General features: G+C 36.9%; 60 protein-coding genes, 2 tRNA genes and 1 pseudogene (2 of these 63 running past the window's edge). 27 read left to right on the forward strand and 36 right to left on the reverse strand.

Annotated features, from left to right (window positions below; all coding sequences use genetic code 11):
* Positions 1–247 carry the 5' portion of a thioesterase family protein gene (locus AC2A07_RS01250; protein ID WP_314493371.1) on the reverse strand. Its footprint begins 248 nt before the window's first position, so the window shows 247 of its 495 coding nt (coding positions 1–247); it begins with the start codon at positions 245–247; the stop codon falls past the left edge of the window.
* A gap of 291 nt (positions 248–538) precedes the next feature.
* Between AC2A07_RS01250 and AC2A07_RS01255 the strand changes: the two genes are divergently transcribed.
* From AC2A07_RS01255 to AC2A07_RS01265, 3 genes are all read left to right on the forward strand, one after another.
* Positions 539–1744 carry a BaiN/RdsA family NAD(P)/FAD-dependent oxidoreductase gene (locus AC2A07_RS01255; protein ID WP_484048854.1) on the forward strand — a complete coding sequence of 402 codons (1206 nt, stop codon included), beginning with the start codon at positions 539–541 and terminating at the stop codon, positions 1742–1744.
* Between the two features lie 105 nt (positions 1745–1849).
* A complete protein-coding gene (locus AC2A07_RS01260; protein WP_484048855.1) occupies positions 1850–2488 on the forward strand; it encodes a DUF2306 domain-containing protein in 639 nt (212 codons plus the stop codon).
* A gap of 6 nt (positions 2489–2494) precedes the next feature.
* Positions 2495–3415 (forward strand): YARHG domain-containing protein, encoded by a 921-nt coding sequence (locus tag AC2A07_RS01265; protein ID WP_484048856.1) that lies wholly within the window; start codon positions 2495–2497, stop codon positions 3413–3415.
* A 5-nt stretch (positions 3416–3420) separates the two neighbouring features.
* Here AC2A07_RS01265 and AC2A07_RS01270 read toward each other — a convergent pair whose 3' ends face one another.
* Complete coding sequence (locus tag AC2A07_RS01270; protein ID WP_484048857.1) at positions 3421–3831, reverse strand: ribosomal maturation YjgA family protein; 411 nt, start codon at positions 3829–3831, stop codon at positions 3421–3423.
* Between the two features lie 35 nt (positions 3832–3866).
* On the opposite strand from AC2A07_RS01270, the gene AC2A07_RS01275 reads away from it, so the two are divergent.
* Positions 3867–4079, forward strand: a complete 213-nt coding sequence (locus tag AC2A07_RS01275) for a hypothetical protein (RefSeq protein ID WP_484048858.1) — start codon at positions 3867–3869, stop codon at positions 4077–4079.
* A gap of 409 nt (positions 4080–4488) precedes the next feature.
* Entirely contained in the window at positions 4489–4941 is a 453-nt protein-coding gene (locus tag AC2A07_RS01280) for an energy transducer TonB (RefSeq protein ID WP_484048859.1), read from the forward strand.
* A 17-nt stretch (positions 4942–4958) separates the two neighbouring features.
* Here the strand turns inward: AC2A07_RS01280 and mutS are convergent, their stop codons facing one another.
* On the reverse strand, positions 4959–7547 hold the full coding sequence (gene mutS / locus AC2A07_RS01285; protein ID WP_484048860.1) for a DNA mismatch repair protein MutS: 2589 nt from the start codon (positions 7545–7547) through the stop codon (positions 4959–4961).
* A 382-nt stretch (positions 7548–7929) separates the two neighbouring features.
* Here mutS and AC2A07_RS01290 point away from each other — a divergent pair, with 382 nt between their 5' ends.
* The 9 genes from AC2A07_RS01290 (at position 7930) to AC2A07_RS01330 (ending at position 16442) form a co-directional block, all read left to right on the forward strand.
* Positions 7930–8811: a bestrophin family protein gene (locus AC2A07_RS01290; RefSeq protein WP_484048861.1), complete on the forward strand. Its 882-nt coding sequence runs from the start codon at positions 7930–7932 to the stop codon at positions 8809–8811.
* 73 nt (positions 8812–8884) lie between these two features.
* Positions 8885–9421: an RNA methyltransferase gene (locus tag AC2A07_RS01295; protein WP_484048862.1), complete on the forward strand. Its 537-nt coding sequence runs from the start codon at positions 8885–8887 to the stop codon at positions 9419–9421.
* A 380-nt stretch (positions 9422–9801) separates the two neighbouring features.
* Positions 9802–10452 carry a CBS domain-containing protein gene (locus AC2A07_RS01300; RefSeq protein WP_484048863.1) on the forward strand — a complete coding sequence of 217 codons (651 nt, stop codon included), beginning with the start codon at positions 9802–9804 and terminating at the stop codon, positions 10450–10452.
* A gap of 1 nt (position 10453) precedes the next feature.
* A complete protein-coding gene (locus tag AC2A07_RS01305) occupies positions 10454–11320 on the forward strand; it encodes an NAD kinase (RefSeq protein WP_314493390.1) in 867 nt (288 codons plus the stop codon).
* A gap of 70 nt (positions 11321–11390) precedes the next feature.
* Positions 11391–12461 carry a class II fructose-bisphosphate aldolase gene (gene fbaA / locus AC2A07_RS01310; protein ID WP_484048864.1) on the forward strand — a complete coding sequence of 357 codons (1071 nt, stop codon included), beginning with the start codon at positions 11391–11393 and terminating at the stop codon, positions 12459–12461.
* An 88-nt stretch (positions 12462–12549) separates the two neighbouring features.
* Positions 12550–13404 (forward strand): acetyl-CoA carboxylase, carboxyltransferase subunit beta, encoded by an 855-nt coding sequence (gene accD, locus AC2A07_RS01315; RefSeq protein WP_484048865.1) that lies wholly within the window; start codon positions 12550–12552, stop codon positions 13402–13404.
* Between the two features lie 121 nt (positions 13405–13525).
* On the forward strand, positions 13526–14038 hold the full coding sequence (locus AC2A07_RS01320) for a DUF6973 domain-containing protein (protein WP_484048866.1): 513 nt from the start codon (positions 13526–13528) through the stop codon (positions 14036–14038).
* Positions 14039–14250: 212 nt separating this feature from the next.
* Positions 14251–15654, forward strand: a complete 1404-nt coding sequence (locus AC2A07_RS01325) for a nucleoside recognition domain-containing protein (RefSeq protein WP_484048867.1) — start codon at positions 14251–14253, stop codon at positions 15652–15654.
* 401 nt (positions 15655–16055) lie between these two features.
* Positions 16056–16442 carry a hypothetical protein gene (locus AC2A07_RS01330; RefSeq protein WP_484048868.1) on the forward strand — a complete coding sequence of 129 codons (387 nt, stop codon included), beginning with the start codon at positions 16056–16058 and terminating at the stop codon, positions 16440–16442.
* A 79-nt stretch (positions 16443–16521) separates the two neighbouring features.
* On the opposite strand, the gene AC2A07_RS01335 is transcribed toward AC2A07_RS01330, so the two are convergent.
* The 4 genes from AC2A07_RS01335 to AC2A07_RS01350 all read right to left on the reverse strand — a co-directional run bounded on the left by AC2A07_RS01335 (position 16522) and on the right by AC2A07_RS01350 (position 19321).
* Complete coding sequence (locus tag AC2A07_RS01335; protein ID WP_484048869.1) at positions 16522–17403, reverse strand: ferric siderophore ABC transporter substrate-binding protein; 882 nt, start codon at positions 17401–17403, stop codon at positions 16522–16524.
* Between the two features lie 174 nt (positions 17404–17577).
* Entirely contained in the window at positions 17578–17973 is a 396-nt protein-coding gene (locus tag AC2A07_RS01340) for an ExbD/TolR family protein (RefSeq protein ID WP_129535430.1), read from the reverse strand.
* A gap of 10 nt (positions 17974–17983) precedes the next feature.
* Entirely contained in the window at positions 17984–18688 is a 705-nt protein-coding gene (locus AC2A07_RS01345; protein ID WP_314493406.1) for a MotA/TolQ/ExbB proton channel family protein, read from the reverse strand.
* A gap of 171 nt (positions 18689–18859) precedes the next feature.
* On the reverse strand, positions 18860–19321 hold the full coding sequence (locus tag AC2A07_RS01350) for a hypothetical protein (RefSeq protein ID WP_314493408.1): 462 nt from the start codon (positions 19319–19321) through the stop codon (positions 18860–18862).
* Between the two features lie 165 nt (positions 19322–19486).
* On the opposite strand from AC2A07_RS01350, the gene AC2A07_RS01355 reads away from it, so the two are divergent.
* Together AC2A07_RS01355 and AC2A07_RS01360 are read left to right on the forward strand one after the other, a co-directional pair.
* A complete protein-coding gene (locus tag AC2A07_RS01355) occupies positions 19487–21283 on the forward strand; it encodes a DUF885 domain-containing protein (protein WP_484048870.1) in 1797 nt (598 codons plus the stop codon).
* Positions 21284–21370: 87 nt separating this feature from the next.
* Positions 21371–21820 carry a DinB family protein gene (locus AC2A07_RS01360; protein WP_484048871.1) on the forward strand — a complete coding sequence of 150 codons (450 nt, stop codon included), beginning with the start codon at positions 21371–21373 and terminating at the stop codon, positions 21818–21820.
* Positions 21821–21894: 74 nt separating this feature from the next.
* Here AC2A07_RS01360 and AC2A07_RS01365 read toward each other — a convergent pair whose 3' ends face one another.
* Positions 21895–22515: an endonuclease III gene (locus tag AC2A07_RS01365; protein ID WP_314499206.1), complete on the reverse strand. Its 621-nt coding sequence runs from the start codon at positions 22513–22515 to the stop codon at positions 21895–21897.
* A gap of 33 nt (positions 22516–22548) precedes the next feature.
* Here AC2A07_RS01365 and bcp point away from each other — a divergent pair, with 33 nt between their 5' ends.
* Positions 22549–22998: a thioredoxin-dependent thiol peroxidase gene (gene bcp / locus AC2A07_RS01370; protein WP_484048872.1), complete on the forward strand. Its 450-nt coding sequence runs from the start codon at positions 22549–22551 to the stop codon at positions 22996–22998.
* A gap of 85 nt (positions 22999–23083) precedes the next feature.
* On the opposite strand, the gene AC2A07_RS01375 is transcribed toward bcp, so the two are convergent.
* The 7 genes and pseudogenes from AC2A07_RS01375 to AC2A07_RS01405 all read right to left on the reverse strand — a co-directional run bounded on the left by AC2A07_RS01375 (position 23084) and on the right by AC2A07_RS01405 (position 28311).
* Entirely contained in the window at positions 23084–23626 is a 543-nt protein-coding gene (locus AC2A07_RS01375) for a GNAT family N-acetyltransferase (protein WP_484048873.1), read from the reverse strand.
* Positions 23589–24260: a hypothetical protein gene (locus tag AC2A07_RS01380; protein WP_484048874.1), complete on the reverse strand. Its 672-nt coding sequence runs from the start codon at positions 24258–24260 to the stop codon at positions 23589–23591. Before AC2A07_RS01380 ends, AC2A07_RS01375 begins: the two co-directional genes overlap by 38 nt.
* Before the next feature lie 10 nt (positions 24261–24270).
* Positions 24271–25350: a mannose-1-phosphate guanylyltransferase gene (locus tag AC2A07_RS01385; RefSeq protein ID WP_484048875.1), complete on the reverse strand. Its 1080-nt coding sequence runs from the start codon at positions 25348–25350 to the stop codon at positions 24271–24273.
* A 6-nt stretch (positions 25351–25356) separates the two neighbouring features.
* Entirely contained in the window at positions 25357–25944 is a 588-nt protein-coding gene (locus AC2A07_RS01390; RefSeq protein ID WP_484048876.1) for a SprT-like domain-containing protein, read from the reverse strand.
* Position 25945: 1 nt separating this feature from the next.
* On the reverse strand, positions 25946–27286 hold the full coding sequence (locus AC2A07_RS01395; protein ID WP_314499236.1) for a TolC family protein: 1341 nt from the start codon (positions 27284–27286) through the stop codon (positions 25946–25948).
* Positions 27287–27537: 251 nt separating this feature from the next.
* Positions 27538–27933 (reverse strand): annotated as a pseudogene (locus tag AC2A07_RS01400) (ABC transporter transmembrane domain-containing protein); the annotation flags it as partial.
* Positions 27934–28146: 213 nt separating this feature from the next.
* Complete coding sequence (locus AC2A07_RS01405) at positions 28147–28311, reverse strand: hypothetical protein (RefSeq protein WP_484048877.1); 165 nt, start codon at positions 28309–28311, stop codon at positions 28147–28149.
* Between the two features lie 284 nt (positions 28312–28595).
* Between AC2A07_RS01405 and AC2A07_RS01410 the strand changes: the two genes are divergently transcribed.
* The 4 genes from AC2A07_RS01410 to AC2A07_RS01425 all read left to right on the forward strand — a co-directional run bounded on the left by AC2A07_RS01410 (position 28596) and on the right by AC2A07_RS01425 (position 30400).
* Positions 28596–28937 carry a helix-turn-helix transcriptional regulator gene (locus tag AC2A07_RS01410; RefSeq protein WP_314499189.1) on the forward strand — a complete coding sequence of 114 codons (342 nt, stop codon included), beginning with the start codon at positions 28596–28598 and terminating at the stop codon, positions 28935–28937.
* Positions 28934–30178, forward strand: coding sequence for a bifunctional folylpolyglutamate synthase/dihydrofolate synthase (locus tag AC2A07_RS01415; protein WP_484048878.1), 1245 nt, complete (start codon positions 28934–28936; stop codon positions 30176–30178). The genes AC2A07_RS01410 and AC2A07_RS01415 overlap by 4 nt, the downstream gene beginning before the upstream one ends.
* Before the next feature lie 39 nt (positions 30179–30217).
* Positions 30218–30292 (forward strand) — tRNA-Val (locus tag AC2A07_RS01420).
* 33 nt (positions 30293–30325) lie between these two features.
* Positions 30326–30400 (forward strand) — tRNA-Val (locus AC2A07_RS01425).
* Between the two features lie 220 nt (positions 30401–30620).
* Here AC2A07_RS01425 and AC2A07_RS01430 read toward each other — a convergent pair.
* The 5 genes from AC2A07_RS01430 to AC2A07_RS01450 form a co-directional block, all read right to left on the reverse strand.
* On the reverse strand, positions 30621–31505 hold the full coding sequence (locus AC2A07_RS01430; RefSeq protein ID WP_484048879.1) for a glycosyltransferase family 2 protein: 885 nt from the start codon (positions 31503–31505) through the stop codon (positions 30621–30623).
* A 5-nt stretch (positions 31506–31510) separates the two neighbouring features.
* Positions 31511–32473, reverse strand: coding sequence for a glycosyltransferase family 9 protein (locus AC2A07_RS01435; protein WP_484048925.1), 963 nt, complete (start codon positions 32471–32473; stop codon positions 31511–31513).
* Positions 32474–32478: 5 nt separating this feature from the next.
* Positions 32479–32898: a SufE family protein gene (locus AC2A07_RS01440; RefSeq protein WP_314499180.1), complete on the reverse strand. Its 420-nt coding sequence runs from the start codon at positions 32896–32898 to the stop codon at positions 32479–32481.
* 174 nt (positions 32899–33072) lie between these two features.
* A complete protein-coding gene (locus AC2A07_RS01445; protein ID WP_484048880.1) occupies positions 33073–34182 on the reverse strand; it encodes a glycosyltransferase family 4 protein in 1110 nt (369 codons plus the stop codon).
* Positions 34182–34406, reverse strand: coding sequence for a uroporphyrinogen decarboxylase (locus AC2A07_RS01450; protein WP_484048881.1), 225 nt, complete (start codon positions 34404–34406; stop codon positions 34182–34184). The genes AC2A07_RS01445 and AC2A07_RS01450 overlap by 1 nt, the downstream gene beginning before the upstream one ends.
* Before the next feature lie 157 nt (positions 34407–34563).
* Between AC2A07_RS01450 and AC2A07_RS01455 the strand changes: the two genes are divergently transcribed.
* A complete protein-coding gene (locus AC2A07_RS01455; RefSeq protein ID WP_314499173.1) occupies positions 34564–37092 on the forward strand; it encodes an ATP-dependent Clp protease ATP-binding subunit in 2529 nt (842 codons plus the stop codon).
* 150 nt (positions 37093–37242) lie between these two features.
* On the opposite strand, the gene AC2A07_RS01460 is transcribed toward AC2A07_RS01455, so the two are convergent.
* Entirely contained in the window at positions 37243–37770 is a 528-nt protein-coding gene (locus AC2A07_RS01460; protein WP_484048882.1) for a hypothetical protein, read from the reverse strand.
* Positions 37771–37921: 151 nt separating this feature from the next.
* On the opposite strand from AC2A07_RS01460, the gene mnmA reads away from it, so the two are divergent.
* Positions 37922–39109, forward strand: a complete 1188-nt coding sequence (gene mnmA, locus AC2A07_RS01465; protein WP_484048883.1) for a tRNA 2-thiouridine(34) synthase MnmA — start codon at positions 37922–37924, stop codon at positions 39107–39109.
* A gap of 83 nt (positions 39110–39192) precedes the next feature.
* Here the strand turns inward: mnmA and AC2A07_RS01470 are convergent, their stop codons facing one another.
* Entirely contained in the window at positions 39193–39588 is a 396-nt protein-coding gene (locus AC2A07_RS01470) for a winged helix-turn-helix transcriptional regulator (protein WP_484048884.1), read from the reverse strand.
* Between the two features lie 114 nt (positions 39589–39702).
* Between AC2A07_RS01470 and AC2A07_RS01475 the strand changes: the two genes are divergently transcribed.
* The gene (locus AC2A07_RS01475; RefSeq protein WP_484048885.1) at positions 39703–40458 is read left to right on the forward strand and encodes an SDR family NAD(P)-dependent oxidoreductase; all 756 of its coding nucleotides are present in this window, start codon (positions 39703–39705) and stop codon (positions 40456–40458) included.
* Positions 40459–40942: 484 nt separating this feature from the next.
* On the opposite strand, the gene AC2A07_RS01480 is transcribed toward AC2A07_RS01475, so the two are convergent.
* The 9 genes from AC2A07_RS01480 to AC2A07_RS01520 all read right to left on the reverse strand — a co-directional run bounded on the left by AC2A07_RS01480 (position 40943) and on the right by AC2A07_RS01520 (position 48976).
* Positions 40943–41686 (reverse strand): LytR/AlgR family response regulator transcription factor, encoded by a 744-nt coding sequence (locus AC2A07_RS01480; protein ID WP_484048886.1) that lies wholly within the window; start codon positions 41684–41686, stop codon positions 40943–40945.
* Between the two features lie 161 nt (positions 41687–41847).
* Positions 41848–42108, reverse strand: coding sequence for a 2TM domain-containing protein (locus tag AC2A07_RS01485; RefSeq protein WP_484048887.1), 261 nt, complete (start codon positions 42106–42108; stop codon positions 41848–41850).
* 25 nt (positions 42109–42133) lie between these two features.
* On the reverse strand, positions 42134–42430 hold the full coding sequence (locus tag AC2A07_RS01490) for a 2TM domain-containing protein (protein WP_484048888.1): 297 nt from the start codon (positions 42428–42430) through the stop codon (positions 42134–42136).
* Positions 42431–42594: 164 nt separating this feature from the next.
* A complete protein-coding gene (locus tag AC2A07_RS01495) occupies positions 42595–43161 on the reverse strand; it encodes a methyltransferase family protein (RefSeq protein ID WP_484048889.1) in 567 nt (188 codons plus the stop codon).
* 1 nt (position 43162) lies between these two features.
* Positions 43163–43462, reverse strand: a complete 300-nt coding sequence (locus tag AC2A07_RS01500; RefSeq protein WP_484048890.1) for a 2TM domain-containing protein — start codon at positions 43460–43462, stop codon at positions 43163–43165.
* The gene (locus AC2A07_RS01505; protein WP_484048891.1) at positions 43446–44774 is read right to left on the reverse strand and encodes a 2TM domain-containing protein; all 1329 of its coding nucleotides are present in this window, start codon (positions 44772–44774) and stop codon (positions 43446–43448) included. Before AC2A07_RS01505 ends, AC2A07_RS01500 begins: the two co-directional genes overlap by 17 nt.
* Positions 44775–44912: 138 nt before the next feature.
* Positions 44913–45566: a hypothetical protein gene (locus tag AC2A07_RS01510; protein ID WP_484048892.1), complete on the reverse strand. Its 654-nt coding sequence runs from the start codon at positions 45564–45566 to the stop codon at positions 44913–44915.
* A gap of 34 nt (positions 45567–45600) precedes the next feature.
* Positions 45601–47823: a TonB-dependent receptor gene (locus AC2A07_RS01515; protein ID WP_484048893.1), complete on the reverse strand. Its 2223-nt coding sequence runs from the start codon at positions 47821–47823 to the stop codon at positions 45601–45603.
* A gap of 250 nt (positions 47824–48073) precedes the next feature.
* Positions 48074–48976, reverse strand: coding sequence for an AraC family transcriptional regulator (locus AC2A07_RS01520; RefSeq protein ID WP_484048894.1), 903 nt, complete (start codon positions 48974–48976; stop codon positions 48074–48076).
* Between the two features lie 133 nt (positions 48977–49109).
* Here AC2A07_RS01520 and AC2A07_RS01525 point away from each other — a divergent pair, with 133 nt between their 5' ends.
* Positions 49110–49613, forward strand: a complete 504-nt coding sequence (locus AC2A07_RS01525; RefSeq protein ID WP_484048895.1) for a superoxide dismutase family protein — start codon at positions 49110–49112, stop codon at positions 49611–49613.
* Positions 49614–49685: 72 nt separating this feature from the next.
* Here the strand turns inward: AC2A07_RS01525 and AC2A07_RS01530 are convergent, their stop codons facing one another.
* Positions 49686–51815: a carboxy terminal-processing peptidase gene (locus AC2A07_RS01530; protein WP_484048896.1), complete on the reverse strand. Its 2130-nt coding sequence runs from the start codon at positions 51813–51815 to the stop codon at positions 49686–49688.
* Positions 51816–51959: 144 nt separating this feature from the next.
* On the opposite strand from AC2A07_RS01530, the gene surE reads away from it, so the two are divergent.
* Positions 51960–52730, forward strand: a complete 771-nt coding sequence (gene surE / locus AC2A07_RS01535) for a 5'/3'-nucleotidase SurE (RefSeq protein ID WP_484048897.1) — start codon at positions 51960–51962, stop codon at positions 52728–52730.
* A 166-nt stretch (positions 52731–52896) separates the two neighbouring features.
* Here the strand turns inward: surE and AC2A07_RS01540 are convergent, their stop codons facing one another.
* Genes AC2A07_RS01540 through AC2A07_RS01550 form a run of 3 tightly spaced genes read right to left on the reverse strand, consistent with a single transcriptional unit; the run spans position 52897 to position 55305 of the window.
* Complete coding sequence (locus AC2A07_RS01540; protein ID WP_484048898.1) at positions 52897–54300, reverse strand: radical SAM protein; 1404 nt, start codon at positions 54298–54300, stop codon at positions 52897–52899.
* A 14-nt stretch (positions 54301–54314) separates the two neighbouring features.
* The gene (locus AC2A07_RS01545) at positions 54315–54542 is read right to left on the reverse strand and encodes a hypothetical protein (RefSeq protein WP_484048899.1); all 228 of its coding nucleotides are present in this window, start codon (positions 54540–54542) and stop codon (positions 54315–54317) included.
* Complete coding sequence (locus AC2A07_RS01550; RefSeq protein ID WP_484048900.1) at positions 54526–55305, reverse strand: prolipoprotein diacylglyceryl transferase; 780 nt, start codon at positions 55303–55305, stop codon at positions 54526–54528. Before AC2A07_RS01550 ends, AC2A07_RS01545 begins: the two co-directional genes overlap by 17 nt.
* A 69-nt stretch (positions 55306–55374) precedes the next feature.
* Here AC2A07_RS01550 and AC2A07_RS01555 point away from each other — a divergent pair, with 69 nt between their 5' ends.
* Positions 55375–56415 carry a GMP reductase gene (locus tag AC2A07_RS01555; protein ID WP_484048901.1) on the forward strand — a complete coding sequence of 347 codons (1041 nt, stop codon included), beginning with the start codon at positions 55375–55377 and terminating at the stop codon, positions 56413–56415.
* Between the two features lie 65 nt (positions 56416–56480).
* On the opposite strand, the gene fabG is transcribed toward AC2A07_RS01555, so the two are convergent.
* A protein-coding gene (fabG, locus tag AC2A07_RS01560) for a 3-oxoacyl-[acyl-carrier-protein] reductase (RefSeq protein ID WP_484048902.1) crosses the window boundary here: on the reverse strand, positions 56481–56895 show its 3' portion. The gene runs 329 nt beyond the window's last position; the window shows 415 of its 744 coding nt (coding positions 330–744); the start codon falls outside the window, past its right edge; the stop codon is at positions 56481–56483.

Consider the following 56895-nt stretch of genomic DNA (forward strand, 5'->3'; position numbering starts at 1 on the left):
CACATCCGTCAATCTCAAGACTTACAATCACCGTCTGATCCGCAAATATTTCTTTGAAGAAAGAAAATCTTTCATGCATGATTACCGGTCCGATTCCCCAACGGCTCATCTGGGTTACCCCCATTTTTTCTTTTTTCATAAAAGCCATCCTTGTCTGTGCACAGTATTGTACATAAGACGAATTGGCAAGATGTTTATTGGCATCCAGATCACTCCAGCGTACTTCAAATTTATGGTAGAATATCATTTTTATAAATCGTTTTAAAATTGCACTGCAAAAGCCATTAATAATTACAAGCCCATCAGACGTCCGAATAAATTTCAGATGTAAAAAAATAAGTCTGCATCAGAGAAAATATCCGTTTTTGCAGATGTATTATTTAAAATCACATATCGAGGGGTTCATAATTTTTCAGGTTCAGCAGTTATAATCTTCAGGTTAAAATTCAAAAATTACAATCCTCAAAATTACTCAAATAAGATGGTTTATAAAAATTGTACTTTTGGAAAAATAATCTTCAGCATAAGATTAACAGTTATGAAGCAAATTATCATTATCGGAGGTGGCGCAGCAGGATTTTTCTGTGCAGCAAATCTGGACGAAAAAAAATACAGGATTACTATTCTGGAGCAGAATTCTGATGTTCTTCAGAAAGTAAAAGTTTCAGGTGGCGGAAGATGTAATGTCACCCATGGATGTTTCGATCCTAAAGAATTAGTGCAGTTTTATCCCCGTGGAAACAAGGAATTACTCAGTGTTTTTACTAAATTCCAATCAGGCGACACCATGGACTGGTTCGAAAAACGAAACATTTCGTTAAAGATTGAAAATGATAACAGGGTTTTTCCGGAAAGCAATTCTTCACAGACAATTATTCAGGCTTTCCTGAATGAAATTCAGCAAAAGAACGTTGAAATAAAAACCAAATGCTCCGTAAAAGAAATCATTAAGAACGGTGATCAATATTTAGTTTCAACAAGTACAGGAGATTTTCCGGCAGATTATGTGGTCTACACGACCGGAAGTTCACCAAAATCTTTAAAGATGATTGAAAATTTAGGACATAAAATTATTGAATTGGTTCCTTCTCTTTTCACTTTTAATATTAAAGATGATTTGCTGAAAGATCTGGCCGGAACCAGTTTTGAAATGGCTGAAAGTTCTATTCCTACATTGAAAACCGAAGAAAACGGCCCCCTGCTCATTACACATTGGGGACTGTCGGGACCTGCAATTTTGAAAATTTCAGCCTGGGAAGCAATTAATCTGGCTAAAGTAAAATACAATTTCGAGGTTCAGGTCAATTTTATATCGAAAGATATTGACGATGCAGAGGAATTATTTCAGAATTTCAAAATATCCAATCCTAAAAAAACGGTGGGGCAGTCGAAAATATTTGATGTGACGAATCGTTTCTGGCAAAGAATTCTGGAAGTTTCAAAGGTAGATCTGAATAAACAGATCGCGAACATTTCAGGAAAGGAAATAAAGCTGATTACAGAAAACTTATGTCAAAAGAAATTTCAGGTCACTGGAAAATCAACTTTTAAAGATGAATTTGTCACAGCAGGAGGTGTTGACCTGAAGGAAATCAATTTTAAAAACATGTCTTCAAAGATTTTACCTAATTTTTATGTTGCCGGGGAAGTTTTAAACATTGATGCCGTGACGGGTGGATTTAACTTTCAGGCTTGCTGGAGTGAAGCCTGGCTGATTGCGCAGGATTTGAACAGCTTAAACTAAAGATTCGTTTTCAAAAATTAAATGGAACCCCGCAGAAATCAATGGCAAACCAGTCAAATATAGATTCAGATTACCCATATTGATGAATTAAATATTATTAATAAAATGCTTTCGGCAAAAAAAAATATTCCGACTCTGCTCAAAATCCTTTTAATCATCGGGTTCGGCTATTTTTTTTGGCTGATGCTGAAAATCACATTGGAATATATCCCTTTTGATACCAATGCCAGCTTTCTGATGATAAAACAGACGGAAGTTACAGACAGACCAGAATACCTCTGGTTTTTCTACACCCACGTCTACACCAGCATTTTTGTTTTATTAACAGGATTTTCAGCCCTGTTGAGAAAAGATTTCGGACTGAAAAATTTTCATAAAAACATAGGGAAAATTTATATTTTCCTTATCCTTTTTCTCGCAGCGCCTTCTGGAATTTACATGGGTGTTTTTGCAAACGGAAGTATCCTTTCTAAAATTTCGTTTGTGATTTTGGGCTGTTTGTGGTGGTTTTCAACTTTTAAGGCATATCAGTCAGCACGACAAAAGAAATTCAAAGAGCATCAACAGTGGATGTGGCGAAGTTTTGCCCTTACAATTTCTGCCATCACTTTGAGAATGTGGAAAGTAATTATCGTATATTTATTCCACCCAAACCCAATGGATGTTTATCAGATCATCGCATGGATGGGTTGGATTCCGAATATCATTTTAATCGAATATCTAATCACAAAAAAACACCTTTAATAACCTATGAAAATTTTAAATTTTACTTTTGCATCCCTCATAGCTGTTTCTTTTGTAAGCTGTAAAAAAGACGGAACGGTTACCGAAAAATCAAAGGATTCACTGATCACCAAAAAGGATTCTGTGGCTGTTCCTGAGATTTATAAAGAATATTACGGAATTTATACGGGAGAATTTTCCGGAAAAGGTGAAGTTTACGATAATGAAACGGGAGAATATTATGACGGAACCGACTATAAAAGACTGTCTCTTAAAATAAATAAGATAACAAAAGACAGTGTTTACGGACAAAGTATTGTTAACGGAACTCAAAGACCTTTCAGAGGTATTTTTAATGAAAGCTCTCAATCGTTCATTCTGGATGAGCCCGGAAATGACAGTACTGACGGAAGATTTGAAGTCAGATTAAAAAGCGACAGCATTACCGGAAAATGGACTGCCTTCAAAAAGTCAGCAGTTAAAATTTCTTCTAAAAATCTGAAACTGATCAAAAAAGAATTCGTTTACAATCCTAATTTTATGCTCGATGAAAATTCTGACCTGATTGACTGGGAAAACCCACGGAATTTTAAAGAAAAATATACTGACGAAGAAACAGGTAAAACAGAAACGTTTACTGCTTCAAAAAACAGGATAGCTTCCGATGCAGTCTTTAAAATTAATGCTTCAAAACAGAAACTGACAGAGAAAGAATTAAAAAACCTGAGGAAACTGGATATGGAGATCATCAAAAATTCTGTTTTTGCAAGACACGGATATGCCTTCAAAAAACAGACCTACAGGAACTTCTTTGAACAGACAGACTGGTATATCCCTGTCTCCGGTAATGTAGACAGCGAACTTTCACCGATAGAGAAAGAAAACGTGGCTTTGCTGAACCGTTTTATCAAATATGCTGAAGATAAATATGACTCTTTTGGAAGGTAGTTTTGTTAAAGATTAGTTGATTTCGCAGATTCTTTTTGATGAGCATTGATCTGAACAAAAAGATATAAAAGCAAACATCCTGCTCCGTAACATACAATATCAATCCACGAGAAAGAATTTCCGACTATGATATACATCAGGCTTCCTTCAGGAAATCCTAATTTATCTGCAATTTTAAAAAATTGGGCAAACTCAATCAGACAGGAAAATATAAAAATTCCGGAAATCAGTTTTGTGTTGTTGATGATGAAAAAAAAGCTCTTAACCAATGTATATAGAAGCATAACCACGATTACGTCTCCCAGATAAGCCCTGATAAAGAACTGGTCTTTCAAAACCGTGGCAATTAAAACCTCAACCAGAAAAATCAGCAGGGTTAAAAAAAGATATTTCAGGCTAAACTTAAATTTTATCATCTTGTATTTTACCTTTTTCAATTAAACTAATTATTATGCTGATTATTCTTCTTCCTGCTGTATTGGCATTTATGTATTATGTCGGTTTTATCACCATGACAAAATTAAAAATAAATCAGGCTGACGGCGAACTGAAAACCCATTTTTTACGAATACTTTTCGGATTTTTGGCAATTTCTGTTTTGACGCTGTTTCTCCTTTCAGCTAAATGGCTTCTGCTACCCGATCCACCGCAAGGCTTTAAATAAAAACCAGAATTTGTAGAGGTAATGATTATTGTTAACTAACCTGAGCTCGGGATAAACAATCTTTAATAATTGATTTTCAAAACAATGCTATTTTATCGCAAAGAAAAACAAAGAAATTCTACTTTTTAAAACGCTTTTAAGTTAAACAATGCCACTTCGTTTATCAAAGCAATACAAGAATTTTGTATTACTTTGATAAGTTTCACGCCTTTGTCTATCCTAAATCTTAAAAAATCACCTAATTACTATTTTTGTTTAGCTTTGCGTTTTATAGAGCCTTATCCCGAACTGAAGTTAATTAATTTAGCAATACGCTCACCAGTTGAATTGGTATCATGTTTGTTGGACTTTACAGTTAATTTTTTTTAATAATATTTGTAACAATCTGAATGATCTAAATTTAAATCTAATGAGAACAGCTGTTTTTTTAATCGGATTATTTTTTTCCACGTCCCTTTCTGCACAGGAAGCACCCAATAAAAATACTATCGAAAACAATATCTCTGAAATTCCCAATTACAGCGAATTGGTCAAGAAAAAAATTAATTTAAAAGATGTTGTTACTACAGCAGATACTGCTCCGGAATTTCCCGGCGGATTCAGTGTTTTCAAACAGAAGTATTTTGAAGGGATGCCTACGGTCAATCTGAAACAGAACCAGAAGCTTGATACCCGCATTTATTTTGTTGTTGAAAGAGACGGCTATGTACGGAATGTTGCCGCAATAGGAAGCGATAAGAAACATGTAGAAGCTGCGGAACTGGGGATTAAAAGGATTTATACCCGCTGGAAGCCTGCAATGAAGGATGGTAAGCCTGTGCGTTATCTGTATACATTTCCTTTAGCTGCAAGGAAGTATTAAGTAAAAACGCTTAAATTTTATTTTCCAATCATCTTCTTAATCGAATTCAGCTTCATCAGAGCCTCAATCGGTGTCAATGTATTGATATCGATTTTCGTCAGTTCTTCTCTGATATTTTCTAAAACAGGATCGTCCAGCTGAAAGAAAGAGAGCTGCATATTTTCTTCCGTAACCCTTTTGATGCTTTCGGAAGAATCGCCCTGAGAGCGGCTGGCTTCAAGCGTTTTTAAGATCTCATTGGCTCTGTTGACAACTTTTGAAGGCATTCCTGCCAATTTTGCAACATGAATACCAAAACTGTGTTCACTTCCTCCCGGAATCAATTTCCGCAGGAAAATGATATTGCCTTTATTCTCCTGGATAGAAACATGGAAGTTTTTCACCCTGTCAAAATTTACGGTCATTTCATTGAGCTCATGATAATGTGTTGCAAATAAAGTTTTTGCCTGTGTCGGATGCTGATGAAGATATTCAGCAATAGCCCAAGCTATGGAAACACCATCGTAAGTGGAAGTCCCACGGCCGATTTCATCCAACAGAATCAGACTCCGGTCTGAAATGTTATTTAAAATATAGGCAGCCTCGTTCATCTCTACCATAAAAGTAGATTCTCCGGCAGAAATATTATCGGAAGCTCCGACTCTTGTGAAAATCTTATCTAAAACTCCGATTTCAGCATACTTTGCAGGAACAAAACTGCCGATCTGCGCCATCAGGCAGACAATAGCTGTCTGACGCAGAATGGCTGATTTACCTGCCATGTTGGGGCCGGTAACCATAATGATCTGTTGAGAATCTTTATCTAAAAAGATATCATTCGGAATGTATTTTTCTCCTAACGGAAGTGCATTTTCAATAATCGGATGCCGGGCCTCTTTTAAGTCAATTAAAAAACCTTCATTCAGAACAGGCTTTGTGTAACTTTCAGATACAGCCAGTTCAGACAGGCCAACCGCAACATCAAGCTGTGCAATGATATTGGAATTTTCCTGAATCCTGTCCATATAGATCATCGTATCGGAACAGACTTTACGGTACAGCTGATTTTCAAGGACACTGATTTTTTCTTCAGCACCCAGGATCTGACTTTCATATTCTTTCAGTTCTTCGGTGATATACCTTTCCGCATTCACGAGTGTCTGCTTCCTGATCCAATCAGCCGGAACTTTATCTTTATGAGTATTTCTTACTTCTATAAAGTATCCGAAGACATTATTAAAATCAATTTTAAGACTGGTAATCCCTGTCCGCTCTACTTCACGCTGGCACATCTCATCAAGAAATCCTCTTCCTTTATTTTGCAACCCTCTCAAATGATCAAGCTCTTCAGATATATTCTGCCTGATCACATTTCCTTTGGCAAGATTTACCGGAAGTTCTTCATTTAAATGATCTTCCAGAAGTTTGATCAGTTCCTCCAAAGAATTCAAGGGTTCCAGCCATGCCAGGACATCTGCAAAGGGATGCAGCAATTCTTTAATTTTATGAATGTTAATCAGACTCTGACGAAGATACCCCAGTTCTTTTGGTGAAATTTTTTCTGCTGCCAGCTTTCCCATTAACCTGTCAAGATCTGAAATCGCTCTCAGCAGCTGGGAAATTTCATATTTCAGCTGATCATTTTCGTTAAGAAAATCAATTAACGAAAGCCTTCTTCCGATTTCTTCAACAGATTTTAAAGGAAGGATAATTCTTCTCCTTAACAATCTTCCTCCCATAGGAGTAGAGGTCTTATCAATAATGTCCAGCAGTGATTTCCCTTTCGGATTGCTTGGATAAACGATTTCAAGATTTCTGAGTGTGAAGTGATCCATCATCAGATAATCTTCCTGCGGAATGATCTGAATTTTGGTGATGTGCGCCAATAGTTTGTGATGGGTATCTTCAACCAGGTACGCAAATATTGCTCCTGCAGCAGTGATAGCCATTGGCAGGCCTTCAACTCCAAAACCTTTTAATGAATTGGTCTTAAACTGACCGGTCAGCTTTTCGTAAGCAAAATTGTACTGGTATGCCCAGTCTTCCAGTTTAAATACATTTCTGTTTTTCAGCTGATCCGGAATCTGCACGCTTCTCTGGTAAATGATTTCACTCGGGTCAAAGGTATTGATTATGTGCAGGATTTTATCTAAATTCCCTTCACTTACCAGAAATTCTCCTGTGGAAACATCAACCAGGGCAATTCCGTATTTTTCTTTTTCTTTGTGAAGCGAAAGCAGGAAGTTATTCTTTTTTGAAGTTAAAACCTGGTCATTGAAAGTAACTCCCGGTGTGATCAATTCTGTCACTCCCCGTTTTACGATTCCTTTTACCGTTTTCGGGTCTTCAAGCTGGTCGCAGATGGCAACGCGAATTCCGGCCCGCACCAATTTTGGCATATAAGAATCTACCGAATGATGAGGAAATCCCGCCAATTCGATATGTCCCTCTCCGTTAGCCCTTTTGGTCAGGACGATTCCTAAAATCTGGGAAGTCCTTACAGCATCCTGTCCAAAAGTTTCGTAGAAATCGCCCACCCTGAAGAGCAAAAGTGCATCAGGATACTTTGCCTTGATGGTATTGTACTGCGTCATTAACGGGGTCTCTTTCTTCGTCGCCTTTGCCATTAAAATCTTTCTTAAAATTGGAATGTAAAAGTAAGAAATAAAACAGAAGGATTAAAATTCATGTTACAGTTCCGTAGATTTAGCAGATGAACACAGATCGTTAAAACATTAAATTTTACTGTACAATTTTATGTTTTCTTAATCTTAATGAAATACAAAGTCTTTTTACCGTCAATTCTAATTTGAATACAGGGGATATTTCGTTTAACCAGAAATACCATCACAGTCATCCATCTTGTCTACGCTACTTATAAGTTAACAATAAGCATTTAACAAAAACCCATTCTTCATCTGCGGGACGCACAGTCAGATTACACATTTTAAAAATTTCTGCGAAAAAGAATAAACCGAATATTTTATCTTTGCATGACAGACAAAAACCATGAGAGTTTACAACACCAAAAATTTCCTGAAAATATTGGTCAGCCTACACAAAAGTGATACGTTGAAAATACTTTTCCCAACAATGCTCCTGGTAGCAGTCTATTCTTACGGAATCCAATATCTTGAAATTGAATATCTGCATCTGACAACAAAATCCAAGGTCAGCAATGTCGGGATGATTCATTCGCTACTCGGTTTTGTTTTATCACTTTTACTGGTATTCAGGACCAATACTGCTTATGACAGATGGTGGGAAGGCAGAAAACTCTGGGGAAAGCTGGTAAATGACACAAGAAACTTCGCTGTAAAAATCAATATAATTCTTGCAGACGACAGAAAATCAGCTGATCAGATTGCAAGATACCTTAAATATTTCCCTCACTTTTTAGCCAAACATCTGTCAAAGGAATCTACCAGACTCGCTTTGGATGAAGATTATTCTGAAATTGAAAAATCACTTAAACACCACGGTCCGACTGATCTGATCAATCTTCTGACCCACAAACTGTATCAGTTAAAAAAAGAAGGGAAGATTTCTGATGTGGAAATTCTGTATCTGGACACCCAGATCACAGGCTTCCTTGACGTTTGCGGCGGCTGTGAAAGAATTAAGAACACACCGATTCCTTATTCGTATTCGTCATTTATAAAAAAATTCATCATTTTATATGTTCTGGCCCTGCCTATTGCTTATGTTATCAATCTCGGACTTTTTATGATTCCGCTGACTGTTTTTGTATTTTACGTCCTGATGAGTCTTGAATTGATTGCAGAAGAAATAGAAGATCCTTTTAATAATGATGAAAATGATATTCCGATGGAAACAATCGCCCAGAATATTGAAAAAAACGTTCATCAGATCATGAGCCTTAAAAAGTAGAAATTAACGGCCGTTTTTAAATCCGCCCGTCATGAAGAAATCGTAAATTATAATAAGAAGTAAACAAATTATTTTGGTAAATAAATTAAAACTGGAAGAGCTTAACAGAATCGATGTGGAGACTTTTAAAAAAGTGGAAAAAATCCCGTTGGTCGTTGTTTTGGATAATATAAGAAGCATGCATAATGTCGGAGCTACTTTCAGAACGGCAGATGCCTTTTTGATTCAGAAAATTATTTTATGCGGTATTACACCACAGCCTCCGCACCGCGAAATTCATAAAGCAGCATTGGGAGCAACGGAAAGTGTAGACTGGAATTATGAACAGAACATCAGCGATGCTGTAAAGGAATTGAAAGATGCAGGTTTTGAAGTTGTAGGAATCGAACAGACGACCAACAGTACAATGATTACAAATTTCAGCATTGACAAAACAAAGAAATACGCAGTGATTTTAGGGAACGAAGTGGAAGGAATCAGTGACGAAGTTTTACAGGACATCAATTCTTTTATTGAAATTCCACAGTTGGGAACCAAACATTCTTTAAATGTCAGTGTCTGCGGAGGAATTGTCATGTGGGAGTTTGCAAAAGCTTTAGGATTAAAATAAACCGTTATTTTTAATTTATTTTTCTGAGATCATTTTAAGTGGAGTGCTTTTATCTCAGGTTTTAATTTGATTATGATGGATTCAATAAATTTTTAATCTGTAAAATTAAAAGCAGTAAACTTTTCGGGCGCTCAAAGAAATTAAAGAATTCTAAGCAGAGAATATCGTTAAAAAAGGCCGTAAAGGTCTATAAAACAAAAAACTGCGTCTGTCTGAGACAGTGCAGTTTGAAATAAATCTAATAAAAAGTAAAAATGAAAGGCGACAAAGATACTTCAAATTTGTTTACGAACAAATTTTTGAATCCGTTTTTTTATTTTTATAAAAAATAACTTCTATTTTAGAGGAAGGTTTCATTTAAAATTTTATAAATTAGCACAATGTTTATCAAGGACTATATCTCAAAAGATTTTCCGTGTTTTCATCTGACTGACTCTATCGAATCAGCTAGAGAAACCTTAGAAGCATTTGGATATACCCATATTTTCATCAAAAAATCACATCACTTTTACGGAGCTATCGCCAAAGATTTTCTTTACGAAGAGGAAGGAACGCTGAAAAATCTTGAACATCAGATCGAGCGGTTTGCAATATTGGAAGATCATAATATTATGGACAGCATCAGACTGTTCTATACCTTCAATGCCAACGTAATTCCCGTGATCAATAAAAATGAAAAATACCTGGGATACATCTGTTGTGATGATGTCTTTCAGACCTTTTCAAAATATCCTCTGTTTTCTGAAACCGGTGCTATTCTCACTGTAGAAACTCCGGCAAGAAAATATTCCATGACAGAAATTGCCAACATCGTTGAAAGCAACAATTCCAAATTCTACGGTGGATTTATCAGTTTCATGTCCGATGAGGTAATCCACATTACCCTTAAAGTCAGCAACGAAAATTTAGCTTCAATCGATGCTACATTTGACCGTTATGACTACAGGATTGTAGAAAAGTATTATTCTGATGACAAAACAGATCTTTTCAAAGACCGTTTAGGTTTTTTACAAAAATTTATCGAAATATAACATGAAGGCAGCCATATATTCTCAGAAAAAAGATCTTGATACTTTTTTATATTTAAGCAAATTTATTTCAGAACTGGAAAGCAGAGGGGTAAAATCTGTTTTATTTGATGAAATGGCTGAAGGACTGCAGTTTTCCAAAATTTTTGAAACGTTCGGCACCAAACAGGATCTGATTGATAAGGAAGTTGACCTGTTCTTCACTTTTGGTGGTGACGGCACGATCGTCAACTCATTAACTTTCATAGAAGATCTTGAAATTCCGGTTGTAGGAGTAAATACAGGAAGACTCGGCTTTTTGGCGAGTTTTACCAAAGAAGAAGCTTTCAAAGCACTGGATTCTATTTTAAAAGGTGATGTAAAAACCAGCCGTCGGTCTGTGATCGAAGTGGTTTCTCCAAAATCTGATGAATTTTTCCCGTATGCTTTAAATGATGTGACGATTTCCAGAAAGGAAACAACCTCAATGGTGACGGTAGATTCTTACATCAATAATGAATTTCTGAATGTTTTCTGGGGAGACGGCGTAATTGTCTCCACACCGACCGGATCTACGGCTTACTCTCTGAGTTGTGGCGGTCCCATCATCTCTCCGAATAATGAGAACTTCGTAATTACCCCCATTGCACCGCACAACCTTAATGTGAGACCACTGGTGGTCAACGACAAAGTGGAAATAAAGTTTAAAGTAGAAAGCAGGGTTCCCCAATATTCCCTTTCTTTAGATTCAAGACTGATCCATATTGAAACCGATAAGGAAATCGTAATTAAAAAAGCAGCTTTCCAACTGTTACTGGTACAGCCCAATAATTTAAGTTTCTATGAAACCATCCGTCAAAAGCTACTTTGGGGGAGAGATAAAAGAAATTAGTAATTTCTCAAAATTGATTACCTTTACAAGAATTTTCAAAAATACCTTAATATTTTATAAAAAGTAAAACATGAGCAGAATTTTCCCGGCAGGAGTTGCCACAGGTCAGTTAGTTACAGATATTTTTCAACATGCAAAAGAAAACAAATTTGCATTGCCTGCAGTGAACGTTATCGGTTCTAGTAACGTCAACGCAGTAATGGAAACTGCAGCAAAATTAAACTCGCCTGTAATTATTCAGTTTTCTAATGGCGGAGCATCTTTCAACGCTGGAAAAGGACTCAGCAATGACGCTCAGAAATCAGCTATTTTAGGTGGTATTGCCGGAGCGAGACATATCCACACCCTTGCTGAAGCTTACGGAGCTACGGTAATTTTACATACAGATCATGCCGCAAAAAAATTATTGCCATGGATCGACGGTTTAATGGAGGCTAATGAAGAATTCTTCAGACAGACAGGAAAATCTCTTTATTCTTCTCACATGCTTGACCTTTCTGAAGAATCACTGGAAGAAAACCTTGAGATCTCTGCTGAATATTTCGAAAGAATGGCAAAAATGCAGATGACTTTAGAAGTTGAGATCGGTGTAACAGGAGGAGAGGAAGACGGTGTTGATAATTCTGATATTGACAATTCTAAATTATATACTCAACCTGAAGATGTAGCCTACACCTACGAAAAGCTGAAGGCAATCTCTGACAATTTCACTATTGCAGCCGCTTTCGGAAACGTACATGGAGTGTACAAATCAGGAAATGTAGTTCTTACTCCAAAAATCTTAGATAATTCACAGAAATTTGTTCAGGAGAAATTCGGAACAGCTGACAAGCCTATCAATTTTGTATTCCACGGTGGTTCAGGTTCTACTTTAGAAGAAATCAGAGAAGCAATTGATTACGGAGTGATTAAGATGAACATTGATACAGATCTTCAGTTCGCTTACACAGAAGGTATCAGAGATTATATGGTAGATCATGTAGAATATCTGAGAACCCAGATCGGAAATCCGGACGGAGAGGAAAAACCGAACAAAAAATTCTATGACCCAAGAGTATGGGTAAGAAAAGGTGAGGAAACTTTCTCTAAAAGATTGGTGAGAGCATTTGAAGATTTAAACAACGTAAATACGCTTAAATAAATTATAACTGATAAAAGATGAATGATAAGTAATATTACAAACCGCTTTCTTCATCTTTTATCATTTATCATATATCAATTATATAAATATGGCATTCGACTGGTTTAAAAGAAAAGCACAAAATATCACGACTTCAACGGATGAGAAAAAAGATGTTCCGAAAGGGCTCTGGCACCAGACTCCGTCAGGAAAAGTAGTGGAACACGACGAACTGAAGAAAAACAACTATGTTTCTCCTGAAGACGGATTTCATGTAAGAATAGGAAGTGCAGAGTTTTTTGATATCCTTTTTGACGAAGGAAAATTTACTGAGCTTGATGCGAATGTCGAAAGTATTGATATCCTCAGCTTCAAAGATACCAAGTCTTACACAGACCGTTTAAAGGAAGTAAAAGCAAAAACAAAACTTACTGATTCGATCCGGAATGCAACAGGAAACGTGAACGGAACCGAAATGGTGGTTTCATGTATGGATTTTGCTTTCATCGGAGGATCATTAGGTTCTGTGATGGGTGAAAAAATCAGAAGAGCTATTGATTACTGTATAGAGAAAAGACTTCCGTACATGATCATCTGCCAGTCAGGAGGAGCAAGAATGCAGGAAGCTACCTACTCTTTAATGCAGCTGGCAAAGGTACAGGCGAAACTGGCTCAACTGTCAGAGGCAGGGCTTTTATATATCGCTTACCTATGTGATCCTACTTTCGGTGGAATTACCGCATCATTTGCCATGACAGCCGATATTATTATGGCTGAACCTAAAGCACTGATCGGATTTGCAGGACCGAGAGTAATCAGGGAAACCATTGGCCGAGACCTGCCGGAAGGCTTCCAGACTTCTGAATTCCTTAAAGAAAAAGGATTTGTTGATTTCATTGTAAAAAGAACCGAAATCAAAGAAGTTGTTTCCAAGACCGTTAATTTATTAACTGTAAAGGCTTAACCTTTATAATAAAAAACATACAGTCTCTCTCTACCCGGGAGAGATTTTTGTTTGAGTAAACATTCTCTTTTAAAAGAAACACAGCTTGATTCTAAGCTAAAAAATTGCCAAAAGCAACATTATGAGGACTTTTAAAGTAATTTTCAACACCATAAGAAGCATGAGTTTTAAGAAAATTCTTACACTCTTATCTGCTGTTTTACCCCATCCTCTTTTTTCAGTACTCAGTTTTTATGCAACTGTAAAAGCTTTTTCAATAGCCCAAAGACTTTATCCTAAAACGGCATCTAAAAACGGTGAAGGAAATGCCTTCAGACATTCACTCTGGTGCTGCCTGATCATGATGTACTGCAGTAAAGTTTCTTCTCCGGAAAAAGCTTTTGATTTCTGCAAAAAAATTACTGATCTGCATGAAGAATTATTTCCCAATGAGCCTTTGGAAACTAAGATGGATCTTCACAACAACAAAGTAGGTATGGATTATTTCATGGAACTTTTACCGGGAATCCACCGTCAGTTTTTTGAGAAAAATTTCTTTATTGAAGCATTACAGAAGAAGACAGCCAATGCAAAAGTTTTGAAAAACCTGGATGATGATTTCGTAGGAGAACTTGTTTATCTGGATGAAAAATGACTCAGTTTTAGTTTTAAAAGTCGAAGATTTTTTTCTGAGCATCTTTCCTACTATTTCCAACCTTTAAATCTCTAAATCATTCAATCCTTAAATTTTTAAATCATTCAATCTTTAAATTTTTAATTTTTAAATCCAAAGTATCTCCTATATTAAATCAGAGCTTTTGCAGTTTAAAATATTTTTAAGTAAGTTTAAACAATTAATTTAATCAAATGGTTCTCAGCAGAATTTGGTCGGCTTTCATTATCATCGCCATTGCCATTGCAAGTATAAAATACATTTCGTCAAGCCACTATAAAACCATTTTTAATGATATGGTGGTAGGAAAAGGTGGTGATACGGTAAAGGTTGCAACTCAAAATATCGGTACGCTTCCGCCTGTTGTCAGAGACAGCCTGATGAAAAAACCTGATTTTGCAGACAGCAGAATTCATTACAAAACCGATTCTTTACAACAGAATGTACAGGTGTATCGCGTTCAGGAAGCGGACGGTGTGATCGGAACTTCTGAAACAGCGGTAAAAATCTGCCTTGGCCTGGTTGGAATCATGACTCTTTTTATGGGGTTTATGAGCATTGCTGAAAAGGCAGGAGGAATTAATCTCCTCAGCCGTCTGATACAGCCGTTTTTCTCAAAATTATTTCCTGAAATCCCTAAAAACCATCCTGCTTTTGGCCATATGCTGATGAATTTCAGTGCCAACCTTTTAGGTTTGGATAATGCTGCAACACCGTTCGGCTTAAAGGCCATGGAAAGTTTACAGACGCTGAATCCTGATAAGGAAACGGCCAGTAATTCACAGATCATGTTTCTCTGCCTTCACGCCGGGGGAATGACCCTTATTCCTGTTTCGATCATTGCGATCAGAGCCTCGATGGGTTCAAAGACACCAACGGATATTTTTCTGCCTTGCATGATTGCAACATTTGCAGCGACTCTGTCAGCAATGATCATTGTTTCTCTGTATCAGAAAATAAATTTATTAAAACCTGTGGTTTTAGCGTATGTAGGAGGAATTTCGGCATTAATCGCACTGTTGGTGGTTTATTTGGTTCAGCTGAGCAAGAACGAGCTTGATGACTTCAGCAAAGTTTTAAGCAACGGATTGATTCTTTTTATCTTCCTCGCAATCGTTCTCGGTGCAGTCTATAAAAAAATCAATGTCTTTGATGCATTTATTGAAGGCGCAAAAGAAGGCTTCTGGACTTGTGTGAAGATTATTCCTTATCTGGTCGGAATGCTTATCGCTATATCGTTATTAAGAACGTCAGGAGTCTTTGACGTCATCATTGACGGAATGAAATGGGTTGCTGATATTGCAAACTTAGACGCACGGTTTGTGGACGGTCTTCCGACTGCATTAATCAAGCCCCTATCCGGCTCAGGAGCCCGCGGAATGATGGTTGATACCATGGCAACCTTCGGAGCAGACAGCTTTCAGGGAAAATTGGCCGCAGTTCTCCAGGGAAGTTCAGATACAACGTTTTACGTGATTGCTGTTTATTTTGGGGCTGTTGCTGTCAAGAATACAAGATATACGGTAATTGCTATGTTATTGGCTGATCTTGTGGGCGTGATTACTGCGATTGGACTAGCGTATCTGTTTTTCGCTTAACGTGGCTTCGAGAGCCTCAGCCACCGTTCGGGAGCATCAGCCAACGTTCGAGAGCATCAGCTATCCATACTCAAAACATAAAATAACCATCTTTGAAAACTTCAGCCACCGTTCGGTAGCATCAAGCCACCAGGCTTCGAGAGCCTCAGCCACCGTTCGGGAGCTTCAGTCAACAACCTTTGATAGCTCTCAGCGACTGTTCGACAAAACCTTTAGCAAGCATTAATGAACTAAAAAAACATCTTAACCAGCCCGGTAGCTGAGGCCCAACAAAACCGGTGGCTGAGGCTCTCGAAGCCACCATCAATAAACTACAAAAACACTATCTTCAAACTGACATTCAACAACAAACCCGGTGGCTGAGGCCCTCGAAGCCACCATAAAATATAAATACAAAACTTATGATTACAGATAAAGAATTTACCCTACGATTAATACGTCAGCTTACCCAGGCTTTGGAGAAACTGATTTTAGACAAACCTGAAGAGAGCCTGATGCAGAAGGAACTTGATTTTGATTCTTTAATGAAAGACATCTTTAAGATTGATTTTAAAGAACTTTCATCAAAATCAAAGGAAGAAATCATCGCAATCGTCAGCGAAAGGCAGGAAAGAGATCACAAAGATTATTACGAAATGCTCGGAAACCTCTTCTACTACACAGGTAAAGGAGAAAAGAACGATGACTATCTTGACAAAGGGAAAACATTCTACGAGTTATATTTGCAAACCAGCGGAATTTTTGCACTTCCTGTGATCAACAGAATTAATGAAATCTCAAAGAAATAATTTCCGGGCAAACACCGGTTAAGGTTTTGCGATTATCTATCAAATAAAAAAAGCACTTGAATAAAGTGCTTTTGTATTTTCAGAATGTAATGCTGTAACTGCCTGTAGATGATACACTGGCTCTCTCGGCCTTCACATATTTCTTTACCCAGCTGACTGAGGTTGACACTACACAGGGATCAGAAACACCTCCTGCCCTTCTGGCAGATGAAACATTTCCTGCCTTATCCACTGTATACGATATAGTGATGGAACCGCTTGCATTACAGCTGTGACTGGGCTGTGCTCCACCTCTTCCCATTGTTCCGGGGATATATCCGACCAATCTTCTGTCGATCCCTACTTTACTGTCTCCATTTCCGTCGCCTCCTAAAGGATCTCCATTATTACCGATACCGTCGCCCGTTCCCTGGCTTCCGGCTTTTGTTCCACGGCCTTTAATTAAATTACCAATGGCCGCAGTCCCTTTTCCATCACCATTTCCTGTTTTTGAGTTGGCAGTAGTGGCAGAATTTTTAGCCTTCGTCTTTGTTGTCGAACTGGCAGCTGATTTTTTATCGTTTTTCGAATCTTCCTTTTTCGGAACTGTAACCTTAGAGTTGTTTCCGGTAATGATTTTATCTTTTACCTCTGTTTTTTTTGCTTCCGGTTTTGGTTCCGGAGTAATTACTGTTTTAGGTTCTGCAACTGTATTTTCTACCGTTTCGGGTGCATTCTCCTCAGCCTGCGCTGCTAAACTGCCTTCCTGATTTGCCGGTTCTTCTATTCCTGCTCCATTTCTGTTATCTCCGAAATTGACGAGCATGGTCGTTACCACTTCAGTTTCTTTCGGACGCTCTGAAGGTTTCATTTTATAGATGAAGACGAATAACAGAATAGCAGACCAAATAAGTGCAGAAAGTACAGCACTTTTCAGTTTATCTCTTTTTTCTTCTTCTCTGTTGATCGTGTAACCTCTCATTTTGATTTGTTGGTCTCTCTAATTACAGTTAAAATTATTTCCCTGATGCATTGAGCCTGCTTTCTGTCAGGAATACTCACCTTATTTTTGATGAAACTAAAAAGATATCTTTTACAATGCATCTGCAGAAGTATTTACTATCTGTAACCAGACAGTAGAACATTGTTTTCGCAATTATTCTTTTACCGTTGCAATGGCAATATTCAATTTATGTTTCTCTGCGATTTCCATTAAGAAAACCACATCTTTATGCATCGTGCTTTCGTCTGCTCTGATGGTAAATGATTTTGCAGATTTACTTTGAAGATCACTGACAATAGTCTGCTCTACAAGCTCTCTCGCAACCGGTTTATCATCAACGTAATAAGAACCGTCAGGTTTTACACTGACCGTCATCGGATTCGGAATGTTGTCTTCAACACTTCCTGTCTGAGGAAGTTTTACATCAATAGCACTTTGGTTGGCTGCCGAAGAGGTGATCATAAAAAAGATCAGCATCAGCAAAATAACATCAGTCATTGCCGCTAAACTGAATTCCGGATGTGCCTTATTTCTTCTCTGAATTTTCATCTGTCAGCAATTATAAAGGTTTATTGATAATATCTAAAAATTCTCCTGAAACATTCTGTGTTCTCAAAACAAACTTATCAATTCTTGTCAGTAAAATATTGTAGAAAAAGTTGGCCGGAATTGCTACTGCCAAACCAACAGCCGTCTGCCCTAATGCCGTATAAATACCTTCAGATAATGTTTTCGGGGAAAACGCACCTTCTGCATGTGACAGGTCAAAGAAAGCGATGATCATTCCGATCACGGTTCCCAAAAGTCCCAGCATCGGTGCAATACTTGGTACTACTGCCAAAAGGTTTAGGTTTTTTTCCATATTAGCAACCTCAATCTGTGCCTGTGATTCCATTGCACTTACGATATCAGAAACCGGTCTTCCCAGTCTTGAAATTCCCTTTTCCAGAATTCTGGATTCAGGAGAATTCTGTGTTTTGCAGTAATCTGCCGCTGCGTCGATCTTCCCGTCTCTGATGAAGTCTTCAATATTGTTCATGAAGTTTGAATCTGTTTTTGTCGTCATCCTCCTGATATAGAAAAATCGTTCAAAGAAAAGATAAACCGAGAAGACTCCAAGTGTGAGAACGGTAGCCATTACTATTTTAGCAAAAGCTCCCCCGTGAAACAGGATATCCCAAAATGAAAATTCAAGTTTTTCAGCAACCACATTGGGTGCAGCAACCTGTGCAAATAAAATCTGAGTAAGTTCCGTTAACAGCATCAATTAGTTTATTTATAATGATTTTAAACGACAAAAATAAAGGAATATTATCAATTTGTATCTTAAAATAAGCTTAAAATATGACTTTAAAATATACATCCTTCCCAAAAACAGCAAATTTCTTTCCAAAAATATATCTGAAAAGAAATTACAAATGGTATCGGGAAACGATCAGTCTTCGTCTACAATGATTTCGTCCGGTGTGAATTCACATTTCAGCCTGAATGGCAGCGGGTTGTCTGATCCTGTATAAAAATCGTCGATATTCCCTTTCCAGACTACCTGTAATTCGCCCTGCTCATTCTGGTCAAAAAGAAGTTCGTTGTCATAAATGAATGCTTCTTCATCATCAAACAGATCAACTTCTGTAAATACTTCATCCTCAGAATCATTAATTGAGAAGGACTTCCCTTCAATTTCCGGAGAATCGATCGGAAAATCATTAACCTGAAGCAGAAGTTGAGGAAAATTGTACTGTAAAGAATCATCATCCACATGATCAAGACCGTCATCGGTAATGATTTCAACTTCCAAAAAATGCTCTTGATTACTATAAACAGCCTTGCAGTAAGTGCTTTTTATATTGTACTTCAATGTTTCGTCCGGATGGTAAATTTTTAAAATCCCTTTCATTATTTCTTAAAAAAGAACTGTAATAGTATGATAGTTAAACGCTTTAGGCAAAGATAAAAAATTGTATGAATGTTTAAAATATTTTCAAAATTATTTTTTATAAATAGCGATCTTCAAAAGCATCCTATTCTTATATTAGCTATTTTTGTGTTTTAAAGATTTCAAATGAAAAACATGATATCAAAATCCATACTGGGCCTCGGTTTACTGATAAGCCTTGCTTCATGCAGAAAAACAGATTCTCCTTTGACGAAAATCACACCGACCAATCTGGATTCGATTGCTGCCAATTATTATGAACAGTACCTCAAACTGTATCCTTTGGAAGCTACTTCGCAGGGAGATTTACGATATAATGACCAGCTGCCTATCAATATTGACAAAGATTTTATTTCAGGCGAGATTGCTTTTTATCATTCGGTGCAGACCCAGTTGGAAAATGTTGATTACAAAAACCTTACAGATGAAGATAAGGTCGTGTATGATGTCCTGGATTATACCCTGAAAGATAAAATTGAAGCGTACGCCTATCACCCTGAATATATTCCCTTCAGCCAGTTTACCGGGTTGCCGTTAAATTTTCCGCTGTATGGGAGCGGTCAGGGAAGCCAGCCGTTCAACACTGAGAAAGATTATGAAGACTGGTTGAAAAGAATGGAGAAATTCCCGGATTGGATGAATGCTGCTACAGAGAGTTTCAGGGAAGGAATGACGAATAAAATTGTTCTTCCTAGAAAACTGGTTCTTAAGATGATTCCACAAATGAAGGCCGAGGAAATCACTACTTCAGATTTTGATAAAAATATTTTTTCCGGTCCTGTAAAAAATTTCCCTAAAGATTTCACAGCGCCCCAAAAGGAAAAGTTTACGCAGCTGTATAAAGAGGCTGTGGCTAAAAACATCATTCCTGCATATATAAAAATGGGTGAATTCCTGGAAAAGGAATACCTGCCTAAATCCAGAGAAACAGATGGTTACAACAGTCTTCCCAAAGGAGAAAACATCTACAGGTATTATGTAAAAAGCTGGACAACGACTAATAAAACTCCTGAAGAAATCAACAGAACCGGACAACAGCAGGTGGCAATGCTGCGTGCTGAAATGGAAAAAGTAAAACAGCAGGTTGGGTTTACAGGAACGTTGGAAGAATTTATCAGTTCTGTAAAGACAGACCCTAAAGCAATGCCTTACAAAACGTCCAAGGAAGTTTTAGACGGTTTCAACGGAATTTTAGCAAAGATCACTCCGAAGCTGAAAACCATGTTCAGTGTAACACCGAAGACCAGATTTGAAATCAGACAGACCGAAAAGTTCAGAGAAGCAAGTGCGAGCGCAGAATATATCCAGGGGACTCCTGACGGGAAGAGATCGGGGATTTTTTATATTCCGCTTCCTGATCCTTCGAAATTCAATGTGACTTCGGGAATGGAATCACTTTTCCTGCATGAGGCAATACCCGGCCATCATTACCAGGTTTCTCTTCAGCAGGAAAACATGAAACTTCCAAAATTCATGAGATTCGGCTGGTTCGGGGCGTATGGTGAAGGCTGGGCACATTATTGTGAAACTTTAGGTCCTGAATTCGGATTATATACAGATCCTTACCAAAAAATGGGTTATTTAAGTGATCAGATGCTGAGAGCCGTAAGATTAGTCGTCGATACAGGAATCCATACCGGAACCATGACGAGAGAGGAGGCAATTACTTATTTCCTGAACAATATTTCTTATGACGAAGCCGGAGCAACTGCAGAAGTTGAAAGGTATATGGCAATGCCCGGACAGGCTTTAGGCTACAAAATCGGTTCTTTGAGAATCCGTGAACTGAGAGACCAGTATCAAAAACAATTGGGAAAGAAATTTAGTTTGTCGAAATTTCATGATGAACTTTTAAGTCAGGGCTGCCTTCCATTGGATGTGCTGAACAGGAAGATGGAGCTTTGGGCGAAAAAACAGAAGTAGATCTATAAGAAGAATCAGGGGTCTAAGAAAGTTTTATGATATACCAAATGATTTAAAAGGAAGTCAAAATTAGACAAAACTATAAAAATGATAACAGAATCTTTAAAATCCCTTTTCATCAGAGATTTATATAAATTGAAAACAGAAATCGAATCTTATCAAAGCGAAGAATCTCTGTGGAAAACAGATAAAGACATTTTAAATTCGGGAGGAAATCTTTGCCTTCATCTGGTTGGAAATCTAAAATATTTCTTCGGAGCAATTTTAGGAAATTCGGGATATGTAAGAAATCGTGAAGAAGAATTTTCATTAAAAAACATTCTAAAATCTGAACTCATTAAGCAGATTTCAGAAACCTCAGATGTCATTATTTCCACACTTGGTCAACTCTCTGACGAAGATCTGGCAAAGCAATATCCTGTTGAACCTTTAGAATACCCAATGACAACGGAATATTTTCTGATACATTTGTTTGGACATTTGAGTTATCATTTGGGGCAGATCAATTATCACAGGAGATTGTTGGATGTGGAATAAATTTTTAAAACCTGCATTCTTAAACTCCCATCCCTTGGAAGTGAGGGGAGTTTAAGAATACTAAAAAAATCTTATTATTTCTCAAACAGCATTTTGGTAATAAAATCCTTCTCTCCCCTCCCTCTTGCCGGCGAATATTCTCGTCCGTAGAAAATAATCTGAAGGTGAAGTTTATTCCAAACCTCTTCTTTCCAGAGATTTTTAGCGTCTTTCTCTGTTTCTACAACATTTTTTCCTGATGTTAATTTCCATTGAATCATTAAACGGTGAATATGGGTATCGACGGGAAATGCAGGAAATCCAAAACCCTGGCTCATCACCACAGATGCGGTTTTGTGACCCACTCCGGGAAGCGCTTCCAGTTCTTCGTAAGTTTGCGGAACAATTCCGTTGTGTCGTTCCAAAAGCAGCTCCGCCATTCTTTTCAGATTTTTGGCTTTCGTATTGGAAAGTCCGATTTCTTTAATGAGTTCTTTAATCTGGAACTCTTCAAGTTTTGCCATTCTTTGCGGCGTTCCCGCTACAGCGAAAAGCTCCGGCGTTACCTGATTCACTTTTTTATCGGTCGTTTGCGCAGAAAGGGCCACCGCAACCATCAAAGTAAAAGGATCTGTATGCTCCAAAGGAATAGGAACTGTGGGATATAATTTTTCTAATTCTATCTGAATAAGCTCTGCTCTTTGCTTTTTTGTCATGTAACCATTAAATTTGAACAAAAATAAATCATTATGCTGAAAGTTGGAGACAAATTACCTAGTTTTGAAGGAATCAATCAGGATGGAGAAACCATAAATTCGGAAAAATTAATTGGAAAGAAATCGGTTATTTTCTTTTATCCACAAGCCAATACGCCGACCTGTACCGTTGAAGCCTGTAACCTCAGCGATCATTATTCACAGTTAGAGAAAGCAGGGTTTCAGCTTTTGGGAATCAGTGGAGATACGGTAAAAAAGCAAAAGAATTTTCATCATAAATTTTCCTTTCCTTATGATCTGATTGCCGATGAAAACCACGATATTATAGAGAAATTCGGGGTTTGGCAGGAGAAAAAGACTTTTGGAAAAACATATATGGGAATCGTAAGAACTACATTTATTTTCGATGAAAAAGGAATCTGCACAAGGGTGATCGAAAAGGTAACTTCGAAAACTGCAGCTGAACAGATTTTAGAAGGCTGATTTTAAATATAAACTGCACAAATATTTTCACCGATGATATAGAAATCACTGGGTTTATCAGTGAAAATATTTGTCTGCTTTTTGTTTAATCTTCAGTTTCATAATACATCAGTTCTTCATCTTCATTAGGAAGCGTAATATATTTCTGAAATTTCAACCCCAACTTTTCGATTAATTTCTGAGAAGAAAAATTATTTTTTACAGTAATCGCTGAGATTTTATTCAGTCCAAATTCATCCATACCGATCGATTTTACTTTTTGGGCAGCTTCAAACATATAACCTTTGCCTTCAAATCTTTCCAAAACGGAAAAACCGATATCAACGATATCTAAGCCTTCTCTTTCAAAAATTCCTACTCCACCGATTTTGACATTTCCTTCTTTTAAAACAATCACATAATTTTCGAAACCTGATTTCTCAAACTGAGGAAGAAATCTGGCTTTAATATAATTTTCAGCATCATCCAGAGAACGAATATCACGATCACCGATAAACCTGATGAATTTAGGCATGTTATACAGTTCTAAAATCAGATCTGCATCGTCTGCTGACATAGGACGAATGATCAGTCTTTCAGTTTCGTAGATGTTACTTTCGTTTTTTGACTGGGCTTTTCTTTGGCTCATCTTTCGGTTCTTCTTTCTTTTCTATTTTTAAAAGTCTCGGATTATTAGCGCATTTTTTATTGTAAAGCTGAATATAAGTTCCGTTGTCCTTTACATTGGTAACCGTTCCTGTAGATTTATTTACCGTCAAGGTAAAATGGGTTTTTTCATAAGGACACTCTTTTGAAGTAACCTTTCCCAGATCTAAATAGTAATTGGTTTTATCTTCATAATAATTGGCAGCAACATCTACAAACTGCTCGTCAATCATATATCCATCCAGAACTGCAGATAAAGCGGCTTCTTCAGGATTGTTGATTTTCCCCAAAAAATCTTTTAAATCTTTGGTTTCTGTGATATAATAAAGAGTGTTGCCTGCCGAATAAACGATATAATAAAAACTATCTTCTTCAGCGGGAATCAGATTAAAGCCGGAAAACTGCGGCATGTAATCTTTCTTTGTTCCAGAAGTTCTTATTTCCCTATTTTTACCATAGCTGTTATGAACCAGTGCCCAAAAATCAACTTTATCATTGGGAACAATCCTTGCTAAAACATGATCAATACTGGAAAATTTCTTTTTGGTCTGGGAAAATAAAGCCATCCCCAGAAAAAGAAAAGAAAAAAGAAAAATACGGTTTTGATATCGTTTCATCGTGTAGGATTTACATGTACTTCTCGCCTTTTTTAAGGCTTTTTAAATCTAAGACATAATCTTTGATCTGCTGGTCATGCTCTCTCGGGCAAATCATTAAGACTTTGTCTGTATCTACAACGATAAAATCTTTTAATCCGTCTATGACCACTGCTTTATTATTTTTAACATGAATAATATTGCCGGTAGAATCATATGTCTGCGCCGTTTTTATATTGATTGCGTTATCATCTTCATCTCTGTCGCTGTTTTCAAAAACTGAAGTCCAGGTTCCCAGGTCACTCCATCCCAGATCAGCCGGAATTACATATACATTCTGTGCTTTTTCCAGAATGCCGTTATCAATAGAAATTTTCTGAATTTTGGGATAAATGGATTCAATACATCCTGCTTCAGTTTCTGCATTGTATTCGCATACTGTAAACTGCTGGGTCATTTCGGGAAGAAAACTTTCAAAAGCTTTTTGAATAGAATTGACATTCCAGATAAAAATACCCGCATTCCACAGAAAGTCCCCACTTTCAAGGAAACTTTTAGCAATTTCAAGAATAGGTTTTTCAGTGAAGGTTTTTACTTTATAATATTCAGAATCTTTATTTTCTACAAACTGAATATATCCGTACCCTGTATCAGGTCTGGTAGGGGTAATTCCTAAAGTGACCAGATAATCATGTGATGAAGCAATACTGAATGCCAACTGCACTTTCTCTAAGAAAGTTTCCTCTTTTAAAATCAGATGATCTGCAGGAAGAATAATCATCGTAGCTTCAGGATTCACTTCAGCAATTTTATTGGCCATGTAAAGATTACAGGCTGCTGTATTTTTCATGAGCGGTTCACCCACAACATTTTCTGCCGGTATTTCAGGCAGCTGTTGATGAGATAAATGAACATATTCCTTATTGGTAATAACAAATATATTCTCATTGGGAATCACTTTGCTTATCCTGTCATAAGTCTGCTGAATCATGGTGCGACCCGTTCCTAAAATATCCTGAAATTGTTTTGGGAATTTCTGAGTGCTCAAAGGCCAGAATCTGCTGCCGATTCCCCCAGCCATAATGACACAGTACTGATCTGATTTTGACATATTTAACTACATTTTTTTCACTCTCGCCAACGGTCTGAAAGAATACTTTCTTCCGGTTGCCAGATTAACACAAAGATAGTTTTTTTTAATCAGACCTTCCAATAAATACGTATCGCCCCGATAAATGAAACGCTCTCCTTTTATAAGCCGTTCAATATATACCTTATCATCTTCATGATTTTCAACATGAAAATATTTTACCAGATCGGGGCTTGCCATAAAATTGGCTTTCGGAGACTTAGAAAATTTAAGAATAATTGGTTTTAAGTCATCTTCATAAACGTCCAGGCTTTCCAGCAGCATCAGTCTGAATGTATGTTTCCATTCATTTCCATGAGGAGAAATTCTCCTGCCATACTTCTCAAAGGCAATCAGATGGGCAAGTTCGTGCGTCAACACAAAGAAAAACAGCTGTGGCGCCAGGGTACCATTGATACTGATCTCATGTGACAGATCCCGAAGTTTTCTGTAATCTCCAAGCTTAGAATCTCGGTTTCGTGTTACTCTGATATGAATATAATAATCTGAAAACCAATTTTTTAAATATGAAGTTGTATTTTGAGGAAGATATTTTTCTAAAGACTGAATCGACATTTTACAAACTTAAAGGAATTCCTGCATAGAAATTCAATAATTTAAGACTGAAAAGATAGTTATACTTTGCCTGTTCTACCGAACCCTGGGCATTCGCATAATTATTCCGGGCAATATTTAAATCATAAATCGTTCCTCTTCCTGCAACATAGCTTTTATCAGCAAATTCCATAGCAAGCTTAGTGCTTTTCTCAGCTTCTACAGCAGCAAGATATACTTCATAGTTGGCATCAACATCAAACTGTGCTTTCTGCACATTCTGTCTAACAGTCTGCTTCTGCTGGTCTAAAGTGTTTTTGGCGATGTTTTCGTTTATTTTTGACTGTTCTACCTGCAGTTTTGTAATTCCTTTATTGAAAATAGGAATATTAAGCGAAACTCCACCCTGCTGACCAAAATTATCTTTATACTGTCTGAAGAATGATCTTTCATCTACATAGAAGAATTCATTTCCAACATTATTCGTATTCAGCAAATTATTATAAAAACTCCCAATCCCTACACTTGCCGTCAGGGTTGGCCAGAATGCTGTCCGTGTTACCTCGGTCTGAGCTACTGCAGATTTGATTCTGCTTTCCGCTGCTTTGATCTGTGGCTGGCTTTCATAAGCCGTGTTTAACACATCATCAACAGAAATGAGTTGTGGACTTAACTGTTCACCGATTTCCACATTTTCAACATCAAAGTCCTTATAATCCTGCAATTGTAAAAGTTGGGCAAGAGCAAAAAGACTTCGCCCCACATTGATTTCGGCTGTTTTCAGGTTTTGTTTTTCTCTTGCCCAGGCAGCTTCTGCTTCCGCAACTATGGTTTGAGCAGTTGTTCCTACCTGTGTTGTAATTTTTGCCCTGTCAAACTGTTTTTTTGCGTTTTCAGTAGCACTCTGCGCAATTTTTACAATTTCCTTATTCAGTAAAGTTGTTAAGTACTGCTGAGCAATCTGCAGGGAAATATCATTTTTGATGGTTTCAATATCATATTGGCTTGCCTCTACATCGAACTGTGTTTTTCTAACAGTCTTCTCCAGTCTTCCGTTGTTGTACAGCAGGATATCAGCTGAGAGGTTTGCATTATTGCTGAACCTGTCGTTACGGATACTCCCCGTCCCTAAAGATGCCTGTCCGAAACTTACACTGTTTCCCATATTGGCAGAGACTGAAGGCAGATAATTATTCTGGGCAATTTTCAGATTCACATCCTGAATTTGTTTTGAATACTGATTTTGAATGACCTGAAGATTATGCTCTACAGCGTAGTCTACACATTCTCTCAAAGACCACTTTTTCTGAGCATTTAAACCCAGACCAGCCAATCCTAAAATAATCATCAAAACTTTTTTCATAGGTAGATAGTATTTGCTTTTCTCCATTAGACGATGTATTTCAATTTTTGTTACAAATTAATGTAAAGAAATACTTTGTTTCTCCCACATTTGCTTGTATGCAGAATCTATTGAAATTAATTCTTGGTGGCTACCTCTTTCGATAAGTTTACCGTCTTGCAGGACTAAAATTTCATCAGAATTGATAATTGTTCTTAATTGATGAGCTATAAAGACAACGGTTTTCCTTGATTTCTAAATTCTTCTAAGGCTTTTTGGATAACTGTGAACATCAGTGCTAATGAGAAAATGACAATGAAAATATTCACAAAAATCTGTATCGCAACATCATTAATGAAAGTTCTAATTTTCACGGCATCATTCACTCGGGAAATAATCTCGTCTACTTTCATGGTATCGAAAAAACGCTGCGGAAGTTTCAAGAGATGTTTATAATATCCAAGAATCAAGTGTTTATCCATTTTCTGCCCAGTTTGTAAAACCAAAACGGATTTCATAGCACCGATAAAAATTTGAAACAACAAAATTACAATCATCCCGATTGAAAGCAGATTTAGCAATCTTAGGTTTCCGTATATCAGAACATAATCGGTAATTTTTCCGATATAAATTGAAGTGGATAATCCTGAAATAGTGTAAACAAAAGCACTACAAGAGCTTGGATTAGGCTCCTTCAGAAAAAAAATAAGTTCTGTACTATTTAATTATGATTACATATATTCTTTAATCCAAAGATTAGCAATCTTTAGCGGATTATAAGTTTTATACCTGGTAGCCAGGTAAAAATACAAAACTAAGTCTGTTAAAACAAAGACTACAGTTAAAATAACATTTGTTAATAAGTCACTCATATTGATAAATTAAGCATTACACCATTCAGGAATCTTATGTGAACCAGAATTCTGTAACAACCAGTTTCTGTAACTTAAGGTTAGGCCCACCCTAAATGGACCAAAGAAACCTCCTTTTATTTTTCCCATTTCTTTTTTATCTAATTCTTTTACTTTTAATTTTGATAGATTCATTTTTTTGAATGTTTAAATTAATAATTATTTCTTTTACACTTAAAAACATTTCGTGCACTTTTATTTTTCTTAATTGCTAAATTCTAAACTTTTCCTTGTATGAACAAATCTTAGTATAATATTTCATAGGAAATAAAACACGCACCTTTATAGATTACGTAAACAATTATTAATCAGTAAATTAAATTCCAAAACCAAGTATATACAGCATTTTAGCGCATAATAATATGTTGTATTCACATTTATCCATTATTTTTTATATTTGTCATACAAACACAACTACAATGAGGTATGAAAAATTAATTTTCACAAGGAGACTCAAAGGCTTTACTCAAAAAAACCTTGCACAACAAATTGCAATGGAACAGACAACACTATCCAGAAAAGAACGAGGCCTTTCACCAATTTCTGATGAAGAATGGCAAAGAATTGCTGCCGTTTTAAAAGTCTCTGTAGATGAAATAAGAGAAACTAAGAATAAAAACTATTCTCAAAATTTAGATCAGATCGTAAAATCTTATAAAGAACCACAATATATTACTATGCCTAAGGATATATTAGAAAGTCTTTTAAAGAGCAAAGATGATCAGATTGCCACTCTAAAAGAGTTACTAAAAAATAAATGACAAACGAAGAATATCAAAAAGCGGTAGAATGGCTTTTCGTTCAGACCCCTAATTACCAGATTGATGGAGAGAAAGCCTACAAACCCGGCCTTGAAAGCATTATCAGGCTTTGCGATTATTTCGGTAATCCGCAGGAGAAGATAAAATGTATTCACATTGGCGGAACCAATGGAAAAGGATCTACAAGCAATATGCTGGCATCCGTCCTTCAGGAAGCAGGATATACTATTGGTTTGTACAATTCGCCGCATCTTATTGACTTCACAGAACGGATCAAAGTAAACGGTGAAAACTGCGACAGAGAGTTTGTATTTCAATTTATCGAAAAGTTCAAAGCATTACCTGAAAATATCTCGCCATCATTTTTTGAATTTACCACCGTTATGGCTTTCGAATATTTTTACCGTAAAAATGTAGATTTTGCCATTATCGAGGTTGGCCTTGGAGGAAGATTAGATTCTACCAATATTATCAAGCCATTGATTTCCGCAATAACCAATGTACAGCTGGATCATCAGAATATTCTGGGAAACAGCATCGAAGAAATTGCTTTTGAAAAGGCAGGAATTATAAAACCTGATGTTCCAGTGATTTTTGGGGATGACAATGAAATTGTCAGAAACATTATTATTGCTAAAGCAGAGAAAGAACACACAGATTTTATTGATGCCACCTTGGTAAAAACAGATTTAACATCAGACCTCAAAGGCAATTATCAGGTAAAGAATATCAGGGTGGTCATTGCCTTAGTTGAAGAACTGAGAAAACTGGATGTTACAATTTCGCAGGAAAATCTTGAAAAAGGTTTATTAAACGTTCATCAGAATACCGGTTTCATAGGACGGTGGTTTGAGTTTTCTCAAAATCCGCTGACGATCTGTGATACGGCACACAATCAGGCCGGCCTGGAATATGTTTTTGCCCAGTTGAATTCGATTCCGAAATATAAACATATCGTTTTAGGGTTCGTCAATGATAAAAATATAGACGACGTGATGTCGTTGCTTCCTGAAAATTCTGCGTTTTATTTTGCAAAACCGGCTAACAACAGGGGACGTCATCCTCAGGAATATGAAGATTTACTCATCAGGGCAAAAATAATTTATAAAATTTTTGATTCAGTGCAGGAAGCCTATCTTTCTGCTAAACAACAAGCTACACTGGAAGAAATGATTTTTATTGGCGGCAGTAACTTTGTTGTTGGAGAATTTTTAGAAAAAAACTTGACTGATAAAGAATAAGTATGTATATTTGCACCACTCAAAACGAGAAATCGTCTAGGGCTCTTAGCTCAGTTGGTTCAGAGCATCTGGTTTACACCCAGAGGGTCGGGGGTTCGAATCCCTCAGGGCCCACAAAGGTTTACTGAAACCTTTCAAAAAAATTCAGGGCTCTTAGCTCAGTTGGTTCAGAGCATCTGGTTTACACCCAGAGGGTCGGGGGTTCGAATCCCTCAGGGCCCACAAAAACTCTCAGATTATTCTGAGAGTTTTTTTTATTTTATGTCTATTCATAGGAGTTTGCAGAGATTTTGGGATCAATACCAAAACTTGGGGACTAAGCAAAAAGTTTTGACAGTCTAAAGAGAAAAAATGATTTATCACGTACACCTCGAAGCTGCAGTGGATCAATATTAAACTTGGGGACTAAGCAAAAAGCTTAAAAAAATCAACGACAAGAATCCTATCTCATTCTTCTCAGCAGCAATCCTAATTTATACAGGTCAAGATTTTTTAAATACGGTTGGTCCGAAAGAAGATTTTTGACCAGTTTTTTTTCAATCAGATTATAGAAAAAAAGGTATCCATTACTCAGTCTCTTTTTTTTCAGCTTTTGAGCCACATAGAAGACCTTAAGATCTTGAATGTATGGCAGATTTTCAGGATTTTGAGAAAGCTGGTATAAAGAGCGGATTGCCGTTTCTGTTTTCTCTAAAAAAATCGCATTTTCCGTCCCGTCAACATGAATAACAGGATTATCAATGGCTGAAAATCTCACATTGGCCAACTGCATCCTTTTTGCAAAAATATAATCTTCATATCCGTAATGAAGCAGTTCTTCATCAAACGGAAACTTTTGGAATGTTTCTTTCTGAATGATAAAATTGACGGTTTTGAAAACTGAAAAATCTGTTGATCTGATGCCTGAGAAAATTTCTCTTTCAATGGAGTATCTATTCCGTAAACTCTGAGCATATAAAGGTGAAACTCTGAAGTTTCCATAGATAACCTCTACCTCATCATTTTGAGTTATTTCCTCTAAATAAGTACTGAGAAAATTTTTGCTGTCAATTTTAGCATCGCAATCCAGGAAAAGCAGGTAATCGCCCTGGGCATACTCTAAAAAAAGATTTCGGATTTTAGATCTGCCTACATTTTTTTCGAGAAAAACAAAGTCTTTTACTTTATTCTGAAGCTCTTTATTGACTGTATTGAATGAAGTATCAGAAGCATCATCAATTAAAATAATTTCTGCGTCAATCTTCTTATTAAGTATTTCATCTTTAAGATCAAAAACAAGCTCCCTGACATCAAAATTATATACCGGAATGCAGACAGAAAGCTTCATTGGAATTATATTTTGTCCATAATTTGCTGAACACTTATTTCTTCAAGACATGCCCAGTCTCCACGGTAGCATTCTTTATCCCCGAAAACAGAACAGGGTCTGCAGGTTAGATCATTGATCTGGACAACATCATTCTCACTCTGACCAAATCCGAGAAATCCGGCATAGGGATGCGTGGACCCCCATACAGAAACACATCGGGTTCCTACAATGCTCGCTAAATGCATATTAGCTGAATCCATTGAAATCATCACTTCAAGTTGAGAAATTTCGTTAAGCTCTTCTGAGAGAGTAAGTTTTCCCGCACGGCTTTTTGTATTTGGAATTTCATTTTCCCATCTTTCAAGTGTTTCCGTTTCTTTTTCTCCACCTCCAAAAAAATAAACGGTATGCTTTTTTGCTAAAATTTTGACGAGCTCAAAAGATTTTTCCAGCGGAAGCATTTTCCCTTTATGCTGTGCAAAAGGCGCAAAACCGACTCCTGATTTTTCTTTACAGAGTGGCCTTAACTGGTGAGAAAGCGTCAATTGAAAACCCATCTCGCGGAAAACATCTGCATACCGTTCTACGGTTTTCTTTAACTGTTCTTTTTCTAAATTCCAAACATCCGTAAGTTCTTCTTTTTCTTCTTTTCCTTTATTGATTTTAAAAACCTTTAATCCTTTTCTTACATAGATCTTATCTAAGATCTTTGATCGGATAACATCATGAAGATCAGCAATGTAATCAGGCTGATATTCTTTAAGCAATTCTTTTCCCAGGCGTCTTATTCCCAGAAAACCTTTATAATCATCAAGATTGATCCCGTGAAAAATTATATTCGGGATGTCCGAAAAAAGACTTTTAAAATTATTCCTGGAAACCATGATGATTTCCACATTGGGATTCTGTTCTAAAAACTCACGAAAAACAGGCATTGTCATAGCGACATCGCCAAAAGCGGAAAAACGGTATGCTAAAATTCTGATCACTACTAAGATTTCAGTTGGTATGCGACTGCGTAAAATTTAATCTGTTTGGTCATTGCCATCAGCCCGTTGGCTCTGGAAGGAGATAAAAATTCCTGCAGCCCGATTTCAGAAATAAATTCAAAATCCGAATCAAGAATTTCCTGGGTTGAGTGGCCGCTGTAAATACTGACAAGCAGAGATACGATTCCCTTTGGGAGAATTCCGTCAGAATCTGCGTTGAAAAACAGTTTTCCATCTTTAAATTCAGCATCAATCCATACTTTACTCTGACAGCCTTTGATCAGGTTTTCATCTGTCTTCCGGTCATCCGGCAGACCTTTCAGTTCTTTACCCAGATCGATAATGTATTCATACTTTTGCTCCCAGTCTTCCAGAAATGCAAATTCATCGATGAGTTCCTTCTGATTTTCTTTAATCGTCATTTCTAAATTCTTTCTGCAAAGATAGCCAATTTTAAAAAAATAATTTTAATGAAAACCATTTACAATCATCTGCTTTAATCATAAAGATGAACTCAATTTCTAAAGGGACAACTTTTTAGAATCTCTTATTTTGCCATTGGTTTTCAGAATAAGATTGTAAATACTTTTTACTATTTATTCATTAAAAGATGCAGATGCTTTTTTAAAAACTTCAAGCAGTTTAATTTCTTCGTTTTCCCAGCAAAGAGCATCAGAAGCTTCGTGTAATTCTGATTGATAACTGTACCTCCCTTTATTTAAAATTAAGCTGATGGCTGCAGCAATATTTTCCGGCTGATGATTTACGATGACTTCCCCTACATCAAACTGTCTTTTGATGTTGAGCATTTCAGGAAGCGGAGAAAGTATTAAAGGAACCCTCGCCTGGATGCAGTCTAAAACTTTATTGGGAAGTGAAAATTCATAACTTTCGCCACCGTTTTCCTCAATACTCATTCCTACATCCGCAGTGACGGTAATTTTCCTTAAATCGTCCGGAAGCAGTTTTCCTAAAAACAGAACTTTATCCTGAAGATTTTCCCTAATAACCAAATCTTCATATTCTTTCTTCATCGGTCCATCACCGGCAATTTTAAAAATTACATTTTCCAGATGATGCATGGCCAAAATGGCTTTGTCAATCCCCCTGAAAGGATTGATGGCACCCTGATATAGAAGGATTTTCGGAACATTCTCAGGAATCTCTATTGAGAAACCTGTTTTTCTGGGAGCATTCTGAACAACTGTTGCCACAATTCCATACTTTCTCTGAAACCATTGAGCATAACTTCCGCTCGCAGTTATCATAAACTGTAAATGTGGAATTATTTTCCTCTGAAGATATCGCCATAGCTTCTGAGACACCTTTCCCTGAACTGCAGGCATTTCCGAAAATATTTCGTGACTGTCAAAAACCAGTGGAATATTCAGCTTTCCGGCTAAAAGATAATTAGGGAGCAACGCATCCAGATCATTGGCATGAAGAATGGTATTTTTGTCAGCCTTTTTTTTAAGCTGCCGGTATAATTTCCAGTTGAACTCAAAATAAGCTGTTTTGAGTGTTCCGGATCTTAAGGAAATCCTTGAAAAAGGATATGGCCTTTGCATTACTTCTTCCCCACCCCAGTTATTGCCTATTAACTCAACTTCATATCCATTCTCATGCAGTGTTCTGCATACTTTTTCGATTCTCTGATCGGTATAAAGATTGCTGAATGCAGAAGTCAAAACTTTTTTGCGGGTCATTATTTCTTTTTTTCGGTCAGAAGATGATACAGCTGTACAATACAGATAATTGCATTGGGAATGATGACCGGCCAGAGCATTCCGCTGAAAGCTCCGTAGATGACAAAACAGATACAGCCTATCAAATTGACAATTCTGATTTTACGTAAATCTTTGAGTATAAAACTTAAAACGATGAAAAGCGAAGCGGCATAGCCGATATAAGTAGCGGTTTCAGGACTCATGAAAAAAAATTGAGAATAACAAACTTAGTCATTTTCAACAAGATAAAAAACATTTTCCTGCCATAAAGTCATTAATTGTGTTTTGGTAAAATATTTGTAATTTAGATATAGAATAAACGATAAATGTTATCGTTATTCCAATTTGAGATACAATATTATGGATTATAAGTTTTCACAAGGTTTGAGCCAGGTGTTCAAACAGAGCAAAAATGAAGCTAAGCGGCTGAAAAGTGAATTTCTTAATACAGAACATCTACTTTTAGGTATTATAAAAACAGAAAACTCTGCAAAAGAAATCCTTCAGGGGCTGAATGCCGATTTAACACAAATCAGAAGAAAAATTGAAACTTTAAATACAGCAAGTCTAAATCCTATTTCTGAAGAGGTTACCAATATTTCTTTCACGAAGATGGCAGATCATTCCATCAAGCGTGCAGAGCTTGAATGCAGACAATATAAGAGCAATGAGATTAATACCGTCCATTTACTTTTAGGCATTTTATACAAGTATGAAGATCCTACTTCAAGTATTTTAGGGGCTTACGACATTGATTACGAAGGTGTTTCAAGGGAGTACCAGACGATGCTGAAAAACTCTGGTCAGACGCCTCAGAACTCTGCTTATGACGATGACGATGACAGGGAAGAGTTTGAGCAGATGAGAAAACCTACAGGAAATCTTGGTTCTGCCAAAAGCAAAACACCAACTTTGGATAACTTTGGAAGAGATTTGACTTCTTTGGCCAGAGATGGAAAACTGGATCCTGTCATCGGTCGTGAGAAAGAAATCGAAAGGGTTTCACAGATCTTATCCAGAAGAAAGAAAAACAATCCGTTGCTGATCGGTGAGCCTGGTGTGGGTAAATCTGCTATTGCCGAAGGTTTGGCTTTAAGAATCCAGCAGAAGAAAGTTTCCAGAGTTCTTTTCGGAAAAAGGGTAATCACCCTGGATTTAGCCAGTTTGGTTGCCGGAACAAAATACCGTGGTCAGTTTGAAGAAAGAATGAAAGCGATCATGACGGAACTTGAAAAGAACCGTGATGTCATCTTATTCATCGATGAGTTGCATACGATTGTAGGTGCAGGTAGTTCTACAGGAAGTTTAGATGCATCCAATATGTTTAAACCGGCACTTGCCAGAGGAGAAATTCAATGTATCGGTGCTACTACCCTTGATGAATACCGTCAGTATATTGAGAAAGACGGTGCTCTGGAGAGAAGATTCCAGAAAGTAATGGTAGAACCTACCAATATTGAGGAGACCATTCAGATTCTGAATCAGATTAAAGATAAATACGAAGAACATCACAATGTTGTCTATACGGATGAGGCTATTCTTGCGTGTGTCAATTTGACATCACGATATATTACAGACCGTTTTTTACCTGACAAGGCGATTGACGCAATGGATGAGGCAGGGTCTCGCGTTTATATTAAAAACATGAAGGTTCCTACCGAAATCATTGATTTTGAAAAGAAAATCGAAGATATCAAAGATCTGAAACAAAAAGCTGTAAAAGCACAGGATTATCTGGAAGCAAGAAAACTGAAGGATGAAGAAGAGCGTCTGCAGATGGAACTGAATTCTGCACAGGATCAGTGGGACAAAGATGTAAAAGAGAAAAAAGAAACCGTATCTGAAGAGAGTGTAGCCGAAGTGGTTTCGATGATGAGTGGTGTTCCGGTAACAAAAGTGGGCAAGAACGAACTTGATAAACTCGCCGGAATGGATAACAATCTGAACGGAAAAGTAATCGGCCAGGAAGATGCTGTCAAAAAGGTGGTAAAGGCTATCCAGAGAAACAGAGCCGGGTTGAAAGATCCGAACAGACCTATCGGTACATTTATCTTCTTAGGAACAACTGGTGTCGGTAAAACTGAGCTTGCAAAAGTAATGGCAAGAGAACTTTTTGATTCTGATGAAGCTTTGATCAGAATTGATATGAGTGAATACATGGAGAAATTTGCCGTTTCAAGATTGGTAGGTGCGCCTCCGGGATACGTTGGATATGAAGAAGGCGGACAGCTGACAGAAGCAGTAAGAAGAAAACCGTATGCAGTAGTACTGTTGGACGAGATTGAAAAAGCACACCCGGATGTATTCAATATTCTTTTACAGATTCTGGATGAAGGACATGTTACCGATAGTTTAGGAAGAAAAATTGACTTTAGAAATACAATTATTATTCTTACTTCAAATATCGGAACCAGAGATATTAAAGACTTTGGTGACGGTGTAGGATTCGGAACCAATGCCAAGAAATCGAATTCAGATTCAAGAACGAGAAGTACCATTGAAAATGCACTTAAAAAAGCATTTGCTCCTGAATTCTTAAACAGAATTGATGATATCGTGATCTTCAACTCTCTTGAAAGAACCGATATTTCTAAAATTATTGATATCGAATTGGGCAAACTTTATTCAAGACTTGAAAAATTAGGATACAAAGTAGACTTAACTGCAGAAGCCAAGGATTTCATTTCTGATAAAGGATGGGACAAGGATTTTGGTGCAAGACCATTGAAGAGAGCTATTCAGAAGTATATAGAAGACCTGTTGGCAGAAATGTTGGTAAACAAACAGCTTTCTGAAGGTGAAACGGTAACTTTAGATGTGAATGAAGCAAAAGACGGATTGGAAGGGAAAAGTCAGAAGACAAAAAAGTCAACTGAGAAATCATCTTAATAATCCAATAATAACATAACGAAAGCATCGGGAATTTCCCGATGCTTTTTTGTTTATTTCTATCCAATTTAAAAGGATCATCTGAGCATTAACAAAAATCATTAAATCATTAAATTTTTTAATTCTTTAATTCTTTAATCTTTAAATCTCCTAAAGCCCCACCACAAATCCCACACTCGGAATCAGGCCTCCTGAGAAAACACTGTTGTTTTCTCTATACAGAACATTATACATCAGGCCGATCTGCATAAAAGAATTATTGCCGATCTGCTGCATATATCCGCCGCCCATATATAAAGCGGTTTCCTGCTGGTTGTTTTTAAAGTTGTAGAACTTATCTTCGTAATTGACAAAAAAATGCTGCAGATTCCCACTGACAAAGAAAGATCTTGCAAAATAATAATTTACGAATGGTCCTGCGCCAAACATTGTTGATTTGTAAAAATCTGACGTCTGCCAGGAAACACTCCCTATCAGGCCGGCTTCCAGATCATTGGTCAGCCGATATCCTACTCTGGGTGTTACCTGAAGATTAAAATAAGAATTACTTCCGAAGCCTACGCCCAAGCCGCCTCCGAAAGTCCATCTGTTGGTTTCAGAAGTTGGAGTTCCAACGGCTACCTGAGAAAAAGATAATGCTGAAATTAAGACGAGTGAGGAAATAAATAGTTTTTTCATGTTAAATATTTTTGTGTGAACTTAAATATCACTTATGTGATTCTATCGTTTTTATCAATGCATAAAATTATCATTTTTTTTGTGAACAGGATTATTGTAATTTTGCAGCTCAACTAAGAACTCCCGTTAAGAGTTTCGTAAAATTGAATAAATGAAAGTAGTAGTAGGCCTCTCCGGAGGTGTAGATTCAAGTGTGACAGCATATTTGCTGCAACAGCAGGGACATGAAGTTGTTGCTCTTTTTATGAGAAACTGGAACGATGCATCCGTGACTTTAGAGGATGAATGTCCCTGGATCGAAGACAGCAATGATGCACTGATGGTTGCTCAGAAATTGGGAATTCCCTTCCAGGTCATTGATATGAGCGAACTTTATAAAGAGAGAATCGTTGATTATATGTTTGATGAATATCAGAAAGGGAGAACGCCCAATCCTGATGTGTTGTGTAACCGAGAAGTGAAGTTTGATGTTTTTATGAAAACAGCAATGTCTCTGGGAGCAGATAAGGTAGCAACGGGTCATTATGCAAGAGTAGACTCAACAACTGACAAAAACGGAAAAGAGATATTTCATCTTCTGGCCGGGAAAGATAACAATAAAGACCAGTCTTATTTTCTTTGTCAGCTAAATCAGGATCAGTTATCCAAAGCACTGTTTCCGATTGGTGAACTCACAAAACCTGAAGTAAGGGAAATCGCAAAAGAAATCGGTCTTGTGACTGCCGACAAAAAAGATTCCCAGGGATTATGTTTTATCGGAAAAGTAAGCCTGCCTCAGTTTTTACAGCAGCAGCTGGTTCCTAAAAAAGGAGAAATTGTGGAAATTTTCAAAGATTCACCTCTGTTTTCCCAGGAAACTCCTGATTTTACATCAAAACAGGAAGAGCTTGAATATCTAAGCCGCAAAATCCAGTACAAAAAATCAGACGGAAAGGTTATCGGCAAGCATCAGGGAGCCCAGTTTTTCACGATCGGACAAAGTAAAGGACTGGGAATAGGCGGACATAAAGAAAGCTGTTTTATCGTGTCGAGAGATATGGAAAACAACATTATTTTCGTTGGAGAAAGCCACAGTTTTCCGGGATTGCATAAAAAGGCATTGAAAATTGACAATTCCGAAGTACATTGGGTGCGTGAAGACCTCAAATTGGAAAACGGAGGATCAATGGAAGTACTGGCAAGATTTAGATACAGGCAGGATTTGCAGAATGCAAAAATTTATCAGTTTGAAAATGCATTCTATATGGAATTTGAGAATCCCCAGTCTGCAATAGCCGAAGGACAGTTTGCTTCCTGGTACATTAATGATGAATTAATCGGAAGCGGAGTTATTTCGTAGATAATATAAAAAAGACTCGATCGGGTCTTTTTTATTTCTAAAATTCAATATTTTTATTATCAAGATCATCAGGGGATCAGATATTATTTCTCCAGCTGGATGATCTCCTTTTTTGCACTTTCACCGGTATTTCCAATAATTTTTTTTCTGTGTGCTATTCCCCACTCCGTCAGATTATTAATAATTTTTTTCAGAGATTTTCCGTGTTCAGTCAGCTCGTACTGAACCGTCACAGGCTGAGTATCCAGCACCGTCCTGTTTATTAATTTATTGATTTCCAATTCTTTTAATTCTTTACTCAACATCTTATTGGAAATTCCGGCAACATCATTTAGAATATCAGAAAATCTTCTCTTATTGTAATAACATACTGAAGAGATGATCTGTATTTTCCATTTTCCGTTAAGTACGTCCATGGAGTCCTGAACGGCCATCATCTCTTTTTTATGTTGTTCTTTTTGAAGGGGCTTACAACTCATAAGGTTACTTTTTTGTTACTGCGTTACCTCGCAGTTACTGTTACTTTTCGTAACAAAGTTACCAAAATAAATTTATTGTGATACTTTTGTTTAAGAATTTATAACAGTAAAATAATGGACAGATTAAAAAATAAGGTCGCTGTAATTACAGGTGCATCAAAAGGGATAGGTGCTTCAATCGCAAAGTATTTCGCAGCAGAAGGAGCTAAAGTTGTGGTCAATTATGCTTCAGGTAAAGAAGATGCAGACAGGGTGGTTGATGAGATCAGCAACAGCGGTGGAACCGCAATAGCTGTACAATGTGATATCTCTAAAAAATCAGAAGTTGTCAACCTTTTTAATGAAACAAAAAAAAATTTTGGGACATTGGATATTCTGGTAAACAATGCCGGAATTTATAATTATGAACCTATCGAAGATGTTTCAGCAGAAACATTCCTTAAGCAATTTAACATCAACGTTTTAGGAGCTATCTTCACCATACAGTCAGCACTGAAACTTTTTGGTGATCAGGGAGGAAATATTATCAACATCAGTTCAGGGGTAAGCAGATCACCTTTACCAACAGGTTCTGTGTATTCTGCTACAAAAGCAGCGCTCGATGCGGTAACTGTGTCCCTTTCGAAAGAATTTTCCGGCAGAAATATCCGGATCAATTCTATTTTGCCGGGTGTGGTGGAAACGGAAGGTTCCCGCAGTGGCGGATTTATAGGAAGTGAGTTTGAAGCAAAATTAATTGCCACAACTCCTCTCGGACGTACCGGTCAGCCGGAGGATATTGCAAAAGCAGCTGTATTTCTTGCGTCTGATGATGCAGGATGGATTACGGGTGAACAAATTGCAGTTTCCGGTGGAATCTACGGTATATAGAACTGGTATGAAATAATAACATTTGTTATTTAGAGTATTTTGATGTCACTCCCTTTTCAGGTAATAAATACTGCTCCGGATCTTAAGAAAGTCAACTGACTGATATTATAAAACCCGAAACGTTTTGTTTTGGGTTTTTTACTGAAAAGAAAAATTATACTATTCTATTTTACGGTGTGTCCCATGTCGTATTACGCTTCATTTCAGGAAAAAAAAGCACGAATGAATATATCAAAAATCCAGAATATAATTTCTATAAAAGGCATTTTATAGGTCTTTGGATTGTTATTAAATCTGAAATTGCACAAGTATCGTGCGGATTATGGTTACACTTGGCAATTAACATTTTTTATTTGCAGGAACGATTAAGTCAGGTGTTTCCACAATTAGCTTTTAGTTTCACACTTCCTCTGCGATCAATCACTCAACAATGATGAAGTGTTTAATGGCTGCCAGTTAAACTTTCATCTGAATCATTTTTAGCTCAGCCCACCAGCCAATCTTTAAAGTCTTTGACACGATCCCTGCTCACCGTAATTTCTTCCTGGGGCTGAAAGTTCAGCTCAACCTTATAATTAGGGGATGTATGGATATTTTTAATATATTCTGAATTAATAATAAACTGCCTGTTGACACGAAAAAAAACCTTATCATCAAGGACATCCGCCAATTCATCTAAAGTAAAATCTGAAGGATAAACACGGTCCGAAGTCTGTAAATAAACAATTTTATTTTCACTGAAGAAACAGCTTACCTCATGGGTTTGGACGATCTTTAAGTTATACCCTATCTTTACCAGAATTCTTGAAAGCGTAGTCTTTTCTTTCTTAATAAGCTGTTTGATATCTTCAGAGCTCACAGACTGATCTGAAGGGAGAAACGACTTGAATTTCTCAATTGCGCCTCCAAGATCCTCTTCCATAATGGGTTTCAGAAGGTAGTCAATACTGTTTAATTTAAATGCCTTTAAAGTGTACTGATCAAAGGCAGTCGTGTAAATCATGAATGCTTTGGTTGATATTTGCTCAAAAATATCAAAAGAAAGACCGTCTCCCAAAACAATATCAGAAAAAATAAGCTGCGGATGCTCATTCTCAGAAAACCATCTCACGGCATCTTCCACAGATTCCAGGTTGGCAACCACCTGTAATTCAGGAAAAAGACTCAACATTCTTTCCAGTTTTCTTGCTGCTGGCTTCTCATCTTCTATGATGACCGTTTTTATCATGGATATTGGCTTTAGTTTTAAATACAGAATTGAAAAGTATTTCTTCACTGCAAAAGTATCAAAAGAAATGATTGAAAAAAGAATTATAAACACGTAAGATTAAAATACCTGTCTATTCACTTATCAATCTTTTAACCCTATTTTTATCCCGGGAATGAATTTCATTTCACTTTGCGAATTTCTTCTTCAAGGATTTTATTCTCCCATTCTGTGTTTAAGATAAATAATTTTACCGCTTTTACTGTTAAAATAACAGCCCAAATGATCAGGATAAATGAAATACCAAATAATGATTCAGAAAGGTTTCCGGTTCTGAAAAATTTTCTGAAAAATAAGATTATAGTTACAATCCCAAACCACATACAGTTTGTATAAAATGCTTTGAGGTCTTTCATTCTTTGCTGTGCACTACTGTAATTCATTTTTTTATGTTTTAAAGGTTAGCTATTAAAGTGATTTTGAATTTTTTCTCTCCTCCTCCATCAATTGTTGAATTTTTTTCTCCTCCCAATCTCTCCCTATTCCAAAAGTGCCTGCTGCATGGATCGAAAGACCTACTCCCCAGCCTAACATCGGCCAGTAAAACCATAAGTGATCTGGCGAGGTTAAAAGATTTAGAATTAATAAAAATGGGATAACCAAACAGTATGATGTTAGGTTTCCGTAGAATCCCTTTAGATCTTTTACTCTCTTTGCTGCTTTTTTGTACGCCAAATTTTCTTTGTTGACTGATAAATTTTCCATAATATTTGTTTTAAAATTTATATTTGTTTGTTTTTCCTGAGTCAAATTTAGGTCAGCAAACAGGCACGATTCAACTTTTTATGACCGAACGGTAGATTTTCAGTACTGAGCTGCAAAATCCCGACTCTGATGAACCGGGATCTGTTTATTTTAAGATAAATCTGCTAAAAAACAAATGGAATCAACTTTTTCGTTTTCTTTTTATACACTGAATATTCATTTCCAAACTGTTCTGTCAGAGCCTGCTCTTCAATCCTGATCCGATACAGAAAAGCTGAAAATGGAGGTAAAAAGGCTAAGAACAGTGAGATCCAGTTATTCAGAAACAATCCAAGACCTAAAAATGTAAGAAGAGCAAAGGAATAAGAAGGGTGCCTCACCCACCTGTAAAATCCCTCTTTCTTGATCTGATGGTCTTTTTTAATGGAAACATCTACGGTAAAAAATTTACCTAGAGATTTAATGATAATCCATCGGAAAAGAATTCCGGTCACAATGAACAATTCACCCAGGTATAAAATCCAATACTGATTTCTGATATGAAATGACGTCAGTTTAGAAACAGTAACGGCTAAAAATACAGAGGGAATGATAACCACCCAAAGCATATTCAGGGTAGACTGATCTTTTTTCTCATCATTTTTTCCGGATTTAAATTTTCGCTTATAGTAAATTTCGCTTAAAAACCATACGATAATCGACCCATAAAACAATAAATACAGTGCATTCATTTTATTTGTTTTTATTCATTAATTCTCTTATTTTCTTTTCTTCCCAATCACTGCCGAGAATCAATGCAGGTAAAAAAACACTGAGACCGTGTGCTGCGAGACCAACTCCCCAAAGCAAAGGAAGTTTCAATAAATCCGGATCCCAGAATCTCTCTCCTGAATCTACATTGAGCGCTTTTGTACCAATGATAAAGATATTGACAAAAAAGTAAACCAGTCCATGAATGTAAAATCCTTTGATCCTTTTTACTCTTTTTACAGCTTCACGATAACGAACGCTGTCTTTATTCAAATTTTCCATTTCTATTCTGTTTTTCTAAAATTTCTTTAATTTTTCTTTCCTCCCAATTCCTGCCCACTGCAAAGGCACCCATTCCATGAGCGGCTAAGCCAATTCCCCACCCAAGCATCGGCCAAAAAAACCAGAGGTTTTTTGGAGAAGTAATCAAGTTTACAATCGTCAGGAACGGAATAATCATACAGTAGGCAATCAAATTTCCGTAGAAACTTTTTATTTCTTTCATTTTCTTTTTCGCTCTTTCATACGCATAATCATCCATTTGAGCTAAATTATTCACTATTTCAGGTTTATAGCTAAGCACGGGAAGTTTTACTTTAAAAAAATCTTCAGATTTTTCAATGAATACATTTTTATTGGTCAACAGTGCGTACCGCTGGACAATATTTGATAATCCTATTCCTGCACTTTCTTTGATCTGTTCACGAACCTGTAAATTATTTTCTATACATAAAGTATTTCCTTCTGTGAAAATTCTGATCAATAATGGTTTTGAAGATGTTGCTAAATTATGCTTAATACAGTTTTCCAAAAGCAGCTGCAGAGAAAGCGGAACAACAAATTTTCGCAAATCTTCATCTTTGACATCGAAAATAAAATTAACACTGTCTTCAAATCTCGTTTTCAGTAATTCACTGTAGGTTTTAGCAAACTCTAATTCATCTTCAATAGTTACCAGTTCTTTATCTTTCTGCTCAAGAACATACCTGTAAATCTTTGACATCGAAGCTGTAAACTTTTGAGCCTGATTTGGATTTTCATCGATTAAAGAACTCAGAACATTTAATGAGTTAAAAAGAAAATGTGGATCAAGCTGATTTTTCAAACTTTCAAACTGTGCGTTCGCAGATTTTGCAATAAGCTTCTGCTCGACAACTTCTTTTCTGGAAGTTTTCTTGAGTTCTGCCATAAACCCTTTTGCATGCAGAAAAGCAGAGATCAGCAGCGCAATATTAATGGTGAACCAATTGATAAAATTATATCTCCCGGAAAAATATTCCTGTGCAGAAACTGCTTTCTGGAAAACCACAAAGTTTATATAATTACAGAAATAAACCAAAATAGTGTTGGCAATAAGTATAGAAACAATACTGATAACCGCCCTCTTCGTCGTTGCTTCAGACCATGGGAATTTTTTGTTTAAAAAATCATTGATTAACGCATTCCCCGCACCTAAGAGAAAGGAATACATCATCGAAACAACTATAGAAATTAAAAAATTCTCAAACGTCTTGTCATTAGTAAGTGCAAAAAAGAAGAATAGTGAAGTTCCAAGAGAAATCCACAGCAATATGATAAGATCCTTACGTTTCATGATTCAATTTTCTGATTCAAAAATAATTCAAATTATGTTCAACAAAAATTATTTCTTACTGAATGGTTCATTTTTATAACTGAACTGTTGCCAAAAAAACCTTCTGGAGAAGAAGGTTTTCTTATCAATGAACTGAAACTATTTTGAAGAAGATTCTGATCCTATGAAATATTCGGCTTCTGCCTTCCCCCAGTCAGGATCTAAAGCCGTTTTTGGTTTAAATGTATTAAATTTCTCCAACGCCTTCTTAAACTGTTCCATTCCTTTTACTTTACTTCCTCCATACTGTTCGGGAGTAAAGTAGGTATCTTCTGCCTTTATTAAAAGCACCCGCGGATTTTCCGGATTCAGTTTTTCTGCTTTATTTAATTCTTCCTGAGCTTTCATCCCAAAAGTCATATACCGCTCCTGCGGATTGACCATCATTTTTAATGAATAGACCATTTTCTGAAGCAGTTGAATCTCTGAATTTTCTTTTTCTATACCTGTTGCAGCATCAATGTATTTTTGAGCCTGATCTGTAAGAGCATCAAGTCCTTCAAGTTTGTTTTCCCTCATAAGAGTTCTCCCCTTTTGGATGTATGCAAAAGCTGCATAATAATTAGGCTGCCACCTGTCCTTTTCTTTTTCGGCAATCCTCTCAAAATCGTTCGCCAATACCTGAAGGGCATCAGCAGATTTTGCGTTTTCAATTCTGTCGATCTTTTCTTTCATTACTTTTTCATAACTGTTCTGAGCAAAAGACAGTAAACTGATCAGAACTAAAGTAAAACTTAAAAACTGTTTTTTCATGACATATCTATTTAAAGGTTATTTTTTGATGAGATTAAAGATTATTATTAATGGCGTCCTGTGTTTTATCAACACCGAAACTGATAAACATTCCTACGAAAACAAAGGTATTAACGGGCGGAACAACAGCTGAATTTCGTGATCCGTTTTGTGAAAAATTGTATCCGTAAATATTTTTATTTCCTAAGACATTGGAAACGCTGACCACAAAGATCGTAAATGCTTTTGCATCTTTTTTACCCAGGTTCGGAAGATAATTGAAACTTAGATTAAGTGAATTATAGTCCTTCAGCCTGCCTTCGTTCCTAATAATATTTTTATCATTTTGAGTAATAATATCATAGTAAGGTCTCCCTTTTGCATAAGTATATGACAGATTAACCCCTGTTTTCCATTTAGGGATAAATCTTTTAGCCACTAATGAAACCGTATGTTCTGCAGCAAAATTAGGTTTTAAACTTACAGGATAATTCAGAAAATCTCGCCTAGAATCCAGAAATGAATAACTGATCCAATAATCAAAATTGTCAAATGTTTTCTTGTCTCTCCAGAATAATTCCAACCCTTTGGCAAAACCATTGCCATTATTGTTAAAAGCACTCTGAACCTGTTGATTCTGCTCACTGTCCGGAACAATATTCTGTGTTTTGATCAGTGCATCATACTGTTTATAAAAAGCTTCAAATCGAAGGCTTCTTCCCTCTGTTGATCTCTGAACCTGAAAAATATAATGCTGTGATCTTTGAAAATCTAAGTCTGCTGAAGAATTGATGTATTTACTTTCAGGATTCTGATAAAACAGTCCGTATGCGAAAGATGTTGTCCAGTCCTCCGCCAGACGGTATGCCAGGGCAAAACGGGGGGCAAAATTACTCTTATCAAGAAAAGAAGAATGCTCTCCCCTTACCCCAATCTTGGCAGAAAAATGATTACTGAAACCTAAATCTGTTTCAACAAAAACAGAAGAAATAAGATCCTGATAATTTTTGCTGATCTGACCGAAATTAAGTTTTTCATTCGTTTGATTTAATTCAATACCACCCCGCAATGCACTTATTTTATTAATTTTTCTGTCCGCAACAGCTTTGAAGTTAATATAATTTCCATCATTCAATAACGAAGTTTTACCAGATTCAATATTGTCTTTTTCAGTAGAAAACTGTAAATCAGACTGGTTATAAGAGTAAGAAGCTCCTGCATTAAAAAGGTACTTTCCGAATTTTTGCCTGAAAGATACATTGTGATAGGTGTTTTTTCCCTTTAGCCTTACCGCAGAAAAATCATATTCCGGCTCTAAGCTTTCAGTTTTTACACCCAATTTATTGGAATCATACATCCCATAATATTTTAAAAAGCCTCCTGATTTTGTCCTGATCCTGAAATTGGCATCGCCGTTAAAACCTTGCGGGGCATTCACAAAATCAGTATTAAAATTAAAAATATTCTGCATAAGATCTAATGATGAATAGCCTGCACTTGCTCCATACGAAACATTTTTATTATTGTTCAGCTTCTGAAAACTGCCGTTGAAAAATATTGGTGAAATACCAAAATCATAAGAACTCTGATCGGGAAGGTCTACACTTTCAAGCATCAATGCTCCCGAAAGTGCCTGTCCGTACAAAGCGGAATATCCACCGCTGGAAAAAATATTCCCCTTGAAAAGAGACGTATTGAAACGGTCTCTCCCTGCAATACCGGGAACGGAGCTGGAAAAGTAATTATTGATTAAACTTCCATCCATAAAAATTTTAGTTTCTGATCCTGTTCCACCGCGAACGAACAGGCCTTCTGTTTCTCCTACTTTCTGTACGCCCGGAAGATAATTTAAAGCTGAAGAAATCTGTCCGTCTGCTCCTGCTGTCGTGTAAATATCAATCGGTGTAAGAAGCGCTGTTGCCCTTTTCTTATCACTGGCCTCTATAGAACCGGCAGACACTACCACAGCATCTATTTCATTAATCTGCTCTTTCAGTTCTGCATTGACAGAGATATCGTGACCTTCAATAAAAACGGACTTTTCAATTTCATTGTATTTCGGATGCACAAAGGTGAGTAAATGACTGCCCGTTTCAGAAGTTTCAAAAGAAAAATTTCCTTCAGAATCTGTTGTACCTCCGTCATAAGTATCTTTCAGAGTTACGTTAACTTCATTGATCCCTCTGTTTTTGAAAGTTACTTTTCCCGAAATTTTCGTCTGGGCAGAATTTAATGCACACAGAAAAAATGGGATAAGAAAAAGTAGTTTTGTTTTCATAGCTGTCTTATTTCGATTCAAAAGTAGGCTGAATTTTGGCCTGAAATAATTTTTTGTTACTGAGCGGTAGATTTTGATTTCTGAATCGCTGTTTTTAATGTATAATATTACTTTGGCAAAGATTGTCCTGAAAAATCTACTTCCCTTTAGTTTATAAAAGACCTGTTCGAGGAATATGGATGATGGGTATCAAAATTCTTTCAATCCTGATATCTGTCTTTTAGGAAAAGAAATTTATCCCTGCTTTGAATTACTGAATGGGAATACAGAAATCAACGATCATTTTTCCTTCGGGATGTTCTTTGAAATCAGAATGGTAAATCTCAAAAGGAAATGCTTTGCGGGTTGAGTAGTTATTTTCTTTCATCCATAGAAATAATGATACCCATGATTGCTCAAACTCGGCAAGGGTGAGTTCTCCACTTCCGACGATGAATTTTCCGGCTTCCAGAATTTCAGGAAATATTTCTTCCTCCTGTTTTTTCATTGGCTCATTCAAAAGCATACAGGCGTGTATTCTCACTTTATCTGCTGCCGTTACTTTAAAGCTGTCATGGTAAACAGAGATCATTTTGAGGTCTTCCTGAGGGAATAATTTTCTTTCTTTAGCCCAGTCGATCAGGATGTTGAAAGATGTTTCTACATTAGCAATCCCAAGGCTCATGACGGCTGCAAGATTCATCTCCGGAAGTTGTGTTACTTTAATTTTTAGATTCATTGCGGTCCAGTGTATAAGGTTTTCCATATTGCAAAGGTAGGAGGCAAAAACAGTATCAACCTGTCCGTTATTGCTCTGTATCCTGGAGACCGTATGAAATTTTTCAGGACTGGCTTTTCTGAATTCTGTCGGGGATTTGCCGTAGTACTTTTTGAAAGTTTTATTAAAACCTGAATGACTGGAGAAACCGAGGTTCAGGTAAATATCTTTTACCTGTACATTTTTTCGCAGTGACAGGTAAAATGCGCTTTTCTCTGTCCTTTTTCTGGAAATATACTGCTGCAGTGTTTCACCGGTAATCAGTTTGAAGATTCTGTGAAAATGAAATGAAGAATAGGAACCAACCTCCGAGACTGTTTCTAAAGTAAGTTCAGTATCAAGATTTTCGTCAATATACTGAATGATTTTCACCATTCTTATTTTATATTCTTTCACTCTGTTTTTTTACAAAGGTATGAGGTTACTGTCAGTTTTAGTTGTCATTTATTGCTAATAAAGAAAACCGTCAGTTACCGGGTTTATGAAATTATTTGTAAATTTAGGTTGAAAACACATAAGTACTTTTTTTATGAAACCAAAAACTTTAATAGTATTAACAGGTTTAGCTGTATTATCAGCATCTTGCAGCTCAAGTAAAACCTATTCCATTTCGGCAAAAAGCGGAACACAAACAGAAGGAACTGCAAAATTTACACAGACCGGCAACGATGTAGTTCTAAATCTGGAAGTGAATAATTTAACTCCCGGTGTTCATGCCGTTCATATCCATGAAAAAGCGGACTGTTCCTCTCCCACTGCAGAATCCGCAGGCGGCCATTGGAATCCTTCAAAATCTAACCATGGAAAGTGGGGAAATGCACATTTCCACATGGGAGATATAGGAAACCTCGTAGCTGACCATCAGGGGAAAGCAAAGCTGACCTTTAGAACAGACAAATGGTGTCTGGACTGTCCTGAAGAGGCAAAAACCATTATGGGCAGAGGGCTAATTATCCATACAGGAAAAGACGATTATATGACTCAGCCTACAGGCAATGCAGGAGGAAGAGTAGGATGCGTGGAAATTAAATAAGTTCATTCATTATTCTGTAAAAAATAAGCGGCGCTGATCTGAGATCAGCGCCGCTTATTTTTATTATTTTGCTTAAGCCTTTGTTTTCATTTCGGCGATAATATTCATCGCTTCCTGAAGATAAGTGTCTTTCTTAAGATTCTTGATCCACATTTCAGATTTCTTCTTAAATGCTTCATCTTTTTTCTCTCTCTCCATTTCCGAAGGATACATCGAGAATTTAAGACCGTTTTCAAATTTGGTCAATGCCTTGAATTTTTCAATCTGCGCCTTTCTCTGCTTCATCAGTTCGTTGAATTTGGTCATATTCAAAGTGATTGTCTCTTCTTTATCCAGTTGTTCTCTCCATTTTGCGGATTCTAGCAATAACTGGTAATTGGTGTTTTTCGCCATTCTCTCATTGCTGGACTTCTCTAAAGCTTTAACATCAAAATAACTCAGTTTCTGGTAATTTGAACTAGGAATTTTGTCCCATGCCAAAGCAAAATCATCATACCTTTCACCCACTTCGGCATACGTAAAGAAATCTTCCATTCTGATATCTGAAACAATTCCTTTTCTCTGGTTAGATTCCCCGCTTATTCTGTAGAATTTCTGAATCGTCAGTTTTAAAGACCCGAAGTCATCTTCTGTATTTAAAAACCTGTTTAAGTCTACAAATGTCTGTACCGTTCCTTTTCCGAATGACTGTGGAGAACCTACAATAATTGCTCTTCCATAATCCTGCATAGCACCGGCTAAAATCTCAGAAGCTGAAGCAGAAAGCTCATTTTGCATGATCACCAAAGGACCTGTCCAGATCGGAGTTTCCTGTTTGTTTTTTAAAGTTTGGATTTTTCCGTTTCCGTCTTTCACCTGTACATAAGGACCTGCATTCATAAACAGTCCCATGATGTCACCGACTTCCGTCAGTGAACCACCTCCATTATTTCTGAGATCCAGGACGATTCCTTCAATTCCCTGAGCTTTTAATTTTATGATTTCGTTTTTGATGTCATCAGAAGCATTTCTTCCTTTTTCATCTTCAAAATCTGCATTGAAACTTGGTAAATTGATGAATCCGTATTTTTTTCCGTTAGTGGAATTAACGATGATACTTCTAGCAAAAGTATCTTCAATTGCTACTTCTTCACGGATCATTGTTACCTCAACAATTGTTTTATCTTTTTTCTGAACGGTTAAAGTAACCGGAGTTCCTTTTTCACCTCTGATCAGTCTCACGGCTTCATCAGAAAGCATTCCTACAACATTTACAGCATCTTCCTTCGGTTTAGATCTTACTTTCAGAATCTTATCTCCTTCAGAAAGTTTCTTTGATTTCCATGCGGGTGCACCGATCGTTAAAGCTCCGAGGAAAAGATTACCTTTTTTCTCCTGAATGATGGCTCCGATTCCGATGACCTTTCCTTTAAACTGAGTATCAAAATCTTCCTTATCTTTTGGAGAATAATAGTTGGTGTGGGGATCGAAAACTTCTGTATACGCATTCATATAAACCGTAAACCAATCCATTTTCTTTCTTTTCTTAAATCTTGTAAATGTTTCTTTTACAAGGTCTTTAACCTCATCAGTTGCCTTTAATTTCTTTTGATCAGGGGTAAGGATCTCAAGTTTGATCGTATCATTAAGCTTGTATTTCTGCACAGAGTCTTTCTTTTCTTTCTGAGCTTCTTCTTTGCTGTTCATGGATTCGATTTCCTGAAGAATATTATACTTGATAAATTTTCTCCATTCATTGTACTGCTCTTTTTTATCTGCAGGAACTTTTTTAAGTTTTGACTCCAGTGTCAGCGTTTCGTCTTCTTCCAGATTGATGGGCTGGCTGAAAATTTCCTGAGTGATTTTATCAATTTCATCAACTCTCTGGTATAATCTGTCAATGGTGAGTTTATAGAAAGACAGGTCTCCTACATTCAGATAATCGTCAAGTTTGGTTTCATGCTTGCCAAATTCCGTCATGTCTGACTGCAGAAAATATCTTTTCCCCGGATCGATCATTTCAAAATAATGTTTATAAACATCCTTTGAATAAGCATCGTTGATGGGTTTTGGACTGTAGTGTAAGTAAGATAGTGTATTTTTAACGCTCACCATTATCGTCTGCATTTTCTCATCGTCATTCTTGGGCGAGTTGAAACAAAACATAAGACTTGTTAATGGAATAAGGAGTAGAAATTTATTTAGTTTAAAATTTTTCCACATAAATCTGTAATATATTTTTATTAAATTTATTTAAAATCATATAATAAGTTGTATTTATTAAACGACTGTTACAAACTATCAAATTTAATACCTTATTTATAATTATCAATTAGTTTTAAGTAATTTTGTTAAAATTTAATTTTTATGGAAAAACCACTAATTCTGGTAACCAATGATGATGGAATTACAGCTCCCGGTATCAGAAATCTTATAGAATTTATGAACGAAATCGGAGAAGTAATCGTGGTTGCTCCCAATTCTCCGCAAAGCGGGAAAGGCCATGCCATTACCATCAACTCGACACTGAGTTACGAAGAGGTACAGCTTGAGGGACCACAGACTGATTATTCATGCAGCGGAACGCCTGTAGACTGTGTAAAGATGGCTCTGGACAAGATCCTTCCAAGAAGGCCTGATATTGTCGTTTCAGGGATTAATCACGGTGCAAACTCTTCAATTAATGTTATTTACTCCGGGACTATGTCAGCAGCAGTGGAAGGCGGTGTAGAAGGTCTTCCTTCCATCGGGTTTTCACTTTTAGACTTCAGCTGGGAAGCAGATTTTGCGCAGGCAAAGGAATACATTCAGAATATTGTAAGGAAAACCCTGGAAAACCCTATGCCTAAAGGTATTGTTCTCAACGTCAATATCCCCAAACTTCCAAAAGAGGAAATCAGAGGGATTAAAATCTGTAAGCAGGCCAATGCAAAATGGGAGGAAAGTTTTGATGAAAGAATCAACCCGCATGGTAAAAAATACTACTGGCTTACCGGATATTTCAATAATATGGATGAATCAGAGGATGCTGATGAAACAGCTTTGGCAAACGGATATATTTCTATTGTTCCGGTTAAGTTTGACCTTACGGCTTATGAGTATATAAATACACTGAATGAAATCATGAAATTTGATTAAACATAGTTTTTAGTCTTGAAATAAAATTACCTTCGTAAAGTTGCTGATGCTATTTCAAGACTTTTACTACTAAAATTTAATCCTGATTTCCCAAAACTTGCGCAAATTCGCTATTTGTTCTTTGATTCAAAATTTTTCTTTCGCTTTGTAAAGTGGTAATTTTAATTCAAAACAAAACCCTATCCTCTCTTCTTAATTCTTCAAGATATTTACTTTTATCATCACGGTAAAATAAATTCATGGTCTCAAATGGAATCATTTTAAGGTCTTTATTGACAATATGAACGCATGATTTTTTGACTGCCCGAACGTCAAAATCGTGGGCATCCATAAAATTCATAATGATAATTCTGAACAGGTTATCGTAATCTAAATTCGGTGCAGAAACTTCCGGCAGACAGCAGAGTAACTGGTTGACCTTAGGCTGTACCTGATCTACTGATATTCCGGTGCTGAAGATATCCAGAAGCTGCATCTGTAAACCTGCATCCTGCTCATAAACAATGGTATTCCTGGTTTCATTGTTCAGCAGATCAGCAGGATTGATATATCGGGTCAGAGGAATCGTTTCACCTTCAAGCTTTAAAATATATCCCATTGCCAAAGAATCCGGGTTACACGGAACAGGAATGATATCATCTCCATTCAGGAGCGGAAACTGATTTAATATTTCCTGACGAACTTCCGTTAGCGTAATTTTTTCATGAGCAGAATCCTCCCTGTTCCTTCCTGCAACCTCAACAGGCTGAAAAGTAATTCCACGGACGCATTTCTGCTTTAAAGCAAAGTCAATCAGCTTTCCTATTTCGTCAATGTTTTTTCCTTTCTGAAGGACGATAACAAGTGTTGTGGAAAGATTTAATTCATTTAATTTCTCCAAAGCTTTCATACGGACATTCGTCAGATCTTTTCCTCTGAAATTTTCCAGAACTTCGGGTCTGAATGAATCAAACTGGAGATAAATTTCAAATTCGGGAGCGTACGCTGCCAGTTTTTCTGCGAAACCGGGATCGTTGGCAATCCGGATTCCGTTCGTATTGAGCATCAAATGTTTAATGGGCTTTGATTTGGCAATATCCATGATCCTGAAAAACTCAGGGTGAATGGTCGGTTCACCGCCACTGATCTGTACAACGTCTGGCTGCCCCTCGTTTTTGACGATGGTATCAAACATTGCTTCGATCTGTTCTAAGCTCCTGTGGCTGCCGTAATGCGGTGAAGACATTGCATAACAGGTGGGACAGGTGAGATTACAGCGGTCTGTTACTTCCACTATAGAAAGGCAGCTGTGCTGCTCATGATCAACACATAACCCGCAATCGTAAGGGCATCCGTATTCTACATCTGTTCCGAAATGAACCGGCATTTCAGAAGCTTTATTGTAATTTCTTATATTTTTATAATATTGGACATCAGAAGCAATCATCGTTTTGAAAAAACCGTGATCCGGACATCTTTTGGTCATAAAAACAGATTCATCCTCAATGATGATTTTTGCGCCTACCCTTTTCAGGCATTCCGGGCAAAGACTGATCGTATAATCGTAATAGGTATAATTTCTTACAGGCATAATTTCATTTTTAGCTACATTCCGCCACAGACAAAACCACTGATCAGGCCACAGATCAGCAGTGAAATCAACATGGTCTGCCAGAATTGTTTTTTAGAGAATTTTCTTCCGTCTCTGCTTTCATAAATCAATTTTACAAAAACAGTAATTACTAATGATACAATAGAGGCCACCCCTAGGATCATTAAAATAATAATGGCGACTAAACCTTCCAGTCCGCCAACTTCAAGAATGGTTAGCATTTTCATATTTATTTTTTTTGGTGCTGATTAAAACTGATGTATTTTTAATTTTATAAATGTAATATATAACCATACAGATACATACCAGCTGAATGGTTCCTAAATTACCGATAATATTTATTTTAGGCTTAATAAAATCCAACATGAACCTGAAGGTAAAGTAACTCAACATAAAGAGCTGAAAAACAAAGCCGGAAGGATATATTTCCTTTCTGCTTATTCTCTTCAGCACGATCCAGAGCAGAATTAAAAATCCTATTTCATACAGTGCTACAGGATGTCTCAGATATTCATCGCCGAGATCCATTCCAAATATTGAATCCGTTGGCAATCCGTAAGTTTCCTCATGAACTCCCGTAAGAAAACATCCTATTCTTCCTATAATGATAGCCAAAATTAAAGGGAAAACAATAAGATCTCCAGTACTTTCCTTGTGTCCCACGATTTTTTTGGCTATTTCTACACCTGCTAATCCTAAAGCCAGGCCTCCAACAATCGTATTATTCGTCCAGATTTTTTTGAAACTGAAATTTTCGAACAGGACATACGGATTTTCCAGGTTTCCGATAAGCTTTGAACCCAGCAATGCACCGGCTGTCGCACCGATAAGAACTGCTGCCGATGTATTAAATGACAGTTTCTCAGATGAATTTCTTTTTAAATAGAAATAAAACCTCATCCCCAGAAATATTCCGACGGTTTCAAATACCGGATGCGCAAGCACGGTTTTACCGAAAATTTGAAATGTTACAGGAAAATCCATCCTTTCAAAAGTAGTATATTTAAGGTAAATTACTGATCTAAATATTTAATTAAAATAAACTTCACCAAAATGCGAATAGAAAATGATATAAAACTGGGCTTTAAGGATGTCATGTTCAGACCGAAACGTTCTACCTTAAAATCCCGCTCAGAGGTTGATCTGGAAAGAGAATTTACTTTTCTCCATACAAAGAAAAAATGGAAAGGAACTCCGGTTATTGCCGCGAATATGGATACGGTAGGAACTTTTGAGATGGCTGTTGAATTGGCAAAAGATAAAATAATCACTGCTGTACACAAGCACTACACCGTTGAAGAATGGAGCTCTTTTCTTGAAAATCAGCCGGAAAGCATTCATCAGTACATCGCACTCAGTACAGGAACGGGGAAAGCTGATGAAGAAAAAATAAAAACTATTATTGATCAGCACCCCAAAATCGAATTTTTGTGCATTGATGTAGCCAATGGTTATTCAGAACATTTCGTTCAGTTTGTCAAGAAAGCCCGGGAAAATTTTCCGGATAAAATTATCATTGCAGGGAACGTAGTCACCGGTGAAATGGTGGAAGAATTACTTCTGGTGGGTGCAGATATTATCAAAGTGGGTATCGGTCCCGGATCTGTATGTACAACGAGAGTAAAGACCGGTGTCGGATATCCGCAACTCTCTGCAATAATCGAATGTTCAGATGCAGCACATGGTCTGAAAGGACATATCATCGCAGACGGAGGGTGCAAAGTTCCCGGAGATGTTGCCAAAGCATTTGGAGGAGGGGCCGATTTTGTTATGCTGGGCGGAATGTTTGCCGGACATGATGAAAGTGGCGGCGAAATGCTTGAAGAAGATGGGAAAAAATTCAAACTGTTCTACGGGATGAGCTCAAAAACAGCAATGGATAAACATGCGGGAGGTGTAGCTGAATACAGAGCTTCTGAAGGAAAAACCGTAAAGATCAGATACAAAGGTCCGGTGTCGGAAACCGTAAAAGATATCCTGGGCGGTGTCCGTTCAACATGTACCTATGTTGGGGCATCAACGTTGAAAGAATTATCAAAAAGGACAACATTTATCCGGGTTCAGGAGCAGGAAAATCAGGTTTTTAACGACTGACGACACAAAAAATCCCTTTCATTCAATTGATGAAAGGGATTATATTTTCAGTCTTAAATTTCTTCTTAAGTAAGCATTCCGCCATCCACATTCAGAACCTGTCCTGAAATATAGGAAGACATTTCGCTTGCGAAGAAAACACATGCATTAGCAACATCTTCCGGCTGTCCGCCTCTCTTCAATGGAATTCCGTCTCTCCAGTTCTGAACAGTTTTTTCATCCAGAGCTGCGGTCATCTCAGTTTCAATAAATCCAGGGGCAATAGCATTGCAACGGATATTTCTTGATCCTAATTCCAGGGCTACAGATTTTGTAAAACCGATTACGCCTGCTTTTGAAGCTGCATAGTTCGCCTGTCCGGCATTTCCTTTTACTCCGACAACAGAAGTCATATTGATGATTGACCCTGATTTAGCCTTCATCATCGGCTTGATAACTGCTTTGGTAAGGTTGAATACGGAATCTAAATTTACTTTGATA

The organism is Chryseobacterium sp. HNCC26DJ238 (genome assembly GCF_057180465.1).

Bases quoted from the DNA above. Each gene is read 5' to 3' on its own strand.
- AC2A07_RS01450 (WP_484048881.1), bottom strand. From the start codon at position 34,406: ATGAGTCCTGAAACCGCTACTTATATCGGCTATGCCGCTTCGCTTTTC.
- AC2A07_RS01530 (WP_484048896.1), bottom strand. From the start codon at position 51,815: ATGTGGAAAAATTTTAAACTAAATAAATTTCTACTCCTTATTCCATTA.
- fbaA (WP_484048864.1), top strand. From the start codon at position 11,391: ATGAGCAGAATTTTCCCGGCAGGAGTTGCCACAGGTCAGTTAGTTACA.
- AC2A07_RS01280 (WP_484048859.1), top strand. From the start codon at position 4,489: ATGAGAACAGCTGTTTTTTTAATCGGATTATTTTTTTCCACGTCCCTT.
- AC2A07_RS01275 (WP_484048858.1), top strand. From the start codon at position 3,867: ATGCTGATTATTCTTCTTCCTGCTGTATTGGCATTTATGTATTATGTC.
- AC2A07_RS01330 (WP_484048868.1), top strand. From the start codon at position 16,056: ATGATTACAGATAAAGAATTTACCCTACGATTAATACGTCAGCTTACC.
- AC2A07_RS01480 (WP_484048886.1), bottom strand. From the start codon at position 41,686: ATGATAAAAACGGTCATCATAGAAGATGAGAAGCCAGCAGCAAGAAAA.
- AC2A07_RS01270 (WP_484048857.1), bottom strand. From the start codon at position 3,831: ATGATAAAATTTAAGTTTAGCCTGAAATATCTTTTTTTAACCCTGCTG.
- AC2A07_RS01355 (WP_484048870.1), top strand. From the start codon at position 19,487: ATGAAAAACATGATATCAAAATCCATACTGGGCCTCGGTTTACTGATA.
- AC2A07_RS01455 (WP_314499173.1), top strand. From the start codon at position 34,564: ATGGATTATAAGTTTTCACAAGGTTTGAGCCAGGTGTTCAAACAGAGC.
- AC2A07_RS01360 (WP_484048871.1), top strand. From the start codon at position 21,371: ATGATAACAGAATCTTTAAAATCCCTTTTCATCAGAGATTTATATAAA.
- AC2A07_RS01525 (WP_484048895.1), top strand. From the start codon at position 49,110: ATGAAACCAAAAACTTTAATAGTATTAACAGGTTTAGCTGTATTATCA.
- AC2A07_RS01505 (WP_484048891.1), bottom strand. From the start codon at position 44,774: ATGAAACGTAAGGATCTTATCATATTGCTGTGGATTTCTCTTGGAACT.
- AC2A07_RS01495 (WP_484048889.1), bottom strand. From the start codon at position 43,161: ATGAATGCACTGTATTTATTGTTTTATGGGTCGATTATCGTATGGTTT.
- AC2A07_RS01515 (WP_484048893.1), bottom strand. From the start codon at position 47,823: ATGAAAACAAAACTACTTTTTCTTATCCCATTTTTTCTGTGTGCATTA.
- AC2A07_RS01260 (WP_484048855.1), top strand. From the start codon at position 1,850: ATGCTTTCGGCAAAAAAAAATATTCCGACTCTGCTCAAAATCCTTTTA.
- AC2A07_RS01490 (WP_484048888.1), bottom strand. From the start codon at position 42,430: ATGGAAAATTTATCAGTCAACAAAGAAAATTTGGCGTACAAAAAAGCA.
- AC2A07_RS01545 (WP_484048899.1), bottom strand. From the start codon at position 54,542: ATGCTAACCATTCTTGAAGTTGGCGGACTGGAAGGTTTAGTCGCCATT.
- AC2A07_RS01440 (WP_314499180.1), bottom strand. From the start codon at position 32,898: ATGACGATTAAAGAAAATCAGAAGGAACTCATCGATGAATTTGCATTT.
- AC2A07_RS01345 (WP_314493406.1), bottom strand. From the start codon at position 18,688: ATGCTGTTAACGGAACTTACTCAGATTTTATTTGCACAGGTTGCTGCA.
- AC2A07_RS01325 (WP_484048867.1), top strand. From the start codon at position 14,251: ATGGTTCTCAGCAGAATTTGGTCGGCTTTCATTATCATCGCCATTGCC.
- AC2A07_RS01430 (WP_484048879.1), bottom strand. From the start codon at position 31,505: ATGAAGCTTTCTGTCTGCATTCCGGTATATAATTTTGATGTCAGGGAG.
- mnmA (WP_484048883.1), top strand. From the start codon at position 37,922: ATGAAAGTAGTAGTAGGCCTCTCCGGAGGTGTAGATTCAAGTGTGACA.
- AC2A07_RS01500 (WP_484048890.1), bottom strand. From the start codon at position 43,462: ATGGAAAATTTGAATAAAGACAGCGTTCGTTATCGTGAAGCTGTAAAA.
- AC2A07_RS01385 (WP_484048875.1), bottom strand. From the start codon at position 25,350: ATGTCAAAATCAGATCAGTACTGTGTCATTATGGCTGGGGGAATCGGC.
- accD (WP_484048865.1), top strand. From the start codon at position 12,550: ATGGCATTCGACTGGTTTAAAAGAAAAGCACAAAATATCACGACTTCA.
- AC2A07_RS01460 (WP_484048882.1), bottom strand. From the start codon at position 37,770: ATGAAAAAACTATTTATTTCCTCACTCGTCTTAATTTCAGCATTATCT.
- mutS (WP_484048860.1), bottom strand. From the start codon at position 7,547: ATGGCAAAGGCGACGAAGAAAGAGACCCCGTTAATGACGCAGTACAAT.
- bcp (WP_484048872.1), top strand. From the start codon at position 22,549: ATGCTGAAAGTTGGAGACAAATTACCTAGTTTTGAAGGAATCAATCAG.
- AC2A07_RS01550 (WP_484048900.1), bottom strand. From the start codon at position 55,305: ATGGATTTTCCTGTAACATTTCAAATTTTCGGTAAAACCGTGCTTGCG.
- AC2A07_RS01300 (WP_484048863.1), top strand. From the start codon at position 9,802: ATGTTTATCAAGGACTATATCTCAAAAGATTTTCCGTGTTTTCATCTG.
- AC2A07_RS01475 (WP_484048885.1), top strand. From the start codon at position 39,703: ATGGACAGATTAAAAAATAAGGTCGCTGTAATTACAGGTGCATCAAAA.
- AC2A07_RS01405 (WP_484048877.1), bottom strand. From the start codon at position 28,311: ATGAATCTATCAAAATTAAAAGTAAAAGAATTAGATAAAAAAGAAATG.
- surE (WP_484048897.1), top strand. From the start codon at position 51,960: ATGGAAAAACCACTAATTCTGGTAACCAATGATGATGGAATTACAGCT.
- AC2A07_RS01395 (WP_314499236.1), bottom strand. From the start codon at position 27,286: ATGAAAAAAGTTTTGATGATTATTTTAGGATTGGCTGGTCTGGGTTTA.
- AC2A07_RS01485 (WP_484048887.1), bottom strand. From the start codon at position 42,108: ATGAATTACAGTAGTGCACAGCAAAGAATGAAAGACCTCAAAGCATTT.
- AC2A07_RS01290 (WP_484048861.1), top strand. From the start codon at position 7,930: ATGAGAGTTTACAACACCAAAAATTTCCTGAAAATATTGGTCAGCCTA.
- AC2A07_RS01415 (WP_484048878.1), top strand. From the start codon at position 28,934: ATGACAAACGAAGAATATCAAAAAGCGGTAGAATGGCTTTTCGTTCAG.
- AC2A07_RS01555 (WP_484048901.1), top strand. From the start codon at position 55,375: ATGCGAATAGAAAATGATATAAAACTGGGCTTTAAGGATGTCATGTTC.
- AC2A07_RS01255 (WP_484048854.1), top strand. From the start codon at position 539: ATGAAGCAAATTATCATTATCGGAGGTGGCGCAGCAGGATTTTTCTGT.
- AC2A07_RS01510 (WP_484048892.1), bottom strand. From the start codon at position 45,566: ATGAAAAAACAGTTTTTAAGTTTTACTTTAGTTCTGATCAGTTTACTG.
- AC2A07_RS01340 (WP_129535430.1), bottom strand. From the start codon at position 17,973: ATGAAAATTCAGAGAAGAAATAAGGCACATCCGGAATTCAGTTTAGCG.
- AC2A07_RS01305 (WP_314493390.1), top strand. From the start codon at position 10,454: ATGAAGGCAGCCATATATTCTCAGAAAAAAGATCTTGATACTTTTTTA.
- AC2A07_RS01470 (WP_484048884.1), bottom strand. From the start codon at position 39,588: ATGAGTTGTAAGCCCCTTCAAAAAGAACAACATAAAAAAGAGATGATG.
- AC2A07_RS01335 (WP_484048869.1), bottom strand. From the start codon at position 17,403: ATGAGAGGTTACACGATCAACAGAGAAGAAGAAAAAAGAGATAAACTG.
- AC2A07_RS01265 (WP_484048856.1), top strand. From the start codon at position 2,495: ATGAAAATTTTAAATTTTACTTTTGCATCCCTCATAGCTGTTTCTTTT.
- AC2A07_RS01410 (WP_314499189.1), top strand. From the start codon at position 28,596: ATGAGGTATGAAAAATTAATTTTCACAAGGAGACTCAAAGGCTTTACT.
- AC2A07_RS01365 (WP_314499206.1), bottom strand. From the start codon at position 22,515: ATGACAAAAAAGCAAAGAGCAGAGCTTATTCAGATAGAATTAGAAAAA.
- AC2A07_RS01390 (WP_484048876.1), bottom strand. From the start codon at position 25,944: ATGTCGATTCAGTCTTTAGAAAAATATCTTCCTCAAAATACAACTTCA.
- AC2A07_RS01320 (WP_484048866.1), top strand. From the start codon at position 13,526: ATGAGGACTTTTAAAGTAATTTTCAACACCATAAGAAGCATGAGTTTT.
- AC2A07_RS01350 (WP_314493408.1), bottom strand. From the start codon at position 19,321: ATGAAAGGGATTTTAAAAATTTACCATCCGGACGAAACATTGAAGTAC.
- AC2A07_RS01375 (WP_484048873.1), bottom strand. From the start codon at position 23,626: ATGAGCCAAAGAAAAGCCCAGTCAAAAAACGAAAGTAACATCTACGAA.
- AC2A07_RS01380 (WP_484048874.1), bottom strand. From the start codon at position 24,260: ATGAAACGATATCAAAACCGTATTTTTCTTTTTTCTTTTCTTTTTCTG.
- AC2A07_RS01445 (WP_484048880.1), bottom strand. From the start codon at position 34,182: ATGACCCGCAAAAAAGTTTTGACTTCTGCATTCAGCAATCTTTATACC.
- AC2A07_RS01540 (WP_484048898.1), bottom strand. From the start codon at position 54,300: ATGCCTGTAAGAAATTATACCTATTACGATTATACGATCAGTCTTTGC.